The organism is Streptomyces sp. NPDC051020, assembly GCF_040683105.1.
In the GTDB taxonomy this organism is placed as follows: domain Bacteria; phylum Actinomycetota; class Actinomycetes; order Streptomycetales; family Streptomycetaceae; genus Streptomyces.
On sequence record NZ_JBFBCG010000009.1, the window covers coordinates 1 to 56,561 of the forward strand.

Genomic DNA, 56,561 nt, shown 5'->3' on the forward strand with positions numbered 1-56,561 from the left:
CCCCCGTCAGAGCGGACAGAAGCACCCCCAGCGCACGCCACGGCATTTACCACGCCCCCGGCGCGCACCGAAGGTGCGCTGGATCGCTGACCTGGCATTTTCCGTAGCGTCGAAGGTGTTGAACCTTTCCGCGCTTCGGAGGCCGCCATGTCAGGGCTCATCAACTGCAGGCGGGGGCCCGCGGCTACCTCACCAAGGACGCCGGGGGCGACGAGATCGTGCGGGCCATCCAGGCAGTGCTGTCGGGTGAGGCCGGGCTCTCGCCCGTGGTGCAGCGCCGGCTGTTGGAGCGGGTCACCACAGCACCGGTCCCCGCCGGGCCGGTGCCTGACGAGTCGCGACTGCCCGACGTTCTCACGCCCCGCGAGGCGGAAGTACTCGTTCTGATCGCCGAGGGCCTGTCCAACCGGGAGATCGCCCGCAAGCCGCACATCTCGCAGGCCACCGTGAAGAGTCACATCAACAATCTCTTCGCCAAGGCCGGGGTGCGCGACAGAGCGCAGGCCGTGCGCTATGCGTACGTTCGGGGTCTCGCACACCCGCCCGGGAGATCCTTCACCTGAAGAGGTGAAGAGCGGCGAATGAAGTGCCCGGGATCTTCCTGATCTGCCCATTCTTGTGTACGCGGCCGAAGTGGTCCGTGGACAAGGGGAGTTGTTCGGTGGAGAAGGAAGCAGGGCGGGACGCTGCAGCGATGCGAGTCGACGACCCGTGGTACGACGCTCTGGCCTCCGGATGGGGCGAGCTGGACGGTGCGGGGGGCTTCGTGTCCGTCGGGCCACCCGGGCCCGTGGCCCCGCAGCGCAGCCACAGCGCGGCCGACATCTATCTGGAGGTGCAGCGCAGCGCGGCCTTCCAGGAAGTGCGTCGTCGGTACCGGCGGTTCGTCGGCCCCGCCACCCTGGCCTTCGTCATCTGGTACCTCGCCTACGTGGTCACGGCGGTCACCGCACCCGGGCTGATGGCCCGTCCGGTCGCCGGGGCCGTCAACGTGGCGATGGTCGCGGGGCTCGGGCAGTTCCTCACCACGTTCCTGCTCACCGGGGCGTACACACGCCATGCGCGGCTGCGCAGGGACCAGACCGCGCTCGATCTGCGGTGGGAGACTCAGGAGATGACGCGGGGGATCGGGCGTTGAGCGGAAATCACCAGACCCTGGCGTTGCTTCTGTTCAGCGCATTCATCGCCGTGACGCTCGCCATCACCACCTGGGTGAGCCGCAACCGGCATGGCTCGGCGGAGGAGTTCTATGCCGGCGGTCGGTTGTTCTCCCCCATGGAGAACGGTTTCGCGATCGCCGGTGACTACATGTCGGCCGCATCCTTTCTCGGTATCTCCGGCCTGATCGCGCTGTTCGGATACGACGGCATGCTGTACTCGGTCGGCTTCCTCGTCGCCTGGCTCGTCGTCCTGCTGCTGGTGGCCGAACTCGTCCGTAACTGCGGCCGATTCACCCTCGCCGACGTGGTGGCCGCGCGGATGTCGGAACGTCCGGTACGGATCGCGGCGGGCACCTCCTCCGTCACCGTCTCCGTGCTCTACCTGGTGGCGCAGATGGTGGGCGCGGGCAGTCTGGTCGCCCTGCTTCTCGGCGGTACGAGCAACACCGCCCGCTCCTGGACCGTCATCGGGGTCGGGGCGCTCATGGTGATCTATGTGTCCCTCGGAGGGATGCGCGCCACGACCTGGATCCAGATTGTCAAGGCCGTCCTGCTGATCGTGGGCGCGACTGTGCTCACCGTGCTCGTTCTGGTCCGTTTCCACGGCAACGTCAACGCGCTCCTCACCTCCGCCGCCGAGCGGAGCGGCCACGGACTGAAGTTCCTCTCGCCCGGACTCAAGTACGGCGGCAGCTGGACCGCCCGATTCGACTTCATCAGCCTCGGGCTGGCCCTGGTGCTCGGTACGGCCGGACTGCCCCACATCCTGTCGCGCTTCTACACCGTGCCCACCGCCCGCGCCGCCCGCCGCTCGGTCGTCTGGTCGATCGGCCTCATCGGCAGTTTCTACCTGATGACGATCGTGCTCGGGTTCGGTGCGGCAGCGCTGGTCGGTTCGGCGGACGTACGGGCGTCGAGTCCCGCCGGGAACACGGCCGTCCCGCTGCTGGCCCTGGTGCTCGGCGGCGGCGAAGGTTCCACCGGGGGAGCGATTCTGTTCGCCGTGGTCGCGGCCGTGGCCTTCGCGACCATTCTCGCCGTCGTCGCCGGGATCACGCTTGCCTCCTCCGCCTCCGTGGCTCATGACCTCTACGCCTCGCTCAGGCGCCCGGACTCCAAGCAGCACAGCGAAGTCACCGTGGCCAGGGTCGCCGCGGCCGGGATCGGGGTGGCCGCCATCGGGCTGGGCCTGGTCGCCCAGGATCTGAATGTGGCGTTCTTGGTCGGGCTCGCCTTCGCCGTCGCCGCCTCGGCCAATCTGCCGGTGCTGCTCTACTCGCTGTTCTGGCGGAACTTCACCACGCGGGGAGCGGTCTGGTCGGTCTACGGCGGGCTGATCCCCGCGGTGCTGCTCGTCCTGCTGTCACCGGTCGTCTCCGGCAGCCCCACCTCGCTCTTCCCCGGCGTCGACTTCCAGTTCTTCCCGCTGGAGAACCCCGGACTGGTCTCCGTCCCGCTCGGCTTCCTGGCCGGCTGGATCGGCACAGTCACATCACCCGAGCCACCCGACGACGCCAAGCATGCGGAGACCGAGGTCCGCGCGCTGACCGGGGCGGGGGCGGTGTAGCCGGTCCGGGCCCGGCTGGTCGGACTGGTCCTGCCGGAGCTGCAGAACCCGATCTTCCCGGCCTTCGCCGAGGTCGTCGGCGGTGCGCTCATCCAGCAGGGACTGACAGTCGTGGTGGCCATGTCGCGCGCCGTGGCCGGCGGGGGCGCCGCCTGCGGAACCTGCGCGAGCAGGGCGAACAGCGTCCGCGCCCGCGAGTCCTCGGCGGTGTGGAGCCGGTGTCCGAGCCCCGGCACCCTGCGGCCGGGGGCGAGGAATTCCTCGCCGAGTTCAAGCCGCGCCGAGAGCTCCTCACCGACGTGGAGTTCTGCGCCGGGGCCGTCATGGAGCTGTGCGGGATGCCGCGTGAGATGTTCACGCAGACCTTCTGTGCGGCGCGTGTGCCCGGCTGGAACGCCCATATCCTGAAGCAGGCGGAGGACTCGAAGATCATCCGCCCGGCGGCCCGCTGCATCGGTCTCCACCCCCGCCGCAGCCGGTACCGGCGCCCTGAGGTCCCCCCGAGGAAGGCCACCGTTGAGCCCGTCATCCCCGCCCCGCAGGCAGCAGATCCCGGTCATCGTCCTGGCAGGGTTCCTGGGTTCCGGCAAGACGACCCTGCTCAACCACCTGCTCCGCCACCGCGCGGGGAACCGGATCGGCGTGATCGTCAACGATTTCGGTTCGATCGAGATCGATGCCATGACCGTCTCGGGGCAGGTCGGCTCGACTGTTTCACTGGGCAACGGATGTCTGTGCTGCGCCGTCGACGCGAGCGAACTCGATACCTTCCTGGAGACACTGACCCGCCCCGCCGTCGGCCTCGACGTGATCGTCATCGAGGCCAGCGGACTCGCGGAACCCCAGGAGCTCGTGCGCATGCTGCTGGCCAGCGACAACCCGCACATCGTGTACGGGGGACTGGTCGAGCTCGTCGACGTCGCCGAGTTCGACGCCGTCCGGGAGCGCCATCCGGAGATCGACCGGCACCTCGGCGTCGCCGATCTTGTCGTGCTGAACAAGACGGACCGGGTCACGGACGAGGAGCAGGACCGTATCCGGGACGTCGTCGCGGCGACCGGCAGCAGGGCGGCCGTTGTCTCCGCCGAGTACGGACGCATCGACCCGGAGCTGCTCTTCGACCCGGCGCTGCGGCCGGACGGCGAGGAGCGGATGCGTCAGCTCTCCTTCGAGGACCTCCTGCTGGACGAGGCAGGCGGCGAGACGCACGCCGGGCATCTGCACACCACGTACGAGAGTGTCTCGTTCAGCGCCGATGTACCCATGAACCCCCGCCGAACGATGGAGTTTCTCGACTCCCGGCCGGAGGGCCTCTACCGGATCAAGGGGTACGTCGACTTCGGCGCGGGAGACCGCGGAAACAAGTACGAGGTGCATGCGGTCGGCCGGTTCCTGCGGTTCGCCCCGCGGCCCTGGAAGCGCGACGAACCGCGCCTCACCCAGTTGGTGCTGATCGGCTCCGGCATCGACCCGGATGCCCTGCACAAGGAGCTGGCCGACTGCCGTGAGAGCACCGAACCACCGGTGGAAGCAGGGCCGGCGCCGGACATGACGCAGGACGCCGCACATGAGCAGAGCATGTGGGGCGTCCTGCGTTACGTGCAACGGGCGGCCGACTGAAACCGACCGACGCATGCGGCCGACGCATCCCGCCGGCTACACCGGTCCGGCGACCACCGCGACCGGCTTGGCCAGCGGCGTCCCCGAACCGTCGCGCCGCGGATCCGGCTCCGGCAGTTCGGACGGGGTGCCGTTCTTCTGCGCCGCCCGCGCCGGGACCGCACCCGCCCAAGCGAACACCAGGACGTCCTCGCCCTTGAGGAAGCGCTGACAGCGCACCCCGCCGGTGGCCCTGCCCTTGCGCGGGTACTGGTCGAACGGCGTGAGCTTCGCCGTCAGCACCGAGTCGTCCAGCGTGCCGTGCGAGCCCGCCACCGTGAACACCATCGCGTCCGCCGCAGGGTCCACCGCGCCGAACGAGAGCACCTCGGCGCCCTCCGCCAGCTTCACGCCCGCCATGCCGCCCGCCGGCCGGCCCTGCGGCCTTACCTGGGCCGCCGGGTAGCGCAGCAGCTGTGCGTCGGACGTGATGAAGACGAGGTCCTCCTCGCCCGTACGCAGTTCGGCGGCGCCGACGATCCGGTCACCGTCCTTGAGGGTGATGACCTCCAGCTCGTCCTTGTTGGCCGGATAGTCCGGCACCACCCGCTTGACGACGCCCTGCAGGGTGCCGATCGCCAAGCCGGGGGAGGACTCGTCGAGCGTGGTGAGGCAGATGACCTCCTCACCGGTCTCCAGCGTGAGGAACTCCGAGACCTGTGCCCCGCCCGAAAGGTTGGGCGCGGCATGGGTGTCCGGCAGCTGGGGCAGGTCGATCACCGAGAGCCGCAGCAGCCGCCCTGTCGACGTCACCACGCCGACATCGCCACGCGCCGTCGCCGGTACGGCCGACACGATCACGTCGTGCTTGGCGCGCTTGGCGTCCTCGGTGACGACGATCGGGTCGCCGGTGGCCGTACGGGCCAGCAGACCGGTCGAGGACAGCAGCACCCGGCAGGGGTCGTCCGCGACCTCCAGCGGCACCGAGGCGACCTGCGAACCGGCCGACTCCAGCAGCACCGTACGCCGGTCGGTGCCGAACTTCTTCGCGACCGCGGCCAGTTCGGTGGAGACCAGCTTGCGCAGCGCGGCGTCCGATTCGAGGATCGTCGTCAGCTCGTCGATCTCGGCGTTGAGCCGGTCCCGCTCGCTCTCCAGCTCGATCCGGTCGAACCGGGTCAGCCGGCGCAGCGGGGTGTCCAGGATGTACTGCGTCTGGATCTCGCTCAGCGAGAAGTGCTCGATGAGCCGCTCCTTCGCCTGCGCGGAATTGTCGCTGGACCGGATGAGCCGGATGACCTCGTCGATGTCGATCAGCGCGACGAGCAGGCCCTCGACCAGGTGCAGCCGGTCCCGGCGCTTGGTCCGGCGGAACTCGCTGCGGCGGCGCACCACGTCGAAGCGGTGGTCGAGGTAGACCTCGAGGAGCTCCTTGAGACCCAGGGTGAGCGGCTGTCCGTCGACCAGCGCCACATTGTTGATGCCGAAGGACTCCTCCATCGGCGTCAGCTTGTAGAGCTGTTCCAGCACGGCCTCGGGCACGAAGCCGTTCTTGACCTCGATGACCAGGCGCAGGCCGTGCTCGCGGTCGGTGAGGTCCTTGACATCGGCGATGCCCTGGAGCTTCTTCGCCGAGACCAGGTCCTTGATCTTGGCGATCACCTTCTCCGGGCCGACGGAGAAGGGCAGTTCGGTGACGACCAGGCCCTTGCGGCGGGCCGTCACATTCTCCACGGTGACCGTCGCACGGATCTTGAACGTGCCACGCCCGGCCGCGTACGCGTCCTTGATCCCACCGAGGCCTACGATCCGGCCACCGGTCGGCAGGTCGGGTCCGGGGACGAACCGCATCAGGGTCTCCAGGTCCGCGCCCGGATGCCTGATCAGGTGGCGGGCGGCGGCGATGACCTCGCCCAGGTTGTGCGGCGGCATGTTGGTCGCCATGCCGACCGCGATCCCGGACGCTCCGTTGACCAGGAGGTTCGGATAGGCGGCGGGGAGGGCGACCGGTTCCTGTTCCTGTCCGTCGTAATTCGACTGGAAATCGACGGTGTCCTCGTCGATCGACTCCGTCATCAGCGACGTGGCGTCGGCCATCCGGCACTCGGTGTACCGCATGGCGGCCGGCGGGTCGTCGTTGCCGAGCGAGCCGAAGTTGCCGTGCCCGTCGACGAGGGGGAGCCGCATCGAGAACGGCTGCGCCATCCGGACCAGCGCGTCGTAGATCGACGCGTCGCCGTGCGGATGCAGCTTGCCCATGACTTCGCCGACGACGCGGGCACACTTCACATAGCCGCGGTCGGGGCGCAGCCCCATCTCGTTCATCTGGTACACGATGCGGCGGTGCACCGGCTTCATGCCGTCGCGGGCGTCCGGCAGGGCCCGTGAGTAGATCACCGAGTACGCGTACTCGAGGAAGGAGCCCTGCATTTCGTCGACGACGTCGATGTCGAGGATCTTCTCCTCGAAGTCGTCCGGCGGCGGGGTCTTCGTACTGCGGCGGGCCATCGCTGCTGCGACTCCTTCACAGATCTGTTCGGGCAACCTCTGGTTCTGACGCCGACCATTGTGGACCGCCGCACTGACAACGCCGACCTCGACCCGTCCCTAGGCCCTGTCCGGCCGGCCTTCGTGGGTCCGCGACGTCTGGCACGGCACCTCGCCGCGTTGTCGGAGTCGTCCCAGTACGTCCAGTACGAGGACGATCCTCCGCCTTGCGATGCACCGCACCATACGCCGCAGGCTGATCCACGAAGACCGGCCGGACAGGACCAAGCGCTCTTTCACGCGAACTTCCCCGGCACGGGAACTTCGCCAGGTGTCGGTGCGCTTGCTTACAGTGGCAGGTCTCGCAGGAAATCCAGTATCGCGATCGAAGGGACGTACATGCCCATGGGTCACACGGCCACAGCCCAGGCCGGCTCCGGCGGCTTGACAGCGACCGAGCACCGTCTGGCCAACGGCCTGCGCGTGGTGCTCTCCGAGGACCATCTGACCCCGGTCGCCGCGGTGTGCCTCTGGTACGACGTCGGGTCGCGCCACGAGGTCAAGGGGCGCACGGGTCTGGCTCACCTCTTCGAGCACCTGATGTTCCAGGGCTCCGGACAGGTCAAGGGGAACGGACACTTCGAGCTGGTGCAGGGCGCCGGGGGCTCCCTCAACGGGACGACCAGCTTCGAACGCACCAACTACTTCGAGACGATGCCCACGCATCAGCTGGAACTGGCCCTGTGGCTCGAAGCCGACCGGATGGGCTCGCTGCTCGCCGCGCTCGACGACGAGTCCATGGAGAATCAGCGGGACGTCGTCAAGAACGAGCGCCGCCAACGGTACGACAACGTTCCGTACGGCACGGCGTTCGAGAGGCTGACCGCCCTCGCCTACCCCGAGGGCCACCCGTACCACCACACCCCGATCGGCTCGATGGCCGACCTGGACGCGGCGACGCTCGAAGACGCGCGGACCTTCTTCCGTACGTACTACGCGCCCAACAACGCGGTGCTGTCGGTCGTCGGCGACATCGACCCCGAGCAGACGCTCGCCTGGATCGAGAAGTACTTCGGCTCCATTCCGTCCCACGACGGCAAGCAGCCGCCGCGCGACGGCACGCTCCCCGAGATCATCGGCGAGCAGCTGCGCGAAGAGGTCCACGAGGAGGTCCCGGCACGGGCGCTGATGGCTGCCTACCGGCTGCCGCACGACGGCACCAGGGAGTGCGACGCGGCGGACCTCGCGCTGACCGTGCTCGGCGGAGGCGAGTCCTCCCGGCTGCACAACCGCCTGGTCCGCCGCGACCGCACGGCCGTTGCGGCAGGTTTCGGGCTGCTGCGGCTGGCCGGCGCGCCCTCGCTCGGCTGGCTGGACGTGAAGACGTCCGGCGGTGTCGAGGTGGCGCAGATCGAGGCCGCGGTCGACGAGGAGCTGGCCCGATTCGCCGCCGAGGGCCCCACGCCCGAGGAAATGGAGCGCGCTCAGGCACAGTTGGAGCGCGAGTGGCTGGACCGACTCGGTACGGTCGCGGGCCGCGCCGATGAACTCTGCCGGTTCGCCGTGCTGTTCGGCGACCCGCAGCTCGCCCTGACCGCCGTCCAGCGGGTCCTCGACGTCACCGCGGACGAGGTCCAGGCGGCGGCCAGGGCCCAGCTGCGCCCCGACAACCGGGCGGTGCTCGTCTACGAGCCGGTCGAGCCGGCCGAATCCGCCGACGCGGAAGCCGATGAGACGGACACCGACACCGACGCGCACGAAGGGGCGGACAAGTGACCGACGCTGCCGCGACTGGAGTATCGATGGAGTACCACCCGCAGCCGACCCCCGGCACGGCCAGGCCCTGGGCCTTTCCCGCACCCGAGCGCGGCGCCCTGCCCAATGGGCTGACGGTGCTGCGCTGCCACCGTCCCGGCCAGCAGGTCGTCGCGGTCGAGATCTTCCTCGACGCCCCCCTGGACGCCGAGCCCGAGGGGCTCGACGGCGTGGCCACGATCATGGCGCGGGCCCTTTCCGAGGGCACCGACAAGCACTCCGCCGAGGAGTTCGCCGCTGAGCTGGAGCGTTGCGGCGCCACCCTCGACGCGCACGCCGACCATCCCGGCATGCGGGTCTCCCTGGAGGTTCCGGCCTCCCGGCTGGCCAAGGCGCTCGGGCTGGTCGCCGAGGCGCTGCGGGCGCCCGCGTTCGCCGACAGCGAGATCGAGCGACTGGTGAACAACCGGCTCGACGAGATTCCGCACGAGCAGGCCAATCCGGCCCGGCGTGCCGCCAAGCAACTCTCCAAGGAGCTCTTCCCGGCCACGTCGCGGATGTCACGCCCGCGCCAGGGCACCGAGGAGACGGTGGAGCGGATCGACTCCGCGGCCGTGCGCGCCTTCTACGAGGCCCATGTCCGGCCGTCCACCGCGACCGTCGTCGTCGTCGGCGACCTCACCGGTATCGACCTGGACGCCCTGCTCGCCGACACCATCGGCGACTGGACCGGGAACACTGTGGAGCCCCGTCCGGTCCCGCCGATCACCGCCGACGACACCGGCCGCGTGGTGATCGTCGACCGTCCGGGCGCTGTGCAGACGCAGCTGTTGATCGGCCGCATCGGCGCCGACCGGCACGACAGCGTGTGGCCGGCTCAGGTCCTCGGCACCTACTGCCTGGGCGGCACACTCACCTCCCGGCTGGACCGGGTGCTGCGCGAGGAGAAGGGCTACACCTACGGCGTGCGGGCCTTCGGGCAGGTCCTGCGCTCAACGGCCCCGGACTCCGCCTCCGGGGTGACCGGCGCGGCGATGCTGGCGATCAGCGGCTCGGTGGACACGGAGTCCACCGGACCGGCGCTCGACGACCTGTGGAAGGTCCTGCGGACCCTGGTGGCCGAGGGGCTGACCGACGCCGAGCGCGAGACCGCCGTGCAGAACCTCGTGGGTGTCGCCCCGCTGAAGTTCGAGACGGCTGCCTCCGTCGCCGGCACGCTCGCCGACCAGGTCGAGCAGCACCTCCCGGACGACTACCAGGCGCAGTTGTACGCCCGCCTGGCCGAGACCGGCACGGTCGAGGCGACCGCAGCCGTGGTCAACGCCTTCCCCGTGGACCGGCTGGTCACGATTCTCGTCGGCGACGCCGCGCAGATCGAGGAGCCGGTCAGGGCGTTGGGCATCGGAGAGGTTTCAGTCGTCACCGGCTGATGCACCAAAGTCCCACAAAAAGGGGCGAAGAGAGACCCTGGCGAGTCGCTTCTCGCCAGGGTCTTCCTTTTTGCCCGATTCGAGACGAAAACGTCTTGCTTGCCCTGTGGGATGCGCTACAAAGCACCCTGTCCGTTTGGTGAATGAAAGTGCCCCCGCCTAGCGTCGGCTCCGCTGTCCGTCACTCGTATGCCGCATCCGTGGCGCCGGGCAGTGATCGCCGAGTCCCCGTCAGGCGCGAGCCTTGGGAGCCGGGGACCCATGCAGTCCCTGGGGTGAATCGGATGCCGCGACCTCCTGTGAGGCCGGGGATCCGTAGGAGACCTTCCTGCTCCGAACCCGTCAGCTAACCCGGTAGGCGAGAAGGAAGGAAAGGACCAGCTACTTCATGGCGTTCACTCGCCCCACCGGGAAGCACCGTGCCCCGAGCCGCCTGAAGCGCAGGAGCGCACGCGTCGCCGGAGTCGCGACACTGGCGACCACCGGCGTCATCGGCGGACTGGCCTCTCCGGCCCTCGCCGCGGATGCCGAGGCCCCCTCCGGCAATGAAACCGGTCTGACCCAGATCGTCGCCATCGAGGATGCCCTCGCCGACCAGGTGGCCACCCAGGCCGAGGTGCAGAAACGCCAGGCCGACGTCGCCGCGAAGGCTGCTGAGGCCGCCAAGGCCGAGGCGGCGGCGAAGGCCAAGGCCGAGGCGGCGGCGAAGGCCAAGGCCGAGGCCCGCGCCAAGGCGGCCCGTGACGCGAAGGCCCGCGCCGCCCGTTCCGCCGAGCGCACCCGCCTGGGCTCCTACCAGCTCCCGGTCGCCGGTTCGTACGTCACCACCGGCTACAAGTCGAGCGGATCCCTCTGGTCCTCCGGTCGCCACTCGGGCATCGACTTCCACGCCGCCTCCGGCAGCTCCGTCGTCGCCGTCGGCGCCGGCACGGTCGTCGAGGCGGGCTGGGGCGGCGCATACGGCAACAACATCGTGCTGCGGATGACGGACGGCACGTACACCCAGTACGGCCACCTCTCGTCGATCGGCGTCTCCGTCGGCCAGAGCGTCGGCGCGGGCCAGCAGATCGGCCTCTCCGGCTCGACCGGCAATTCCACCGGACCGCACCTCCACTTCGAGGCCCGCACCACGCCTTCGTACGGCTCCGACATGGACCCCGTGGCGTACCTGCGCGCCCATGGCGTGAACGTCTGACCGACGTCCCGTCCCCATGCGCCGAAGGCCCCGGCTTCCCCCGGGGCCTTCGGCGTGTCCGTTCCTGCCGAACCGCCCCGCGGAACCGTCCCCGGGCCAGAAGATATTCATGGTTTTCGGACCGGCTTCGGAAATGCAGTCGCCTTGCAATAGAGTCACGGCACATGCGTCGATCGGCCGCGTTTCGCGGGGGATTAAGGCGGAGGTTCGGACATGCGTATTCCGGCGCAATCGGTATGCACGGCAATCCGTGACGACATCGTCTCCGGTGTCTTCGAACGCGGCGGCAGACTCACCGAGGAGCTGCTCGCGCGTCGTTACGGGGTCTCCCGTGTCCCCGTGCGGGAAGCGCTGCGCACCCTGGAGTCCGAGGGCTTCGTGGTCACCCGCCGACATGCCGGTGCCTGTGTCGCCGAGCCCACCGAACAGGAGGCCGCCGACCTTCTGGAGGTACGGATGCTGCTGGAGCCGCTGGGTGCGGCCCGTGCCGCGCAACGCCGCACCGAGGCGCACATCAAGGTGCTGCGCGGCCTGGTCAGGCTGGGTCAGGACAGAGCGAGGCGGGGTGCGGGGGAGGATCTGCGCTCCCTGGGCGACTGGTTCCACGAGACGCTCGCCCAGGCGTCCGGCAGCCCCGGGCTCATCGCGCTGCTCACCCAGCTACGCCGCAAGATTGCCTGGATGTACTCGGTCGAGCAGCCGGCCTGCCCGGCCGATTGCTGGGGCGAGCACGGGGCCATCGTGGACGCCGTGGCGCGCGGCGACGCGGAACGGGCCAGGGCGCTGGCCGCCCAGCACGCCGAGCGGGCCACCGCCGCGCACCGGCTGCGCCGCGCGGGCGGTGCTCCGGGCCGTGATGCCGGCGCCCCCCGGTCCGGCGGCCGGGTGAGGCCTTCGCGACATGCCGTAAACACCGCGAGTGGCCGGTATTAACACCTGCGCCGTATACAAAGTGAAGTAAGTGCGGGGCTTTCTTTCGGCTCCCCGAAATTCGCTCCGGAGGCATTGTCGGTATCAGAAAACGAAGGAGCCGCGATCCCGGTTGGGGGTATCGCGGCTCCGCCACGGAAATGGACCCGACAGGAACCGGCCGGAAAGGCTTCCACCTGATCGGAACCCTGGAATCAGACGGTCTCCGGGAGTTCCTCGAGCCCCTCGGTGACCAGCTTCGCCAGCCGGTCGAGCGCGGCCTCCGCGTCGTCCGCCTCGGAGGCGAGCACGATCTCCTCGCCGCCGTGCGCGCCGAGACCGAGCACCGCGAGGATGGAGGCGGCGTTCACCGGGGGGCCGTCGGGCTTGGCGATCGTCACGGGGATACCGGACGCCGTGGCCGCACGAACGAAGATGGAAGCGGGGCGGGCGTGCAGGCCCTCGGTCCAACCGACATTGACGCGACGCTCAGCCATGGTTCTGCCCTTCACGGATCAATGATTGTCCAGACCAGCCTCTCACGCAGTGCACTGTTGCCCGCCGACCCGCGACCCGGCCCCAGCCCGTGCTGCACGGCTGATCGGAGCTCTCAGACTGCCCTGGCCCCGGGCCCTATGCGACCGCTGACCGCGCCGTAGGCTTGGCCCATGCAGCCCACGCCGGAGCAGAGTCCGCACCACGCGTACCCCGACCACTGGGAAGCGGATGTGGTGCTCCGCGACGGCGGTACGGCCCGCATCAGGCCCATCACCACGGACGATGCCGAGCGCCTGGTCAGCTTCTACGAGCAGGTCTCCGACGAGTCGAAGTACTACCGGTTCTTCGCTCCTTACCCCCGTCTGTCCGCCAAGGACGTCCACCGCTTCACCCATCACGACTACGTCGACCGGGTGGGGCTCGCCGCCACGGTCGGCGGTGATTTCATCGCCACTGTCCGCTACGACCGGATCGACGCGAACGGCCGGCCGGCCTCCGTCCCCGCCGACGAGGCCGAGGTCGCCTTTCTCGTCCAGGACGCGCACCAGGGCCGCGGCGTGGCATCGGCGCTCCTCGAACACATCGCCGCAGTGGCGCGTGAGCGCGGCATCCGCCGCTTCGCCGCCGAGGTGCTGCCCGCCAACACCAAGATGATCAAGGTGTTCCGTGATGCCGGGTACACCCAGCAGCGCAGCTTCGAGGACGGCGCCGTCCATCTCACCCTCGACCTCGAACCGACCGCCGAGTCCCTCGCCGTCCAGCGCGCCCGTGAGCAGCGGGCGGAGGCGCGGTCGGTGCAGCGGCTGCTCGCACCGGGGTCCGTCGCCGTCATCGGCACCGGGCGTAACCCCGGCGGGGTCGGCCGCACGGTTCTGCGCAACCTCCTCGGCGCGGGCTTCACCGGCCGTGCGTACGCCGTGAACAACTCGTTCGCCGCAGACCAGGGAACGATCGACGGCGTCCCCGCGCACCGCTCCATCGGCGAGATCGGTGAACCAGTGGACCTCGCGGTCGTCGCCGTGCCCGCTGACCGGGTCCCGGAGGCCGTCGCCGACTGCGGCGAACACGGCGTTCAGGGCCTCGTGGTCCTCTCCGCCGGATATGCCGAATGGGGTGCCGAAGGCAGGGAAAGGCAGCGCGAACTGGTCCGCCAGGCCCGCTCGTACGGCATGCGCATCATCGGCCCGAACGCCTTCGGGATCATCAACAACGCGGACGCCGTACGGCTGAACGCCTCCCTCGCCCCCGAGCCGCCCGCCCCGGGGCGCATCGGTCTGTTCACGCAGTCGGGCGCGATCGGCATCGCCCTGCTCTCCGGGCTCTACCGGCGCGGCGCGGGTCTGTCGACGTTCATCTCCGCGGGCAACCGCGCCGACATCTCGGGCAACGACTTCCTCCAGTACTGGTACGAGGACCAGGACACCGACGTCGCCCTGCTCTACCTCGAATCCCTCGGCAATCCGCGGAAGTTCACCCGCCTCGCGCGGCGCACCGCAGCGGTGAAGCCGGTCGTCGTGGTGAAGGGGGCCCGGCACAGCGGAAGCACCCCGCCCGGTCATGCGGTGCCGGTCAGCCGGATCCCGGACGCGACGGTCTCCGCGCTCATGCGGCAGGCGGGCGTGATCCGCGTCGACACGGTGACGGAGATGGTCGACGCGGGCCTACTCCTCGCCGACCAGCCCCTCCCGGCGGGTCCCCGGGTCGCGATCCTCGGCAACTCCGAGTCCCTGGGCCTGCTCACGTACGACGCCTGCCTGGCCGAGGGGCTGCGCCCGCGCCCGCCCCGCGACCTCACCACCGCGGCCACCCCTCAGGACTTCCGGGATGCGCTGGCGGAGGCACTCGCCGACCGGAGCTGCGATGCGGTGATCGTGACGGCGATCCCGTGGGTCGGCGAGAACGGCCAGGCGGAAACGGGTGACGGCGAGGTCCTGGCCGCCGCGCTGCGCGCGGCGGCGGCCACGGGGCCGGCCAAGCCGGTGGCCGTGGTCCACGTGGAGATCGGCGGGCTGGCGGAGGCGCTCGCGGCCGCCAGCAGCACGGTCGCGGCGCCGCGGGTGGCCGCGACGGCTGCCCCGGGTGCTTCGGCGTCGGCGGACGGCAAGAGCACCCCGCGCGTCACGAGCCCCACAGGCGCTTCAGCCACGCCGAGCATCACCGGCACCCCAGTCGGCTCAGCTCCGCCGGATCCCCCGGCCCAGCCGAACGCCCCCGGCTCCGGTGCCCCCACGTCGTCCGCTCCCTCCACCGGCCGGATCCCCGCCTACCCCGCCGCCGAGCGTGCCGTCCGTGCCCTCGCCGAGGCGGTGAAGTACGCGCAGTGGCGACGGCAGGCCGCGGTGCCCGGCAAGGTGCCCGAGTTCCTCGAGGACACCATCGACGAGGCGGGCGCCGCCGAACGTATCGACGCACTCCTCGGGCCCGACCCCGATCCCCGGGGCCGTCAGCTCAGCCACGACGAGGCGCGCGAACTCCTTGGCCGCTACGGCATCTCCGTACGGCCGACGCTCCCCGCCCTCGACCCGGACGCCGCCCTCGCCGCGGCTGCCCGGCTCGGCTTTCCGGTGGCGCTCAAGACCACCGCGCCTCATCTGCGCCACCGTGCCGACCTCGGCGGCGTACGGCTCGACCTCGCCAACGAGACCGCGCTGCGCCGGGCGTACAGCGAGCTGACCGACCTGCTCGGCAAGCCCACCGAGCTCCAACCGGTCGTCCAGTCCATGGCACCGCGCGGTGTGGACACCGTCGTGCGGGCCACGATCGACCCGGCGGCGGGCGCCGTCCTCTCCTTCGGTCTCGCGGGCGCGCCCTCCGAACTCCTCGGGGACACCGCCCACCGCCTCGTGCCGGCCACCGACCGCGACGCCGCCGAACTGATCCGGTCCATCCGGGCGGCCCCGGTCCTCTTCGGCTGGCGGGGCTCGGCGCCGGTCGACACCGCGGCGCTCGAGGAACTGCTGCTGAGGGTGTCCCGGCTCGTCGACGATCATCCCGAGGTGGTCTCCGTCGCACTGGAACCGGTCGTGGTCGCCACGCAGGGGCTGACCGTCCTCGGCGCGACCGTCCGGCTGTCGCCGCCACCGGCCCGTACCGACCTCGGCCCCCGTCGCCTGCCCAACTACTGAATCCACGGGCGATCCGCCGCAGGCCCTGTCCACAGCGTCCCCGGCAGTCACCCACCCACCGTAGGATGGTCCGTATGGCGAAGACCGGTACGACGACCCAGGGGCTGCGCGCGGCGATCGAGCGCAGCGGCTACTACCCGGCCCTTGTGGCCGAGGCGGTGGAGGCCGCCGTCGGGGGTGAGCCGGTCGCTTCGTACCTGGTGCACCAGGAGACGACCTTCGACTCCAACGAGGTGCGCAGGCACGTCACGGTCCTGGTCCTGACGGACAACCGTTTCATCGTCAGCCACACCGACGAGCAGAACGCGGACACCAGTTCCCCGTCGCCGTACGCCACCACCTCCACCGAGTCCGTCAAGCTGGACCGGATCTCGTCGGTGGTGGTCAGTCGAGTCGTGGCCGACCCGGAGAAGTACGTCCCGGGCACACTGCCCCGCGAGGTCGTCCTGACCATCGGTTGGGGCGCGGTCTCCCGCATCGACCTGGAGCCCGCCGCCTGTGGCGACCCCAACTGCGAGGCGGACCACGGCTACACCGGCAGCTCCACCGCCGACGACCTGAGCCTGCGCGTCAGCGAGGCCGGTGACGGCCCGGATACGGTGCGGCAGACTCTTGCCTTCGCCCAGTCCCTCTCCGAGGCGACGGCCGCGATCGCGGCTACCGGCCGCTGATGGCCCAGCCGGCCTGGCAGGACCCCGTTCTGCTCCCTCTCGACAGCGCTCCCGTCCCCGCGTACGGCAGCGGTTCGCTCGCCGATCTGCTGCCGACGCTCGTCGCCGGACAGGGCGTGCCAGGCTTCACGGCGGCGATACCGGAGCTCACCCCCGCCGACCGGAACTGCGTCTTCCTGATCGACGGACTCGGCTGGGAGCAGATCAAGGCCCACCCGGACGAGGCGCCGTATCTGCACTCGCTGCTCCCCACCTCTCGCGGGGGCACGGGCCGTCCCATCACGGCGGGCTTCCCGGCCACCACCGCGACCTCGCTCGCCTCGGTCGGTACGGGGCTGCCGCCCGGCGCACACGGCCTTCCCGGCTACACCGCCCGCAATCCGGAGACCGGCGAGCTGATGAACCAGCTCCGCTGGAAGCCCTGGACCTCGCCGGCGGTCTGGCAGCCGTATCCCACCGTCTTCCGGCTCGCCGACGAGGCCGGTGTGGCGACTGCGCAGGTCTCCGCCCCGACCTTCCAGCACACCCCGCTCACCGAGGTCGCGCTGAGTGGCGGCACGTTCCACGGCAGGCTCTCCGGCGAGGACCGGATGGACCTGGCCGCGGACCGGCTCGCCGCCGGTGACCGGTCGCTCGTCTACACGTACTACAGCGAGATCGACGGCAAGGGGCACCGCTTCGGCGTCGACTCCGACGCCTGGCGCGGCCAGCTGATGTACGTGGACGGTCTCGTGCAGCGCCTCGCCGAGCAGCTCCCGCCCCGCTCGGCGCTGTACATCACCGCCGACCACGGCATGATCGACATCCCCTTCGACGAACAGTCCCGGATCGATTTCGACGAGGACTGGGAACTGCGCGCGGGCGTCGCCCTGCTCGGTGGCGAGGGCCGGGCCCGCCATGTGTACGCCGTCCCCGGCGCCGAGGCCGATGTGCTGACTGTCTGGCAGGAAGTGCTCGGCGAGCAGTTCTGGGTGGCGAGCCGGGACGAGGCGATCGCGGCGGGCTGGTTCGGTCCGAAGGTCGACGAGCGGGTGTACGGCAGGATCGGCGACGTGGTGGCGGCCGCCCGCGACGACGTGGTGGTCACCGCGTCCGTCCAGGAGCCGCACGAATCGGCGATGGTGGGCATGCACGGCTCGATGACCCCCGTCGAGCAGCTTGTCCCGCTCCTCGAAGTACGCTCGTAACCCGTTTTCTCCCTCTCCTGCCCTTGCTGAACCGAAAGGTGTTCACCCCCTCATGCCCGAGCTTGTGTTCTTCTCCGGAACGATGGACTGCGGAAAGAGCACGCTGGCGCTGCAGATCGGCCACAACCGGTCGGCTCGCGGGCTGCAGGGCCTCATTTTCACCCGTGACGACCGGGCGGGTGAGGGCAAGCTCTCCTCGCGGCTGGGGCTCGTCACGGAGGCCGTCGAGGCCGACGAGGGCATGGATGTGTACGCCCATCTCGTCGACCACATCACCCGTGGCGGCCGGGCGGACTACGTGATCGTGGACGAGGCGCAGTTCCTCGCTCCTGTACAGATCGACCAGCTCGCCCGGATCGTCGACGACCTCGGCCTGGACGTCTTCGCGTTCGGTATCACCACCGATTTCCGGACGAAGCTGTTCCCCGGGTCCCAGCGCCTGATGGAACTGGCCGACCGGGTCGAGACCCTTCAGGTCGAAGCGCTGTGCTGGTGCGGTGCACGGGCGACGCACAACGCCCGCACGGTGGGCGGTGAGATGGTCGTCGAAGGCGCCCAGGTCGTGGTGGGGGACGTCAACCAGCAGACGGACGAGGTCGGTTACGAGGTGCTGTGCAGGCGCCACTACCAGCGCAGGATGACCAGCGCGACCGCCCGCGCGGGTGTGCTGTCGCCGGACGTCCTTCCGGTGACGTCCGGCTAAGAGACCGGCGGAGCCCCCTTCCAGGCCTCGTCTCCGCGTGTTTGACGTGTCGGAATTTTCCGACGCATAATGTGGGCATGGCGGAAGCAGATATTTTCGGCGCCCTGGCCAACCCTGTCCGGCGCACGCTTCTGGAGGCTCTCCGTGACGGCCCACGCGCGGCCGGCGATCTCGCCGGTGCGTTCGAACTGAGCAGGCCCGCGGTCTCCGAACACCTGGCGGTGCTCAGAGCTGCGGGGCTGGTGCGTGAGGAGCCGCGCGGGCGGTACCGCTACTACCACCTGGAAGCAGCCCCACTGGCCGAGGCGGTCGAGTGGCTGCATCCCTTCGAACGCTACTGGCGGGCCCGGATGGGCGCGCTGAGCGATCTGATCGACGAGGAGAACCGATGACCAGCGCAGACCCGGCCGTCATCCATGCTGACCAGTTCATCGCCCATCCGCCGGCGGCGGTCTGGCGGGCGCTGACCGATCCCGAACTGCACGCGCGGTGGTGGGCCGCCGGTGATGTGCGGCCTGTTGTGGGGCACCGCTTCACCCTGGACATGGGTTCCTGGGGCCAGCAGGCATGTGAGGTGCTCGCTGTCGAGCCTGAGCGTCTTCTGCGCTACAGCTTTGCCCCTGGCTCGCTGGACACCACCGTCACCTGGCGGCTTCACCCCGAGGGGACGGGCACCCGGCTGTTTCTGGAACATGCCGGGTTCGATGTCGACTCACCTCTGGGTAAAGCGGCGTTCCAGGGCATGGGCGACGGCTGGCCGGACGTCCTGCTCCGCATCGAACCGGCGCTCGCCGGTGGGGGCCGGTAGCGGGCCCGCGCGAACGGAAGGGGCTCAGAGGCCGCGCGCATAGGTGGGGCGGCGTCGCGTGCCGATGGGCGGCGCCTGGCGGCGTTGTCGTCGGTCGACGACTCCCCCATCGCCCGAAAGGCGTGGGAGGGGCCCCCTCCGCGTCGCCTCCCTCCTCCGCCTTGCCAGGCTTGCCCCTCGCCCCGCTCCTTCCTCCACCCCACCCATGTGCGCGGCCTCTCAGGCGGCGCGGTGGGCGCGGCCGCCCTCGGCGTGAGGGATCACCGGTCCTCGGACCGTACGATCGTGAAGGCGGCACCCTCCGGGTCCGCGACGGTCGCCACGCGCCCGTTCGACCCGTCCCGCGGGGGCTGCAGCACCTGCCCGCCGAGATCCACCACCCGTGCGGTCGCCACGTCGGTGTCGGCGACCTCGAAGTACGTCATCCAGTGCGGGCCCCGGTCGCGCGGCAGGGCGCGGCCGACGCCGCGCAGCGAGGCCACCGGGCGGCCGTTCAGGTGCAGGGTCTGGTAGTCGAAGTCGGCCGAGACCACCGCCTCTGCGTCGTAGCCGAAGACCGCCTGGTAGAACTTGGCGACGGTCGAGGTCTCGCGGGTCACCAGCTCGTTCCAGACCGGGGTGCCGGGGACCCGCGCCAGCGCCGTACCGAGGTGCGCGGCGGCCTGCCAGATCCCGAAGACCGCACCGCTCGGGTCGGAGGCGATGGCGAGCCGGCCGGCCTCACCGGCGTCCAGCGGCCCCACGGCGACGGTGCCGCCGCAGGAGCGGATGGTCTCCGCCGTGACGTCGGCGTCGTCGGTGGCCAGATAGGTCGTCCAGGCGACCGGCAGGTGCCGTTCCGGCGGCAGCTGCCCGATGCCCGCGACCTCCTGCCCGTCGATCAGCGCCCGCACGTACGGCCCCAGTTGCTGCGGGCCGGGCCCGAACTCCCAGCCGAACAGCTCCGCGTAGAACTTCTGGGTTGTGGACAGGCCGTGCACGATCAGACTCACCCAGCAAGGTGTTCCGGGTGTGCGCCGAACGGCAGCCTCGGTCATCGTCACTCTCTCCTCGGACCATCGTGGTGGCCGTACGGGGGAACGGGGCCGACGCGCCGACCGGCGGTGCGGGATGTGTACGCCCCGTGCAGATGCTTGCACCACCCGGCGCGCGATGTGCCCCGGCCGCGCCGCATGTTCCCGGATCTCGACAGAGGAAGTCCGGATTGATGCGGTACATCCGTTTCAGTGTTGTTACAGGTGAGCATGCTTCTGCGCGAGGATGGCACCCATGAAGCCCATCATCTCCGCATTCGAATGTGCGAGCGAGTCGGCGGGGCCACGTCCGCCGGTGCTCCTGGACGTGCGTTGGCAGCTCGGTGGACCGCACGGCCGTCACGACTACGAGGCCGGACACATCCCTGGTGCGGTCTTTGTCGATCTGGACGCGGAACTCGCCGGTCCGGCAGGTAGCGGCGGCCGTCATCCACTGCCCGACCCCGAGGAATTCGGCGCCGTGATGCGCCGCGCCGGGGTCTCCCGCGACACTCCGGTCGTGGTGTACGACGGCGGTCAGGGCTGGGCCGCGGCGCGCGCCTGGTGGCTGCTGCGCTGGACGGGGCACCCGGACGTCCGTGTGCTGGACGGCGGTCTCGCTGCCTGGGGCGGCGAGCTCTCCACCGAGTCGCCCACCCCCGCCGAGGGCGACTTCCGGCCCGAACCGGGTGCGCTTCCCCTGCTGGACGCGGAAGGCGCGGCGGCGCTGGCCCGCTCCGGACTGCTGCTCGACGCGCGGGCCGCGGAGCGCTACCGCGGCGACGTCGAGCCGATCGACCGGGTCGGCGGCCACATTCCCGGTGCGGTCTCGGCCCCGACGTCCGAGAACACGGGTGGTGACGGGCGGTTCCTGCCCGCAGAGGAGTTGGCCGCCCGCTTCAAGGAGCTCGGCACGGACGGGGCGCCGGAGGTCGGCGTCTACTGCGGCTCCGGGGTCTCCGGCGCGCACGAGGTGCTGGCCCTGGCCGTCGCGGGAATCCCCGCCGCGCTGTACGCGGGCTCCTGGTCCGAGTGGTCCGCCGACGAGTCCCGGCCGGTGGCCACGGGCCCCGACCCCCAGTAGCGGCGCCATCCGGAATTGCGGTGACCGGTTCCGGAGGCAGACCGCACGAGGGCCCGTACGCTGCGGCGTACGGGCCCTCGTCATGCCACGGTCACCCGGGTCAGTCCTGCTTCTTGCGGCGGGTGCCGAAGACGATCTCGTCCCAGCTCGGCACCGCGGCCCGGCGGCCCGGACGGACACCGTCCGCCTCCGCCTGGCGGTCAGTCGTCCCGGTCAACCGGTCGCGGTGACCGGCCACCGCGCGCGGCATCAGCACATCCGCATAAGCGGAACCGGCGCCCGCGGAGGCTGCCGGGGCCGGCGGCTCGTCGGCCTCCGGCTCCTGAGCGGCGGGCTCGGTCGTCGGCGGCTCGGGCCGCTCCGGCACCACCATGTCGCCACGGAAGCTCGGCACGGCCTCCAGCAGGCTGGTCAGCGAGTCGCGCTCACCGGCTGAGACTCCGACGATGTGCTCCTCCGGCTCGGGCGGAGGCGGCGGAGCGGGCCGTTCCATCTGACGGTCGAGCGCACGGTCCAGCGGCCGGTCACGCGGCAGTCGGGCGATCCGGGGCACGAACGGGAAGCTGGGCTCGGGCGCGGCGACATCGTCGGTCTCGCCGATCAGCGAACGCGCCTCGTCGTCCACGGCCTGGACCAGCCGTCGCGGCGCGTCGTACGTCCAGCTCGCCGAGTGCGGCTCGCCCGCGACCCGGTACACCAGCAGGACCTCCCAGGTGCCGTCGTCACGACGCCAGGAGTCCCACTGGACGGTTTCCTTGTCGGCGCCGCGCAGCAGGAGGCGTTCCTGCACCGCTTCGCCGAGCTGGGGGCCGGTGTTCTCGCCGGGACGGCGCACGGGAGTCTTCCGGGCCCGCTCGGCCATGAAGGCGCGCTCCGCGAGCACGGGGCCCTCGAAGCGACGGACACGGTCGACCGGAATTCCGGCGAACTGAGCGACCTCCTCCGCGGAGGCGCCGGCTCGTATCCGGGCCTGGATGTCGCGGGGGCGGAGATGGCTCTCCACCTCGATCTCGATCTGGCCGAGCCGCGCACGGTCGTTGCGCACGGCGGCGCGCAGCCGCTCGTCGATCGGAAGCGTGTACTCCGTGCTGTCCGCAGCCTTGAGCACCAGTCGTGTGCCGTCGTTGGAGACGGCCACGACACGCAGTTCGGGCATGGGGACCTCCCGGGTGGTGCCTGCCGACGTCACGTGCGTCGCTGCTTCCGCTAGTCGAGTGTGGCCTGCCCGGGTGCAGCCTGCCACAACATTGCCGTGTTGCCCGGCGTGTCGGGCGTGAGCCCTGGATCGCCGGTATGACACGGTGACCTTTGCGCAACGCTGAGTGACCAAATGTCACCCCGCGTAGCTGGCCCCCGTGCGATGCCGTGGCGCCGCCGGATCGAGTGCCTCCGTCGGCCCCGTCCCGAAGGTCCCGGACCCCACGTGGGAGTCCGGCCCCAGGGCTCGCCACAGTACTCCATTCGGGCCACGTGGGTGGACCGGCGCGCCGCCGAAGTTCTCAGCGGATGCGGGAGTCCAACTACCCAACTGGACGCGAAATGCCCATGACGCGTGTCCTGCTTCACAGAATCACCTGAAGTGGAACTATTCACTTCGCCCGATTGTCCCTTCCTGTTGCATGGTGGGAGAGATGTCAATCAAGGGCTGGAAATGGTGCGGAAGCCGGAAAGTGACACAGAACCCAGAGAGAGGCGTATCGATCTGAGCCTGCCGCAGGTGGCCGGCAGTGCGGTGGCGGCGGTCGCGGCGGCAGTGGCGGCCTCGCAACTGGGTGTGTACGGAACGATTCTCGGCGCCGGAGTGATGAGCATCGTCGCCACCTGCGGCGGCTCGGTCTTCCAGCACTTCTTCCGTCGCACCGGCGAGCAGATCCGCGAGGTCACGGTCCACGCGAAGCTCGCGGGCAAGGAGACCCGCAGGGCGAGCGGGACGCGTGAGGTGCGGGACGCGTACGGAGCGGCCGATCCGCAGGAGGCACGCGCGGCACGCGACGTGGCGGAGCGCGAGACGTGGGATGCTCACCGGCCGCCCGAGGGATCCGCGGACGCGACGGCGGTGCTGCGCACGGTCGCGGCTGACCCGGACCGTACGCAGCTTCTGGAGCCGCTCGCCGATCACGAGACCCGGCCGCTGAGGCCCCTCGGCACGGACAGGACCCAGCTGCTCACGTCTCCCGACACGGACGGGACCCGGCTGTTCGAGCCACGTCCCGGGGACGGGGCCCGGCGGCCGGTGCCGCACGGCCCGGTCCCGGACGAGGAGTTCTCCGCGTCGACCACCCACGGCACCCGCATCCGCGGCTGGAAGCGGTCGGCCGTCGGGGCCGCTGCGGTCTTCGCCGTGTCGATGGCCGGGATCACCACGTACGAGCTCGTCTCCGGTGGCGATCTGAGCGGTGGTCACGGAACGACCGTGGGATCCGTCGTACGCGGCGGGGAAGGGGGCTCCGAGCCCGCCGACCCGGCACCGTCCGTCAGCGCGGACCCGGGTCAGGGGCGGACGCCAGGTCAGGAGAGCGGCGGGACGCCGGGCACGGACTCGCAGGGCGGGCAGAGCCCGAATCCGGGCACCGGCCAGGGTGACCGCTCCACGGCCGAGCCGACGCCCGCGCCCACACCGTCGAGCTCGGGCGGCGGCCCGACGGCTCCAGCTCCCACGCCCACTCCGACGGCGCCCGGCGACTCCGGCAGCGTCGCCCCGGACCCCACCGGTGCGGGCGTCGCACCGGGGCAGGAGGCACCGGCCACGACCGGCACGGGCGCCGGCCGGTGACCGGCCGGCGCGGCGGTCAGTCGCCCAGGACCCGGCGCAGATAGTCGTTGGCGAAGAGCCGGCCCGGGTCCAGTCGGTCGCGCACGGCGGTGAACTCGCCGAACCGCGGGTACACCCCGGCCAGGTACTCCGCATCGCGGGTGTTGACCTTGCCCCAGTGCGGGCGGCCGCCGTGCGCGGTCATGATCCGCTCGACCGCGGTGAAGTACGCCTGGTAGGGCGTGCCCTTGTACAGATGGACGGCGATGTACGCGCTCTCCCGGCCCGAGGCCGTGGAGAGCGCGATGTCGTCCGTGGGGGCCGTGCGGACCTCCACCGGGAAGCTGATCCGCAACGGCGAGCGGTCGACCATCGCCCTGACCTCGCGCAGCGCCTCCGTCGCGGCCTCGCGCGGCAGGGCGTACTCCATCTCCACGAAGCGGACCCGGCGCGGGCTGGTGAAGACCTTGTACGGGACGTCGGTGTACGTGCGGGCCGACAGGGCACGGCTGGAGAGCTTGGCGATCGACGGGATGGTGGCGGGGACCGCCCGCCCGAGCGAACAGGCCACCTGGAAGATCCCGTTGGAGAGGAGCTCGTCCTCGATCCAGCCGCTGACCTTTCCGGGCGGAGCGGCGGGGCCCGCGCTGCGGTTGTTGCGCTTGGTGTTGCAGTTGCCGGTGTGCGGGAACCAGTAGAACTCGAAGTGCTCGTTCTCGGCGACCAGTTCGTCGAAGTCGGCCGTGACCTTGTCGAAGGTCATCGGCTCCTCGCGGGCCGTCAACAGGAAGACCGGCTCCACGGCGAACGTGATCGCGGTGATGACACCGAGTGCGCCGAGCCCGATCCGGGCGACGGCGAAGATGTCGGCGTTCTCCTTCTCGGAGCAGGTCAGCACCGTGCCGTCCGCCGTGACCAGTTCGAGGGCGCGGATCTGGGCGGATATGGACGCCGAGTCGCGGCCGGTGCCGTGGGTGCCGGTCGAGGTGGCCCCGGCGACCGTCTGCTCCATGATGTCGCCCATGTTGGTGAGCGACAGGCCCTCCCGGGCGAGCGCGACGTTGAGCCGCTTCAGCGGGGTGCCGGCCTCGACGGTCACCGTCATCGCCGTGCGGTCGATCTCGCGGATGCCGGTGAGCAGATCGGGGCGGATCAACAGACCGTCGGTGACGGCGGTCCCGGTGAAGGAGTGCCCGGTGCCGACAGGCTTCACCTTCAGGCCGTCCTCGGACGCCCGGCGCAGCGCCTCGGCGAGCTCGTCCACGGAGGCGGGGGAGACGGCCCGGGCCGGACGCGCGGTGACATTCCCCGCCCAGTTACGCCACGCGCTCGTCGTCGTCCGTGCGTAGGTGTCGGTCATCTTCCCCGCGCCTTCCCGTAGGAACCGGCTTGGCAAGCCGGCGATACCCCAGGAACGCCACCGCGGCCGCGAGCGCTCCCGCCACGACGGGCACCGCGTACCCCGCCTTCGCCCCGGACGCGTCGACGACCCAGCCGGCGGCCGAGGAGCCGAGTGCCACGCCGACCGCGAGCCCGGTACTGGTCCAGGTCATGCCCTCGGTCAGCTTGGTGCGCGGTACGTGCTGCTCGACGAGGGCCATGGTGGTGACCATCGTCGGTGCGATGGCGAGACCCGCGACAAAGAGCGCCACGGCCAGGAACGGCAGGTTCCCGGCCAGTTGGAGGGGGATCATACTCACGGCCATGGCGCACACCCCCACCAGCCACCTGGTGGACGCCTTCCCCTTGAGACGGAGCAGTCCGAAAACGGCTCCGGCGAGGCAGGACCCCAGCGCGTACACGGCCAGCACCAGGCTTGCCGCGGCCTTGTGCCCCTGGTCGTCGGCGAAGGCTACGGTCACCACATCGACCGCGCCGAAGATCGCGCCGGTCGCCACGAAGGTGCCCACGAGGACCTGGAGACCGGGGGAGCGCAGCGCCGAGCCGCCGGTGTGCTGCTCGCGCGGATGCGGGACCGGCTCGGTGGCGCGCTGGGCGGTCAGCCAGACGACGCCGACCAGCAGGAACCCGGCGGCCAGCAGTGGACCCGCCTCCGGGAACCAGGCAGTGGACAGACCGATCGAGATGATCGGCCCGAAGATGAAGCACACCTCGTCGACGATCGACTCCCACGAGTACGCCGTGTGCAATTGCTGAGGCGAGCCCCGGTAGATCTCCGCCCAGCGGGCCCGGATCATCGACCCCACACTGGGCACGCAGCCGGCCCCGGCGGCGAACACGAAGAGGGTCCAGTCCGGCAGCCGCTGCTGCGCGCAGATCAGCAGCCCGGCCACCGCCGTCAGCGCGACGAGGGTGACGGGGCGCAGGATGCGGCGCTGCCCGTGCCGGTCGACCAGTCGGGAGACCTGCGGTCCCAGCACCGCCGCCGACATCGCCAGCGTCGCGGAGAGCGCGCCCGCGAGACCGTATCGGCCGGTGATCTGGGACACCATGGTCACCACACCGATGCCCATCATGGACAGCGGCATCCGGCCGAGAAATCCGGCAGCCGAGAACCGCTTGGTGCCGGGGGCGGCGAAGATCGCGCGGTAGGGACTGGGCAAGGAGGGCTCCGGTACGGCGAGGTCACACGGGGTGTCGTGTCATGCGTGAAGATGGCCGATACAGCTTACGGGCGGCGCACGGCGTCCGGCGCCGGGGCGGATGCCGGGGCACGGGCACGTCGGTGGATGTCGGTTGGAGCGATGTCACAGGCGGGTGGCAGGATCGTTCGCATGTCCGATCTGCGCGCTCCCGCTCCCTACGACGCCCTGCTGCTGCTCTCCTTCGGCGGCCCCGAGGGCCCGGACGACGTGGTCCCGTTCCTGGCGAACGTGACCCGCGGCCGCGGCATCCCCGAGGAGCGGCTGAAGGAGGTCGGAAAGCACTACTTCCTGTTCGGCGGCGTCAGCCCGATCAACGCCCAGAACAGGGCCCTGCTGGACGCCCTGCGCAAGGACTTCGCGGACCACGGACTCGATCTGCCGGTGTACTGGGGCAACCGCAACTGGGCGCCCTACCTCACCGACACCCTGCGCGAGATGGTTGCCGACGGACACCGCCACATCGCCGTCCTCGCCACCAGCGCCTACGCCTCGTACTCCGGCTGCCGCCAGTACCGCGAGAACCTCGCCGAGTCGCTGGCCGTGCTGGAGGCCGAGGGGCTGCCGGTGCCGCGCGTGGACAAGCTCCGGCACTACTTCAACCATCCGGGCTTCGTCCGGCCCATGGTGGAGGGTGTCCTCACGTCGCTCGCCGAGCTTCCCGAAGAGGACAGGGCCGGGGCACACCTCGCCTTCACCACACACTCCATCCCCACCTCCGCCGCCGACACCTCCGGCCCCGAGGAGGCGCACGGCGACGGCGGCGCGTATGTCGCCGAGCATCTCGACGTCGCCCGGGTGATCGTCGACGCGGTGCGCGAGGAGACCGGCGTCGCGTATCCCTGGCAGCTCGTCTACCAGTCGCGCAGCGGCGCCCCGCACATCCCCTGGCTGGAGCCCGACATCTGCGACCACCTGGAGGCGCTCCACGGGGCGGGCGTGCCCGCTGTGGTGATGGCCCCCATCGGCTTCGTCTCGGACCACATGGAGGTCCTGTACGACCTCGACACCGAGGCCACCGCGAAGGCCGCCGAGCTCGGTCTGCCGGTGCGGCGGTCAGCGACGGTCGGTGCGGACCCGCGGTTCGCCGCGGCCGTGCGCGAGCTGGTCCTGGAGCGCGCTGCCACCGACCGGGGACGCACGGTGGAGCGGTGCGCGCTCGGGGCGCTCGGTCCGAGCCACGATCTCTGCCCCGTCGGCTGCTGCCCGGCCCGTGCCCTCAAGCCCGCCGCGGCGGGCGCCGACAGTCCCTACGCCTAGGAGCGCTGTACCTCTGTGACCCCTGTGAGCCCTGGTCCCTCTGTGGCCGACCCCGTCCTGTCCGAACTGCTCGGCCTCGCCCTGGAGGCCGCCCGGCGCGCCGGTGCGCTGCTCCGCGACGGCCGCCCCGCCGATCTCGGGGTGGCCGCGACCAAGTCCAGTCCGATCGACGTCGTCACCGAGATGGACATCGCCGCCGAGAAACTGATCACCGGCTTCCTCGCCGAGCGCCGCCCCCAGGACGGCTTTCTCGGCGAGGAGGGTGCCAGCTCCGCGGGCAGCAGCGGCATCCGCTGGGTCATCGATCCGCTCGACGGCACGGTGAACTACCTCTACGGTCAGCCGACCTGGGCCGTCTCCATCGCAGCGGAACGGGACGGCGAGCGTGTCGTGGGCGTGGTGGAGGCCCCTATGCGCCGTGAGACGTACCAGGCGGTCCTCGGCGGCGGTGCGTATGCCAAGGGCGGCGCCTACGGCCACGGCACCGCGCTGCGCATCCGGCCCGCACCGCCGCTCGACCAGGCGCTGGTCTCGACCGGCTTCAACTACGTCACCGACGTCCGTGCACACCAGGCGGACGTCGCCCAGCAGCTGATCCCGAAACTCCGCGACATCCGGCGCAGCGGCTCCGCCGCCGTCGATCTCTGCGATGTCGCCGCGGGCCGACTGGACGGCTACTACGAGCGCGGGCTCCACCCCTGGGACCTCGCCGCCGGTGACCTGATCGCCCGGGAGGCCGGCGCCCGCACCGGCGGCCGGCCCGGACTGCCCGCCGACGGCGACCTGACCGTGGCCGCGTCACCGGGTGTCTTCGAGCCCCTGCAGATCCTCCTGGAGGATCTGGGCGCCTGGCACGACTGACGCACCCGGCCGCGAAGCGCCTGGGGCGCGCTGTGGCGGGCGTTCACGACAGCACAGGGCCCCGGCGCCATGGAGGCTGCCGGGGGCCCTGTGCCGACTGCTCAGAGGGTCGTGGCGCCGACTTCGATACCGTGCTCGGCGGCGAGGCGGTGCAGGTCGTCCAGCTCTCCCTGCTCGACATCCGCGAGGAAGTCGTCGCCCGTCTCGCGGGCCCTGGTGAGGTCGGACTCGGTGGTCTTGATTCGCTGCAGCAGACCTGCGGTGAAAGCGTCCATGGTGCGCCCCCTCATCGTGGGTCGGTGGCACGGGGGTGTGCCCGGGTTTCCCTCCGCCAGGGGCGGTAGGGCGGGTGATCACGCACTCTCCAGGGACGGAGCGGCCGTGGTGCGCCACATGCATGGCGTGATCGCGGGTGTGAATTCGTCCTCCCCAGGCCCTGGCTGAGAGAAACCTCAACTGGTCTGGAAATCCGGTGAATTCCCCGAAGCCGCAGGTCGTACCGCGCCGCCTTACCGCCGGTTTATACGCGGTGCAGGCAGGATGGAGCCGGACAGACAGTGCTGCTGAGCCGGGCCGATCACGGTCCGTGGGCTCATACGAACGTTCTGAAGTTTCTAAGGAAGGAAAGCGCCGTGCGTGTACTCGTCGTGGAGGACGAGCAGCTGCTCGCCGATGCGGTGGCCACCGGATTGCGCCGGGAGGCCATGGCGGTCGACGTCGTGTACGACGGTGCGGCGGCCTTGGAGCGCATCGAGGTCAACGACTACGACGTCGTGGTGCTGGACCGGGACCTCCCCCTGGTGCACGGCGACGACGTCTGCCGCCGGATCGTCGAGCTGGGCATGCCGACCCGGGTGCTCATGCTCACGGCCTCCGGGGACGTGAGCGATCGGGTGGAGGGCCTGGAGCTCGGCGCCGACGACTACCTGCCGAAGCCGTTCGCCTTCAGCGAGCTGACCGCGCGGGTACGGGCCCTGGGGCGCCGCACGACGGTCGCGCTGCCGCCCATTCTGGAGCGCGCCGGCATCAAGCTGGACCCCAACCGCCGCGAGGTCTTCCGCGACGCGCAGGAGATCCAGCTCGCGCCGAAGGAGTTCGCGGTGCTGGAGGTGCTGATGCGCAGCGAGGGCGCGGTCGTCTCCGCGGAGCAGCTGCTGGAGAAGGCCTGGGACGAGAACACCGACCCGTTCACCAATGTGGTCCGGGTGACGGTCATGACCCTGCGCCGCAAACTCGGGGAGCCGCCGGTCATCGTCACCGTGCCCGGCTCCGGTTACCGGATCTGAGGCCTGGTGTCCACCATCCCGGCGCCCCCGACAGCGCCCCCGAAACCCACCTGGGACCCCAAACAGCTGGAGCCCCCGTACCCCTGGCTGCGCCCGACCATCCGGATACGGCTCACGCTTCTGTACGGCGGGATGTTCCTGATCGCCGGCATCCTGCTGCTTTCGATCATCTACATGCTGGCAGCACAGGCCCTGCACGTGGGCAGTGAGCTGCCGTTCAAGGTCGTCAGCGGCCAGGTCTCCAGCGATCTGTGCAACCTCTCCGGAGAGGGGTCGTCACCGGCTGCCGTCAACGCGGCCATGAACTCGTGTGTCAACCATCAGCGCCAGGAGGCGCTCGACACCCTCCTGAACCGTTCGCTGCTGGCCCTCGTCGGTCTGAGCGTCATCGCCTTCGCCTTCGGCTACGCCATGGCGGGCCGGGTGCTCTCCCCGCTGGGCCGCATCACCCGCACCGCCCGCCGGGTGGCCGGGACAGACCTGTCCCGGCGGATCGAGCTGGACGGTCCCGACGACGAGCTCAAGGAGCTCGCCGACACCTTCGACGACATGCTCGACCGGCTGGAGCGGGCCTTCACCGCACAGCAGCGGTTCGTCGGGAACGCCTCGCACGAACTGCGTACCCCGCTCGCGATCAACCGCACCCTGCTTGAGGTCCACCTCTCCGACCCGCAGGCTCCGCCGGAGCTCCAGCAGCTCGGCAAGACCCTGCTGGCCACCAACGAGCGCAGCGAGCAGCTGGTCGAGGGGCTGCTGCTGCTCGCCCGCAGCGACAACCAGATCATCGAGCGCAAACCGGTCGACCTCGCGGAGGTCGCCACGCGCGCGCTCGACCAGACCCGGGCCGAGGCCGAGCAGAAGGGCGTGGAGATCCGTGAGGAGATCGTGCCCGCCGTCGTCCAGGGCAACGGTGTCCTGCTGGAGCGGATCGCGCTGAACCTCGTACAGAACGCCGTGCGCTACAACATCCGGGAGGAGGGCTGGGTGGACGTCACCACCGAGCTGCAGCCCGGCCAGGCGCTGCTGGTGGTCTCGAACACCGGCCCCGTGGTGCCGGCGTACGAGATCGACAACCTCTTCGAGCCCTTCAGACGGCTCCGTACGGAGCGAACGGGCAGCGACAAGGGGGTCGGGCTCGGCCTGTCGATCGCGCGGTCCGTGGCGCGTGCTCACGGCGGCCGTATCATCGCGGAACCCCGTGAGGGTGGTGGTCTCGTGATGCGCGTCACCCTGCCGGTCTGAGAGGCTGATTCGAGCGATACGCACAGGGATCACTTCGTTCGCTTTGAGCGGAATTTTCGGGACCTGTGCCCGAGAGATCCATGTGTGATCGATCACAGGAGCGAATCTCGGGCGTTCCACGCTCCGTGACCAGGCCTCCCGCCCAAAATCCGGCAAAAGTCGGGGTTTTCGGGGGTCGATATCACGGGAAGTACACGGGGTGGCGCCCGTGAAGCGCGGCATGCGGACCGTGTACGGTCCCCTTCGCCACCCAAGCCGACCGCTCCAGAGGGGTCCGCTCGGGTGTCGATTGAGTAACAGACCTTGATGTGAGGCAAAATCTCCGCCTCGGGTCGGGCACAAGTCCGGCCTCTCACGCGTTACGTGCGCTGAGACACCGCAGACACCCAGAGGGGGAGAGCGACACATGGCAACGGATTACGACACCCCACGCAAGACCGATGACGACGTCGACCAGGACAGCCTTGAGGAACTCAAGGCACGTCGGAGCGACAAGACGGCGTCCGCCGTCGACGTCGACGAGTTCGACGCGGCAGAAGGACTGGAGCTCCCCGGAGCGGACCTGTCCAATGAGGAACTCGCCGTCAGGGTCCTGCCCAAGCAGGCCGACGAGTTCACCTGCATGAGCTGCTTCCTCGTGCACCACCGCAGCCAGCTGGCCCGCGAGAAGAACGGCCAGCCGATCTGCCGCGACTGCGACTAGGTCCGGTCGGACGTGGCAGGCGACACACCGTTCCGGAAGCGGGGCTTGCGACGCAAGGAGCCGTCGGAGGTGAATCAGGGCAGCACAGGCCCGGCAGAGGGCGTAGCAGCCCTTGCCGAGCAGTACGCCCTGCCACCCTCCGCAGGCGTGTCTGACGACGAGCGAGGCCGTTCGGCCTCGCTCGAAGCAGTGGAAGCCGCCATCGCCGCGGAGACGGGCCGGGCGATACCGGCAGCCGGCGCGGCCGATGGGGCCGAGCAGACCGGCAGGACGGAGCCCGTGACCGGGGCAGGCCGTCTGCAATCAGTCAAACGGGGCGTACGCAAGGGCGGGGAGAGCGCCAGGGCCGCGATCGGCCATATCGCCGACCGGATCATCGAGACCGCTCCCCGCGTCCCTGTGCGCGACCTCGCCACCCTGCGCAGGCAGTTCCCGGGCCTCGGCCCGGAGGAGCTCGCCGACAAGCTCGTCGCAGGCGCGAGCAAGGGCACTGCCACCGTCGGCGCCGGTATCGGCGCGGCGGCCATGCTGCCCGTACCGCCCGCCATGTTCGCCGAGCTGGCCGCGGAGATCACGGGTGTGGCCGCGATCGAGATGAAGCTCGTGGCCGAACTGCACGAGGTCTACGGCCTGCGCCCGCCGGGCGGCCTCACCCAGCGCAGCACCGCGTACCTCACGTCGTGGACGGAGGAGCGCGGCATCGATGTCACCCATCCGGCGACGATTGATGCGGCGCTCGGCGGCCGGATGAAGCGGGAGCTGCGCCAGCAGATCGTGAAGCGGATGATGCGCGATCTGCCGAACCTGATCCCGTTCCTGGCCGGCGCCGCCATCGGCGCGGTGATGAACCGGCGCGACACGAAGAAGCTTGCCGATCGGGTCAGGAAAGACCTGCGCAAGGCCCAGATCCCCTGGGACCGGCTCCCGGAACTGCCGCCCCTGGAGCGGTCGCGGAAGCCGCGCAAGGACCTCCCGAAGGAGATCGAGGGCTGACGGCCTGCCCCAGAGGCGCGAAACGGCTATGCGGCCCGTACCGCCGCGAGCGCCGCTACCAGGGCCTGCGGCTCGCGGGTCGACAGATAGACGTACGGAGTCGGGTCCTCCGGGTCGGTGACCTCCACCCGCACCGCCGTCTGGATGTAGCTGCGCTGCAGCATGAAGGCACGGGTGTCCGCCTTGTACGTGCGCCAGGCGCGCGCCTCCTCGCCCTCCAGCGCCTCCGCCTCGCCAAGTGCCGTCACCGGGATCCGGGCGTCACCCGCGACCAGGGCGCCCGCCACCACTCGGATCCGGGCGGAGCCGTACGAGCTGACCGTGAGCGAGGCCAGCGCGGTGCCACCGACCAGGCCGGCCAGCAGCGGCAGGGTTCCCAGCGGCAGCAGCATCAGGGCGCAGGCGACCCCCATCAGGAAGGCAATGAACCACCACGAACGGGGTGCGGTCAGGCGTTCGTCGAAAGGCGGGGTGGAAGGCTGCATGAACCCTAGCTTGGCACGGCGCGACCTGCGGCTGGCCGCGCGGGTAAGGTCTGCGCCTGTGAGTGGAACATCTGCGGCTCTTCAGCCACCGGCCGACGCGGTGAAACCGGTCCGGCATCCCGACGCCCCGGTCCCCGGTGAGCTCCTCGGCGCGCACTACGAACACTGTTTCGGCTGCGGTGAAGGGCAGCCGCACGGGCTGCACCTCCAGGCGCGGGCCGGCGAGGGTGTCAGCGTCACCGCCGATTTCACGGTGAAGGCCGCCCACCAGGGCGCCCCGGGCCTTGCGCACGGCGGAATCCTGGCCACGGCGCTGGACGAGACGCTGGGCTCACTGAACTGGCTGCTGCGGGTGATCGCGGTGACCGGGCGACTGGAGACCGACTTCGTGCGCCCCGTGCCGGTCGACACCGTGCTGCACCTGGACGCCGAGGTCACCGCCGTCCACGGCCGGAAGATCTACTCCCGGGCGACCGGTCGGATCGGGGGCCCGGACGGGCCCGTCGCGGTCCGCGCCGAGGCCCTCTTCATCGAGGTCAAGGTCGACCACTTCATCGAGAACGGCCGCCCCGCCGAGATCCAGGCGGCGATGGCCGACCCGGACCAGGTCAGGCGCGCCCGTGCCTTCGAGGTGAATCCCTGATGCGCCGTCCCGTCGACGTACTGCTCCGCCGGGTCGATCCGGAGGTGCCGATTCCGGCGTACGGGCACCCGGGCGACGCCGGGGTCGATCTGGTGACCACGGAGGCCGCCGAGCTCGCCCCGGGCGAACGCGCGATGCTGCCCACCGGCGTGTCGATCGCGCTGCCCGACGGGTACGCCGCGTTCGTGCATCCGCGGTCCGGCCTCGCGGCCCGCTGCGGAGTCGCCCTCGTCAATGCCCCGGGGACGGTTGATGCCGGGTACCGTGGAGAGATCAAGGTCATCGTCATCAATCTCGACCCGCGCGAGACCGTGCGGTTCGAGAGGTTCGACCGGATTGCCCAACTGGTCGTCCAGCAGGTCGAGAAGGTGCGCTTCCACGAGGTGTCGGAACTGCCCGGCTCGGCGAGGGGCGAGGGCGGCTTCGGTTCCACCGGAGGGCATGCCACGGGTGATGTTGACGGCGTCAGGGGCGGGATCACCCAGGGCGGGAACAGCTACGCTTCGGTCGTACCCGACCGGGAAGGACAGTGACGTGTTCGGACGTCGCAAGAAGAGTGGTTCCGCCGAGGACGTGGCGGACGAAGCGCGCGAGGCCGAGCAGGTCGTCGACGAGCTCGACGACACCGACGCCGCCGAGAGCGGAGCGCGCCGGGTGAATCTGCCGCCGGCGCCGCGGCCGGACGGGCCGTGGGACATCGACGAGGTCTCCCAGCCCGGCGAGGGCCGGGTCGACCTGGGCGGCATCTTCGTGCCCGGGGTCGACGGAATGGAGCTGCGCGTCGAGGTCGCCGGTGACGCGATCGTCGCCGCCACCGTCGTGCTGCGCGACAGCGCGATCCAGCTGCAGGCCTTCGCCGCCCCCAAGAAGGAGGGCATCTGGGGCGAGGTCCGCGAGGAGATCGCCACCGGCATCACCCAGCAGGGCGGGGTCATCGACGAGGTCGAGGGCCCGCTGGGCTGGGAGCTGCGGGCACAGGTCCCCGTGCAGCTTCCGGACGGGACGAACGGCGTGCAGCTGGTGCGCTTCGTCGGCGTCGACGGGCCGCGCTGGTTCCTGCGCGGAGTGATCTCCGGCCAGGGCGCCGTGCAGCCGCAGGCCGCAGGGCTGCTGGAGACGATCTTCCGGGACACCGTGGTCGTCCGCGGCGAGGGCCCGATGGCCCCACGCGACCCGATCGTCCTCAAGCTCCCCAGCGACGCCCAGATGGTGCCCGACGGTGTGCAGCAGGAGGACCAGGAGAGCTCGAAGTTCTCCGGTGGCATGGGCCAGCTCCAGCGCGGGCCCGAGATCACCGAGGTGCGCTGAACCGCCTCCCGGGGCGTGTGACAGCTTCGGCCGGTGGGCCGTACTTCCCTTCGAGGGAGGTGCGGCCCACCGGCTTTTGCATGCCTGCGGAGCGTGCGACGGAGCACGCTCACCGGCGCGTGTATGGGGCGCGTATGGGGCACGTATGGGCGCCGTCAAGGGCGCGCCCTTCCCCGTAAGGAAGCCATCAACGCAGGCGGCGGGGGCTTCGGACGGGGGTTTGCTCAGGAGGTCCGAGAATTCGAACCTCATCTAGGAGCACACGGTGGCCGATCTGGCCTTCGTCGTCACCACGATCGCGGTCTTCGCGCTGGTGGCTCTCGTCGCCAAGGGGGTGGCGAAGCTGTGACTGCCGAGAACATCGTCGGTCTGATCGTGGCCGCCGCCCTGCTGGGCTATCTCGTCCTCGCCCTTCTGTACCCGGAGAGGTTCTGAGCCCGATATGAGCCCCGTCCTCGCTGGTGTGCTCCAGCTGCTCGCCCTCGTCGTGGCGCTGGGTCTGGCCTACCGTCCGCTCGGCGACTACATGGCCGGCGTCTACTCCTCGAAGAAGCACCTCCGGGTCGAGAAGTGGATCTACAAGGCCATCGGCGCCAACCCCGACACGGAGATGCGCTGGCCCGCCTATCTCCGTGGTGTCCTCGCGTTCTCCGCGGTGAGCGTCCTTTTCCTGTACCTGCTGCAGCGGCTCCAGGGCAGCCTGCCCGGCTCGCTCGGCTTCTCCTCGATCGATCCCGATCAGGCGTTCAACACGGCGGCCTCCTTCGTTGCGAACACCAACTGGCAGTCGTACTACGGCGAGCAGGCCATGGGCCATGTCGTCCAGACCGGCGGCCTCGCGGTGCAGAACTTCGTCTCGGCCTCCGTCGGCATCGCCGTCGCGGTGGCGCTCGTACGCGGCTTCGCCCGCTCCCGCACCGGTGAGCTCGGCAACTTCTGGTCCGACCTGGTGCGCGGCACGATACGGATCCTGCTGCCGATCGCCGTGATCGCCGCGCTCGTACTCGTGGCGTGCGGCGCCATCCAGAACTTCGCCGGCATCCACGAGGTCGGCCAGTTCATGGGCGGCTCGCAGCAGTGGAACGGCGGTGCGGTCGCCTCGCAGGAGGCCATCAAGGAGCTGGGCACCAACGGCGGCGGTTACTTCAATGCCAATGCGGCGCACCCCTTCGAGAACCCCAACGGGCTCTCCAACCTCCTTGAGATCTTCCTGATCCTGGTCATCCCGTTCTCGCTGACCCGCACCTTCGGGCGCATGGTCGGCTCGCTGAAGCAGGGCTACGCGATCCTCGCGGCGATGGGCATCATCTGGCTCGGCTTCACCGCGCTGATGATGTGGACCGAGTTTGCCCACCACGGACCCGCGTTCGACATCGCGGGCGGGGCGATGGAGGGCAAGGAGACCCGCTTCGGGGTCGGCGGGTCGTCGATCTTCGCCGTGGCCACGACGCTCACCTCGACCGGAGCGGTGAACTCCTTCCACTCCTCGTTCACCGGCCTCGGCGGTGGCATCACCATGCTCGGCATGCAGCTCGGCGAGATCGCCCCCGGTGGTACCGGCTCCGGCCTCTACGGCATGCTGATCATGGCGATCATCGCGGTGTTCATCGCGGGCCTGATGGTCGGCCGCACGCCCGAGTACCTCGGCAAGAAGATCGGCACCCGCGAGATCAAGCTCGCGGCCTGCTACATCCTCATCACCCCGGCACTGGTGCTCTGCTTCACCGCGGCGGCGATGGCTCTGCCCACTCCGGTCCACTCGATGACCAACTCCGGTGCGCACGGCTTCTCCGAGATCCTGTACGCCTACACCTCCGGCGCCAACAACAACGGTTCGGCATTCGCCGGGCTCAACGCGGACACCCAGTGGTTCAACACCACGATCGGGCTCGCGATGCTGCTGGGCCGGTTCCTGCCCATGGTCTTCGTCCTGGCCCTGGCCGGCTCGCTCGCCGAGCAGCGGCCCGTACCGGCGACCGTCGGCACGCTCGGCACCCACAAGCCGCTCTTCAGCGGACTGCTGGTCGGCACGATCATGATCGTCGCCGGTCTGACCTACTTCCCGGCCCTGGCGCTGGGGCCGCTGGCCGAAGGGCTGGCGTCATGACCACTACACCTACGCAACACGACGAATCGATGCATGAGGACGCGATGTCCACTGTCACCAAGGACCTGGCACCGCACCAGGACGCGCCCACCGGTCACCGGACCGAGGGACGCGTCGGCGCGGGGCTGTTCGACCCCAAGCAGCTGCTCAAGTCCTTCCCTGACGCCGTCCGCAAGCTCGACCCGCGGGTGATGGTCAAGTCGCCGGTGATGTTCGTGGTCCTGGTCGGTTCGGTGCTCACCACCGTCCTCGCCGCCCTGGACCCGACCGACTGGTTCGGCTGGACGATCGCCGCGTGGCTCTGGCTCACCACGATCTTCGCCAACCTGGCGGAGGCGGTCGCCGAGGGCCGCGGCAAGGCGCAGGCCGACACGCTGCGCAAGGCCAAGACCGACACGGTCGCGCGTCGGCTCGCCGGGAAGAACGAGGAGCGCGTACCCGGCACCGATCTGCGCATCGGTGACCTGGTGGTCTGCGAGGCCGGTGACATCGTCCCCGGCGACGGTGACGTCGTCGAGGGCGTCGCCAGCGTCGACGAGTCCGCCATCACGGGGGAGTCGGCACCGGTCATCCGGGAGTCGGGCGGCGATCGCTCGGCCGTCACCGGTGGTACGAAGGTGCTCTCCGACCGCATCGTCATCAAGATCACCACCAAGCCCGGTGAGACCTTCATCGACCGGATGATCAACCTGGTCGAGGGCGCGGCCCGGCAGAAGACGCCCAACGAGATCGCGCTGAACATCCTGCTCGCGTCCCTGACCATCGTCTTCCTGCTGGCCGTCGTCACCCTGCAGCCGTTCGCCATCTACGCAGGCCGGCGCCAGTCGTTGATCGTGCTGACCGCGCTGCTGGTCTGCCTCATCCCCACCACCATCGGCGCGCTGCTCTCCGCGATCGGCATCGCCGGCATGGACCGCCTCGTCCAGCGCAATGTCCTCGCCATGTCCGGACGCGCCGTCGAAGCCGCGGGCGACGTGTCGACCCTGTTGCTCGACAAGACCGGCACCATCACGCTCGGCAACCGGCAGGCCGCCGAGTTCGTCCCGGTCACGGGGGTGACGGAGGCCGAACTGGCGGACGCCGCCCAGCTCTCCTCGCTGGCCGACGAGACGCCCGAGGGCCGCTCCGTCGTCGTCCTGGCGAAGGAGACGTACGGGCTCCGCGAGCGCCACCAGGGTGAGCTCGTCGTGGCCGAGTGGGTCGGTTTCACCGCACAGACCCGGATGTCCGGTGTGGACGTCGAGGGGCGCAGGATCCGCAAGGGTGCGACCGGCTCGGTCGTCGCCTGGGTCGAGGAACAGGGCGGCACCGTCTCGCCGGACGCCCGCACACTCACCGACCGGATCTCCCAGGCGGGCGGTACACCGCTGCTGGTCGCCGTCGACGACGAGCGGGGTGCCCGGATCCTCGGGGTCATCCACCTCAAGGACGTCGTCAAGGAAGGGATGCGGGAGCGGTTCGACGAGCTGCGCCGGATGGGTATCCGTACGGTGATGATCACCGGCGACAACCCGCTGACCGCGAAGGCGATCGCCGAGGAGGCGGGGGTCGACGACTTTCTCGCCGAGGCCACGCCCGAGGACAAGATGGCCCTCATCAAGCGTGAGCAGGCCGGCGGCAAGCTCGTCGCGATGACCGGTGACGGCACGAACGACGCGCCGGCGCTCGCCCAGGCCGATGTCGGCGTGGCCATGAACACCGGTACCTCGGCCGCCAAGGAGGCCGGGAACATGGTGGACCTGGACTCCAACCCGACGAAACTCATCGAGATCGTCGAGATCGGCAAGCAGTTGCTGATCACCCGCGGCGCGCTGACCACCTTCTCGATCGCCAACGACGTCGCGAAGTACTTCGCGATCATCCCGGCGATGTTTGCGGTGGTCTACCCGGGCCTGGACAGGCTGAACATCATGCAGCTGTCCTCGCCGGAGTCCGCGATCCTGTCCGCCGTCGTCTTCAACGCACTGATCATCATCGCGCTGGTGCCGCTCGCCCTGAAGGGCGTGCGCTACCGGCCGAGCAGCGCCGACTCGATGCTCCGGCGGAACCTCGGGATCTACGGACTCGGCGGCCTGATCGCCCCGTTCATCGGCATCAAGATCATCGACCTGATCCTCTCCCTCATTCCCGGAATCGGCTGATCGCGCCATGACCTCCATGAACAACTCCGCGGGAAACACCGTTCGGCTGCTCTGGGCCGGGCTGCGGGCCCTGCTCGTCCTCACGATCGTCTGCGGCGTGATCTACCCGCTCGCCGTCACCGGCGTCGCCCAGGGCCTCTTCCCGGGCAGGGCGAACGGCTCCGAGATCACGGCGAACGGCAAGGTCGTCGGCTCCGAACTGATCGGTCAGCGCTACGACCTGCCGCTGAAGAAGGGCCAGGAGACCCCGGCCCCGGACCTCAAGTGGTTCCAGCCGCGACCGTCCAACGGCCTCGGCACCAACAGCGTCAACACGCAGTACAAGCTGATCCTGTCCGGCGCGACCAACCGGTCCGGCGACAACAAGGATCTGATCGACTGGGTCACGGACGCCAAGGCCGCCGTCGTCAAGGACAACTCCGTACCCGGGCATCCGGTCAAGCCCTCGGACGTGCCGGCCGACGCCGTCACCTCCTCCGGGTCCGGTCTCGACCCGGACATCTCCCCGGCGTACGCGCAGCTCCAGGTGCGCCGCGTCGCCGAGCGGAACCACCTTGGCGTCGACCAGGTCGAGAAGCTCGTGAAGCAGCACACCGACGGCCGGATCCTCGGCTTCGTGGGCGAGCCCCGGGTCAACGTCCTTCAGCTCAACATCGCGCTCAAGGAGCTGGTGAACGGGGGCTGATCCCTTCGTCGGCGGATGTGCCGGGTCGCCGTGGTCGTACTGGAGGGACCACTGCGGCCCGGCGCCGTACCCGCCCGGGGGCCAAGAGCTGTCCCGTAGGCCATTGCCCAGCCGTGTGCCTCGTGCACATACTGGCGGCCGACGGGGACCGACCACGCATGGGGGAGCGCATGACCGACAGCACCGGCGGAAAGAGCACCAGCGGACAGGGTGGCACGGCCGTCGCCGAGGACCCGGCCCGCGGGCCGATGGTCCGCATCGAGGACCTGCACCGCTCGTACGGAACCGGCGCGGGCGCCGTCCACGCGCTGCGCGGGGTCTCCTTCGACGTGCCGCGTGGCGAGCTCGTCGCACTCAAGGGGCGCTCCGGCTCCGGCAAGACAACCCTGCTGAACCTGGTCGGCGGCCTCGACAGCCCCGACCGCGGCCGGATCACCGTCGACGGCACGGACCTCTGCGAGCTCGGCGAGAACGGGCTGCTGGAGCTGCGCCGGGACCGGATCGGCTTCATCTTTCAGTCGTTCGGTCTGATCCCGATCCTGACCGCCGCGGAGAACGTCGGCGTACCGATGCGGTTGCGCAACGCGGATCCGCGCGAGCGGGAGGACCGGGTGGCCCTGCTGCTCTCCCTGGTCGGGCTCGGCGACCACGGTGCGCAGCGGCCCGGAGAACTCTCGGGCGGCCAGCAGCAGCGAGTCGCCATCGCCCGCGCGCTCGCCAACCGGCCCGCACTGCTGATCGCGGACGAACCGACGGGCCAGCTCGACGCGGAGACGGGGCTCGCCGTGATGGAGCTGTTGCGCGCGGTGGTACGGAGCGAGGGGGTGACCGCGCTGGTGGCGACGCACGATGCGCAGCTGCTGGGACTGGCGGACCGGGTGCTGGAGCTGAGCGACGGGCACATCGCCGAGTACGCGTAAGGGGCGGGGGAGACGGGTGCCCGGGTTCGTCCCGGGCACCTTTTGTTGCTCACTTCCGGGAGATGCGCAACCCGCCCGGTTCGGCGCATCAGAATTCTGTCAATTCGGCCTTCTGTCCGACCCTATGTCTTATTCGCCGTAAATCTTCGGGGTAACTTCGAGAACGGCTGCCGCACCGGCCGCAGCCGTTCTGAAAGACAATGGGGCCATGGCACGCGGCAAGCTTCGGATCTACCTGGGTGCGGCACCGGGTGTCGGCAAGACGTACGCGATGCTCTCCGAGGCCCACCGCAGGGTCGAGCGGGGCACCGACTGCGTCGTGGCATTCGTGGAGCACCACGACCGGCCGCGCACCGAGGTCATGCTGCACGGCCTGGAACAGATCCGGCGCCGCGAGATCGAGTACCGGTCCGCCGTCTTCACCGAGATGGACGTCGACGCGGTCCTGGAACGTGCCCCGGCCGTCGCCCTGGTGGACGAGCTGGCCCACACCAATGTGCCGGGCTCCCGCAACGCCAAGCGCTGGCAGGATGTCGAGGAACTCCTCCAGGCCGGCATCGACGTCATCTCCACCGTCAACATCCAGCACCTGGAGTCGCTCGGCGACGTCGTCGAGTCGATAACGGGCGTACGGCAGCGCGAGACCGTCCCCGACGAGGTCGTCCGCCGCGCCGACCAGCTCGAACTGGTCGACATGTCGCCCCAGGCGCTGCGCCGGCGGATGGCCCACGGCAACATCTACAAGCCGGACCGGATCGACGCGTCCCTGTCCAACTACTTCCGCCCGGGCAACCTCACCGCCCTGCGCGAACTCGCCCTCCTCTGGGTCGCCGACCGGGTCGACGAGTACCTCCAGGCGTACCGCGGCGAACACAACATCCGCTCCACCTGGCAGGCCCGCGAACGCATCGTCGTCGGACTCACCGGCGGCCCCGAGGGCCGTACGCTCATCCGCCGCGCGGCCCGTATGGCCGCCAAGGGCTCCGGCAGCGAAATCCTCGCCGTCTACATCGCCCGCAGCGACGGACTGACCTCCGCGTCGCCCAAGGAACTCACCGTCCAGCGCACCCTCGTCGAGGACCTCGGCGGTACGTTCCACCACGTCATCGGCGACGACATACCCTCGGCGCTCCTCGAATTCGCCCGTGGTGTCAACGCCACCCAGATCGTGCTCGGCTCCAGCCGCCGCAAGGCCTGGCAGTACATCTACGGGCCCGGCGTCGGAGCCACCGTCGCCCGCGAGTCCGGCCCCGACCTCGATGTCCACATCGTCACGCACGAAGAGGTCGCCAAGGGCCGCGGACTGCCGATCGCCCGCGGCGCCCGGCTGGGCCGGGCCCGGATCGTCTGGGGCTGGCTGGTCGGGGTCGGCGGCCCGGCCCTCCTCACGCTGCTGCTGACCGGCATGAAGAACGGCCCGGGGCTCGCCAACGACGTCCTGCTCTTCCTCTTCCTGACCGTCGCAGCAGCCCTGATCGGCGGGCTGCTGCCCGCCCTCGCCTCGGCGGCCGCCGGCTCTCTGCTGCTGAACTACTGGTTCACCCCACCGACCCACACCCTGACGGTCCAGGATCCGAGGAACTTCGTCGCCATCGTGATCTTCTTCGCGGTCGCGGTGGCGGTGGCCTCCGTCGTCGATCTGGCGGCCCGCCGTACCCATCAGGCGGCCCGGCTGCGCGCCGAGTCCGAGATCCTCTCGTTCCTCGCGGGCAGCGTCCTGCGCGGCGAGACGACGCTGGACGCCCTGCTGGAGCGGGTCCGCGAGACCTTCGCGATGGAGTCCGTCGCGCTGCTGGAGCGGAAGAGCGACGTCGACCCGTGGACCTGTGCGGGCAGCGTCGGCCCCGGGCCGGTCGCCCGCCCCGAGGACGCCGATGTGGACATGCCGGTCGGCGACCACATGGCGCTCGCGCTGTCCGGCCGGGTGCTGCCCGCCGAGGACCGTCGCGTGCTCGGTGCGTTCGCCGCCCAGGCCGCCGTCGTACTCGACCGGCAGCGACTGGTCGGGGAGGCGGAGGAGGCCCGCCGGCTCGCCGAGGGCAACCGGATACGGACCGCGCTGCTGGCCGCCGTCAGCCATGACCTGCGGACCCCGCTGGCCGCCATCAAGGCCGCCGTCAGCTCACTGCGCTCCGACGACGTCGCCTGGTCCGACGAGGACCAGGCGGAGCTCCTGGAAGGCATCGAGGCCGGCGCCGACCGCCTGGACCACCTGGTGGGCAACCTCCTCGACATGTCCCGGCTGCAGACCGGCACCGTCACCCCGCTGATCCGCGAGATCGACCTCGACGAGGTGGTCCCGATGGCGCTCGGAGGCGTACCGGAGGACAGCGTCGACCTGGACATCCCGGAGTCGCTGCCGATGGTCGCCGTCGACCCGGGGCTGCTGGAGCGGGCCGTCGCCAACATTGTCGAGAACGCCGTCAAGTACAGCCCCGACGGGGAACGCGTCACGGTGGCCGCCAGCGCGCTGGGCTCCCGGGTCGAGCTACGGGTGGCCGACCGCGGGCCCGGCGTCCCCGACGAGGGCAAGGAGCGGATCTTCGAGCCGTTCCAGCGTTACGGCGACGCCCCGCGCGGCGCCGGGGTCGGCCTCGGACTCGCCGTCGCCCGCGGCTTCGTGGAGTCCATGGGCGGAACCCTCGGGGCTGAGGACACCCCCGGCGGTGGCATGACCATGGTCCTGACGCTCAAAGCGGTGTCGGGATACGTTCCGGTCGGCCCCGACCTGCCGGCGCAGGTCGCCTCATGAATCTTCGCAACGCCTCAGTCAGCAGTTCCGTACAGCAGAAAGGCAGGTCCCCGATGACCCGGGTGCTTGTGGTCGACGACGAGCCGCAGATCGTACGCGCCCTCGTGATCAACCTGAAGGCGCGCAAGTACGAGGTGGACGCCGCGCCCGACGGTACGACCGCCCTGCAGCTCGCCGCCGCGCGCCACCCCGACGTCGTCGTCCTCGACCTCGGGCTGCCGGACATGGACGGTGTCGAGGTGATCAAGGGGCTGCGCGGCTGGACCCGGGTGCCGATCCTGGTGCTCTCCGCCCGCCACACCTCCGACGAGAAGGTCGAGGCGCTGGACGCCGGGGCCGACGACTACGTCACCAAGCCGTTCGGCATGGACGAGCTGCTGGCCCGGCTGCGTGCCTCGGTGCGGCGGGCCGAGCCGGTCGGCCAGGACGGCGCCGACGACGTCGTGATGGTCGAGACCGAGGGGTTCACTGTGGATCTGGCGGCGAAGAAGGTCCACCGCGAAGGACGCGACGTGCGGCTCACCCCGACCGAGTGGCATCTGCTGGAGGTCCTGGTCCGCAACAGTGGCCGGCTGGTCAGCCAGAAGCAGCTGCTGCAGGAGGTGTGGGGGCCCTCGTACGGCACCGAGACCAACTATCTGCGGGTCTACATGGCACAGCTCCGGCGCAAGCTGGAGGCGGATCCCTCGCACCCCCGGCACTTCGTCACCGAGCCGGGCATGGGTTACCGCTTCGAACGCGGCTGACGCCCGAGCGCACCGGATTGACGGCGGCCGGCGCGCCGCGGGCGTCAAGAACGAGCCTTGCTGGGTATCCCGTTCGGGTGAAAGAACGGATATCCGCCCGGACCGCTGTGGCCCGGTACCCTTCGGGTATGAGTGCTGTTCCACGTCCCGAGAAGGCGGAAAGGCCGTCCGGCCGCTTCCGCCGGATGCTCGACCGGCTGTCCAGCTCCCAGCAGGACCTGGAGTCGGAGGAGCTGCAGGAGGACTCGCAGGCATCGGGTTGCACGCGGATCTCCGACTGCACCGACCGCCAGATCGTCAAGGTGACTGGTACGTTGCGGACCGTCACCCTGCGGCCGCGCGCCGGAGTGCCCGCCCTGGAGGCGGAGCTCTTCGACGGCACCGCACCGCTCGACGTGGTCTGGCTGGGCCGGCGCTCCATCGTGGGCATTGAGCCGGGCCGCAAGCTCATCGCCTCGGGCCGGATCGCCATGAGTCACGGGCGCCGGGTGCTGTTCAACCCCAAATACGAACTCCGACCGCTCGGCAAGGAGTAGCCGGTGACGTCTCTCGACAAGCCGACGTCCGACACGGACCGCACCAACCCGACCGCCCAACAGGAGGCCGACGCCAAGGCGGTCACCGAAGCCGCCCTCTTCGAGGCATTCGGCGGCATCCGAGGGATGGTGGAGACAGTCCTTCCCGGGCTGCTCTTCGTCACGGTCTTCACCATCAACAAGGACCTGCACACCTCGGCCATCGGGGCGCTGGCCGTGTCCCTGCTCCTCGTCGCCGTACGGCTGATCCGCAGGGACACCGTCAAGCACGCCTTCAGCGGGGTCTTCGGCGTGGCCTTCGGTGTGGTCTTCGCGATGATGACGGGCAATGCCAAGGACTTCTACCTGCCCGGGATGCTCTACACGCTGGGCCTGGCCCTCGCGTACCTCGTCACGACCCTCGCAGGGGTGCCGCTGATCGGCCTGATGCTGGGCCCGGTCTTCAAGGAGAACCTCTCCTGGCGTACCAGGAACCCCGGCCGCAAGAAGGCGTACGCCAAGGCCAGCTGGGCCTGGGGGCTGATCCTGCTCGCCAAGTGCGCGATCCTCTTCCCGCTCTACTGGTGGGCCGACACCGCGCAGCTCGGCTGGGTCCTGGTCGCCCTCAAGATCCCGCCGTTCCTGCTCGCGGTGTATCTGACGTGGGTCTTCCTCGCGAAGGCGCCGCCGCCGATCGACGTCTTCGCCGAAATGGAGGCGGAGGAACAGGCCGAGAAGGCCCGCAAGGCGGAAGCCGCCGCGGCCGTCCGTCACCACGAGGTCTGACCGGTCCGCGACAGCCGAAGGGGCCCGGAACCGTTGCGTACGGTTCCGGGCCCCTTAGGTCCTGTCCGGCCGATCTTCGTGGGCCCGGAACGCCTGGCACGGCGCCTCGCCGCGTTGTCTTCAGTCGCCCACGTACATCCAGTACGAGGACGATCCTCCGCCTTGCGATGCACCGCACCAGACGCCCCGGGCTGATCCACGAAGATCGACAGGACAGGACCTAGGCGTACAGGAATACGGGACGGCGCCGTCAGCCGCCGCTGATCTCGCGACGCACCGAGAGGAGGTCCTCCAGCTGCTCCTCGCGCGCCTGGGCGGCCACGAACAGCAGCTCGTCACCGGCCTCCAGCGTCTCCTCGGAGCTCGGCGTCAGCACCCGCGTACCGCGGATGATGGTGACCAGCGAAGTGTCCTCCGGCCACGCCACATCGCCGACCTGGGTACCGGCCAGCGCCGACTCCGGGGGCAGCGTCAGTTCGACCAGGTTGGCGTCGCCGTGGCTGAAGCGCAGCAGCCGGACCAGATCGCCGACGCTCACCGCTTCCTCGACCAGCGCGGACATCAGACGCGGCGTGGAGACCGCGACATCGACGCCCCACGACTCGTTGAACAACCACTCGTTCTTCGGGTTGTTGACCCGGGCGACGACCCGCGGCACGCCGTACTCCGTCTTGGCGAGCAGCGAGACGACCAGGTTCACCTTGTCGTCGCCGGTCGCGGCGATCACGACATTGCAGCGTTGGAGCGCCGCCTCGTCCAGCGAGGTGATCTCGCAGGCGTCCGCGAGCAGCCACTCGGCCATCGGCACCCGCTCCACCGAGATGGCGGTCGGCGCCTTGTCCACGAGCAGCACCTCGTGGCCGTTCTCCAGCAGCTCGCCCGCGATGGAGCGGCCCACCGCGCCGGCCCCGGCAATCGCGACACGCATCAGTGACCGCCCTCCTCAGGACCCTCGGCGAAGGCCGCCTCGACCTTCGCGACCTCGTCCGTTCGCATCATCACGTGGACCAGGTCGCCCTCCTGCAGCACCGTCTGCGACGAAGGCAGTATGGCTTCGCCCAGTCGGGTGAGGAACGCCACGCGGACGCCCGTCTCCTCCTGCAGTGTGCTGATCTTGTGCCCGATCCACGACGGCGTGGTGTGCACCTCGGCGAGCTGGACACCACCGCTCGGATCCCGCCACAGCGGCTCGGCGCCCGACGGCAGCAGCCGCCGCAGCATCTGGTCCGCGGTCCAGCGCACGGTGGCGACCGTGGGGATGCCGAGTCGCTGGTAGACCTCGGCGCGCCGCGGGTCGTAGATCCGCGCCGCGACGTTCTCGATGCCGAACATCTCGCGGGCCACCCGGGCGGCGATGATGTTCGAGTTGTCGCCGCTGCTCACCGCGGCGAACGCACCGGCTTCCTCGATTCCCGCCTCACGGAGGGTGTCCTGGTCGAAACCGACGCCGGTGACCCGCCGTCCGCCGAATCCGGACCCGAGGCGTCGGAACGCCGTGGGGTCCCGGTCGATCACGGCGACGGTGTGCCCCTGCTGCTCCAGGGTCTGCGCGAGAGCGGCTCCTACTCGCCCGCAGCCCATGATGACGATGTGCACCTTGCGCCTACCTCGCAGTCCTGGTCGTCCGGCTGACCTGCGAAAACACCCTGCTCACACTCTTTCCTCAGCTTGCCGGGCAAACAACGGGGCAACGATTTCCGGCGCTGCCCGGGATGAGCTTATGCGGCCATGGACGCGTTGCCTCATTCGAGTGTGCTTTCACCGCGGCGGTGCCTGCAAAGGGGTGGTAAAGCGGAACGCCGGGGCAGGCGCCCGCCGCCGGCGTTGTGCACAGCACAGGACATCGGGCCCCGGGGGTGAACTCTTGAGTCTCGCCGTCACAGACATCTAACATGTCAGTTCATGGAGACTCTCCGGCCCGTCCAGCGGACTCTGCTGCGGGACACCGCGTACGGGGCCATCCGCGACGCCATCGTCCGTGGCGAAATCCCACCCGGCGCGTCCGTGCGCGACGCCGACCTCGCCGAACGGCTCGGACTCTCCCGCGCCCCGGTCCGCGACGCCCTGTCCCGGCTCACCGGCGAAGGCCTCGTCGAGAGCAAGCCGCAGAGCTATACACGGGTGACGCGGCTCGTCCCGCGCGACGTACGCGACGCTGCCGCCGTCGTACGCGCCATGCAGGAGCTCGCCGCCCGCACCGCCGTACCCCTGCTCACCGACGCGGACATCACCGCGATGCGCGCGGCGAACGACCGCTTCCGGGCGGCGACGCGGGGCGGTGACGTCGCGGGCGCGCTGCGCGCCGACGACGAGCTGCACGACGTCCTCGTCACCGCCTGCGGCAATCGCGCCGTCGCCGCCACCGTCGAGCGTTACACACCGCTGATCCGGCGCCTGGAATGGCGGCAGTTCGGCACGCAGAGCGCTGCGCACGGCTCGGCCGGACTGCACGACCGGCTGATCGAGGCGTGCGCGGCGCGCGATGCGGAGGCCGCCGCCCGGCTCACCGCGGAGATCTGGCGCGTCCTCGAAGAACTGGCCGACGAACCCGCCGGCGACGAACCCGCCGACGGGACATCGGCCGACGCGCCCTGACCGGCTGACCGCAGGAACAGCAGAAGCCCGCCGAACCCGCCACCCCATGACGTCAGGAGCCCCATGACGACCTCCGCCGCCTCCTCCGCCTCCCTCTCCTCGTACGCCCGCTATCCGCTCCTCTTCGGTCCCTCGCCCGTGCACCGCCTCGACCGCCTCACTGCTCACCTCGGCGGCGCCGCGGTCTGGGCCAAACGCGAGGACTGCAACTCCGGCATCGCGTACGGCGGCAACAAGACCCGCAAGCTCGAATACCTCGTCGCCGACGCCCTGGCGAAGGGCTGCGACACGCTCGTCTCGATCGGCGGCGTCCAGTCCAACCACACCCGTCAGGTGGCGGCGGTCGCGGCCCGGGCGGGCCTGAAGTGCGTACTCATCCAGGAGAGCTGGGTGGAGTGGCCCGACGCCGTCTACGACAAGGTCGGCAACATCCTGATCAGCCGTCTCGCGGGCGCCGATGTCCGCCTGGTGCGCGCCGGGTTCGGCATCGGCGTCAAGGAGAGCTGGGAGCAGGCGCTGCACCAGGTCGAGGAGGGCGGGGGACGACCGTACGCCATCCCGGCCGGTGCCTCCGACCATCCGCTCGGCGGACTCGGCTTCGCGGGCTGGGCGTACGAGGTGGCCGAGCAGGAACGCGAGCTCGGCGTCTTCTTCGACACCGTCGTCGTCTGCTCGGTGACCGGTTCCACCCAGGCCGGCATGGTCGCGGGCTTCGCCGCCATCGAGGAGGCGGGCGGCCGCCCCCGCCGCGTCCTGGGCGTCGATGCCTCCGCCGAGCCCGCCCGTACCCGCGACCAGATCGCCAGGATCGCCGCCGCCACCGCACAGCTCATCGGCGTACGGCGGGAACTCACCGTCGACGACATCGAACTGGACGAGCGATACCACGCAGGGACGTACGGCATCCCCGACGACGCCACCCTCGACGCCATGCGGCTGGCCGCCCGTACCGAGGGCATGATCACCGACCCCGTCTACGAGGGAAAGTCGATGGCCGCCACCGTCGACCTCGTGGCGCGCGGCGAGATCGACCGGAACGCCACCGTCCTCTACGCCCATCTCGGTGGCCAACCGGCACTGAACGGTTACAGCGCGCTGTTCTCGTAGGCGGCGAGTGCAAGGATTCCGTTAAGGATTCCGTGGCGTTCTCGGCTATGTGCAGGAGATTGCAGGGCCACGGGGGTGGTGCGTCAGCGGCCTCCATACGGAACGCTTACGATCCTCTGCGTGTCCAAACTGACCGACGTGCCCAAACGGATCCTGATCGGGCGCGCACTGCGCAGTGACCGGCTCGGAGAAACGCTCCTGCCGAAGCGCATCGCCCTCCCCGTCTTCGCCTCCGACGCCCTGTCCTCCGTTGCCTACGCGCCTGGCGAGGTTCTGCTCGTCCTGTCTGTCGCGGGCGTGTCGGCGTACCACTTCAGCCCGTGGATCGCCCTGGCGGTCGTGGTGGTGATGTTCACCGTGGTGGCGTCGTACCGGCAGAACGTGCACGCGTACCCCAGCGGTGGTGGCGACTACGAGGTCGCCACCACCAACCTCGGCCCCAAGGCCGGCCTGACGGTCGCCAGCGCGCTGCTCGTGGACTACGTCCTCACCGTCGCCGTCTCCATCACCTCCGGCATCGAGAACCTGGGCTCGGCGATCCCGTTCGTGGTCGAGCACAAGGTGCTGTGCGCCGTCGCGGTGATCCTGCTGCTGACGCTGATGAACCTGCGCGGCGTCAAGGAGTCCGGGTCGCTCTTCGCGATTCCGACGTACGTGTTCGTCGTGGGCGTCTTCATCATGATCGCGTGGGGTGCCTTCCGCACTCTCGTGCTCGGCGACACCATGCGCGCGCCCACCGCCGACTTCCACATCAAGGCGGAGCAGGAGGGCCTCGCGGGCTTCGCCCTTGTCTTCCTGCTGCTGCGCGCCTTCTCCTCCGGCTGCGCCGCGCTCACCGGCGTCGAGGCGGTCTCCAACGGCGTCCCGGCCTTCCGCAAGCCCAAGTCCAAGAACGCGGCGACGACGCTCTCGATGATGGGCGTGCTCGCCATCACCATGCTCGTCGGCATCATCGCCCTCGCCCTGGTCACCGACGTCCGGATGGCCGAGAACCCGGGGCAGGACCTGCTGAAAGGCGGTGTGCCGGTCGGCCCCGGCTATGTACAGGACCCGGTGATCACGCAGGTCGCCGAGGCCGTCTTCGGCAACGGCAGCTTCCTGTTCATCGTGCTCGCCGCGGCCACCGCCCTGGTGCTGTTCCTTGCGGCGAACACGGCGTACAACGGCTTCCCGGTGCTCGGCTCGATCCTCGCCCAGGACCGCTACCTGCCGCGCCAGCTGCACACCCGCGGCGACCGCCTCGCGTTCTCCAACGGCATCGTGCTGCTCGCCGGCGCGGCCGCCCTGCTCGTCGTCATCTACGGCGCCGACTCGACCCGGCTGATCCAGCTCTACATCGTCGGCGTGTTCGTGTCCTTCACGCTCAGCCAGACCGGCATGGTCCGCCACTGGAACCGCCACCTGCGCACCGAGAAGGACGCCGACAAGCGCCGCCACATGATCCGCTCCCGCGCGATCAACGCCTTCGGCGCCTTCCTGACTGGCCTCGTCCTCGTGGTCGTCCTGGTCACCAAGTTCACCCACGGTGCCTGGGTCGCCCTGCTCGGCATGTGCATCTTCTTCGCGACGATGACCGCGATCCGCAGGCACTACGACCGCGTCGCCGAGGAGATCTCCGCCGAGGAGGTCCCGTCCGACGACACCATGAAGCCCTCCCGGGTCCACTCCATCGTCCTGGTCTCCAAGCTGCACCGGCCCACGCTGCGCGCGCTCGCGTACGCCAAGCTGATCCGCTCCCACCAGCTCGAGGCACTCTCCATCAGCGTCGACCCGGCCGAGACGAAGGCGCTCAAGGAGGACTGGGAGCGGCGCGGCATCAACATCCCGCTGAAGATCCTCGACTCCCCGTACCGCGAGGTGACCCGCCCGGTCATCGACTACGTGAAGAGCCTCCGCCGGGAGAGCCCGCGTGATGTGGTCAGTGTCTACATCCCGGAGTACGTGGTCGGCCACTGGTACGAGCATCTGCTGCACAACCAGAGCGCCCTGCGCCTCAAGGGGCGGCTGCTGTTCACCCCCGGTGTCATGGTGACGTCCGTCCCGTATCAGCTGGAATCCTCCGAGGCCGCGAAGAAGCGCGCCAGGAAGCGCGCGGACTGGAACGCTCCGGGTTCGGTGCGCCGGGGCCCCGTGGAACGAAGGAACAAGGAGACCAGCAAGAGCTGACCCTCCCTGCCCGCCGTTTGGTAAGCGGCCGGACGCCACCCGCGTAGAATCGTGGGTTGTTGTCCGGCCGTTTTTCCTTTGATCTCTGGAGCCATCCCCTCATGCAGAACGAATCCACCTCGTCGCCGGCCGAGGACTCGCAGACCGGGGACTCACTGATCGGCGAGGAGTACGAGGTCGAGGTGGGCCCCGTCGCCCACGGCGGCCACTGCATCGCCCGTACCGCGGAGGGCCAGGTCCTCTTCGTGCGGCACACCCTCCCCGGCGAGAAGGTCGTCGCACGGGTCACCGACGGCACGAAGGACTCCCGCTTCCTGCGGGCCGACGCCGTCACCATCATCGAACCGTCCAAGGACCGCGTCGAGGCCCCCTGCCCGTACGCCGGCCCCGGCAAGTGCGGCGGCTGCGACTGGCAGCACGCCAAGCCGGGCGCCCAGCGGCGGCTCAAGGGCGAGGTCATCGCCGAACAGCTCCAGCGCCTCGCGGGCCTCACCCCCGAAGAGGCGGGCTGGGACGGCACCGTCATGCCGGCCGAGGGCGACAAGCTCCCGGCGGGCGAGGTGCCGGCCTGGCGCACCCGCGTCCAGTACGCCATCGACGAGAACGGCCGGGCCGGCCTGCGCAAGCACCGCTCGCACGACGTCGAACCGATCGAGCACTGCATGATCGCGGCGCCCGGAGTCTCCGAACTCGGCATCGAGAAGCGCGACTGGACCGGCATGGCCTCGGTGGAAGCCATCACCGCCACCGGCTCCAACGACCGCCAGGTCATCCTCACCCCGAAGCCCGGCGCCCGACTGCCGCTCGTCGAGCTCGACAAGCCGGTCTCGGTCCTGCGCGTCGACGAACGCGACGGCGGCATCCACCGGGTCCACGGCCGCGGCTTCGTCCGCGAACGCGCCGACGACCGCACGTACCGCGTCGGCTCCGGCGGCTTCTGGCAGGTCCACCCGCAGGCCGCCAACACGCTGGTCCGCGCGGTCATGCAGGGCCTGCTGCCCCGCAAGAACGACATGGCCCTCGACCTCTACTGCGGCGTCGGCCTGTTCGCCGGAGCCCTCGGCCAGCGCATCGGCGAGAAGGGCGCGGTGCTCGGCATCGAGTCCGGCAAGCGTGCCGTCGAGGACGCCCGCCACAACCTCAAGGACCTGGACCGGGTCCGCATCGAGCACGGCAAGGTCGAGCAGGTCCTGCCGCGTACCGGCATCACCGAGTGCGACCTGATCGTCCTCGACCCGCCGCGCGCGGGCGCGGGCAAGCAGACGGTGAAGCACCTGACCGGCCTCGGCGCCCGCCGCATCGCCTACGTCGCCTGCGACCCGGCGGCACTCGCCCGCGACCTGGCGTACTTCCGGGAGGGCGGCTACAAGGTGCGGACGCTGCGGGCGTTCGATCTGTTCCCGATGACGCACCATGTGGAGTGCGTGGCGATTCTGGAGCCGGCCGCGAAGGCTTCCTGACCTGCGGTTTTGTTGCCCGGGTTGTTCGCTCGACCCGTTTCCCTCCGTGTAACGGGTCGAGCGGAGAGTAAGCCCACGTAGATGCTCTGACCTGCATTTTTGTCACAGGGCGCGGTCTCGGCGGCACGAGTGTCGTGGCATCGCTGAGGATTCTTGACGCTCGAATGACGCCCTTCGAGACGCGCGCCGGGGGATCGCGCCCGTGCCGCAGCCCAGCCGCGGAGCGCGGCGATGGCCAGATTGCCAAAAACATGGGGAGCGACCGCGTCGGCTTCCATCCGTTCGGCGCTCCGCCAGGTTGCCGGCGGATCCTCGCGCTCGAGCGACCGCGGGCATGACGGCGGCCGAAACACGCCGAGTTTTGGCAAGTGACCTCGGCGGCCCACTGCGCATACGTCCGCAGCAGCAACGTGCTGGGTGGGGCGGGGCCTTTGCCGCGCTGGGTGACGCGGTTGGCGCAGACTCGCACGCAGCCCGGTGAGAGTGACCATGGTCGCGGGGGTGAGGGCTTGGACGACGGTGGTGTCACCGTCGCGCCGAACGACGAAGTTGGCAGGAGCAGTCCGATGGTGCGGTCCGCGGCCATACCTGCTCGTCAGGACGTGGCCCGAACTCGGCGACCCGCACCGCAGCGCGTGCCCGGGTCAGCGAGTACGTCAGCACGGCTGCCACACGCTCGGCCAGGGCGAGGTGGGTCAGGGCAGCGACAGTGTCGGGGGAGGCGGTGTCGTTCATCCGGCCCATGACTGCTTCCTCCAGCACGGAGAAGTCGCCGGTCAGGTGTTGCACAAGGGATGGAAGTCGGTCATCTCGAGTTCCTCTCGGCATGGAGGTGGTCAAGGTCCGCCGGACAGGGGCGAGTTGGTGGCGAGCCGGAAGGGGGACGGAACGGCCGGGCGGAGCCTGGCCGCCACAGAGGGCACAGCGAGGACGACGGTCAGCGGTCCGCCAGCCGGCGCCCTGTGCAGTGGTCGGCACCACCGGTGCGGCTACCTACGGGTTGGCCGACAGGGGGTGGTGCGCATGAGTGGTCCACGGAACGGTGGGGAGGGGTGCATGGCAGAGAGCTCCGAACCGGCCAGGGGCAGGTGCGTCGCACTGGACCCAGGCGCATACACGTAAGAGCATAGGGCTGTTTATGTTGTCAACGTATTGCTTTCTGAAAGGTGGGTTTCGGCCCGTGTACGCTGGGGGGATGACGGACAATGCCGCTTCACCGGTCGGCCCCCTTGTCACTGGTTCCGAGATCGCTCGGTTGGCCGGAGTCACTCGGGCTGCTGTCTCCAACTGGCGTCGGCGCTACGGCGACTTCCCCGCATCGGCGGGAGGTGCCGCGAACAGTCCGCTCTACGCACTCGCCGAGGTCCAGGCGTGGCTGGACAAGCAGCGCAAAGGCCAGGAGGTATCACTCGAGGTCGAGCTGTGGCAGGCCATGCGGGCTGCGTATGGGGAACAGATGGTCACGGGCCTGGCCGAGGTGGCTGAGATGCTGGCCGGAGCGCCTGAGCCGCGGTTGCCGGAGGATGTCTCCACCCGCGTACAGACGCTTGTCCGGACTGAAGCGCCCGTCGACCTTGTAAACGGACTGACCGAACGATTCATGGACTCCGCTCGGCGTGCGGGATCGGACCAGGTGACCTCCGAGCGCGTGGTGCGTGCTGTGTGCCACTTTGCTCCTGAACTGCCGGCCAACGCGACGGTCTTCGATCCCGCCTGCGGAATCGGGGTGCTGCTTCTGTCCGTCGCCGCGGAAGCGGGAACGTGTTGTCGCGGCCAGGAGATCGACGCCGACAGTGCCCGCTTCGCACAGCTCCGCGCCAACCTCCTGGACCGATCGGGTGTGCGCATCGTGGCGGGTGATTCCCTGCGCGCAGACGAATGGCCGGATCTCAAGGCGGACCTGGTCGTCTGCGATCCGCCGGCCGGAGTGACAGAGTGGGGGCGGGAGGAACTGCTGCTCGACTCTCGCTGGGAACTTGGTACCCCGTCCAAGGCCGAGGGGGAGCTCGCGTGGCTCCAACACGCCTATGCGCACACGGGGCCCGGCGGCCAGGTCCTCATGGTCATGCCAGCCTCAGTCGCGTACCGGAAGGCAGGCCGCCGCATCCGAGCGGAACTTGTACGCCGGGGCATCATGCGCCAAGTGGTCGCCCTGCCACCGGGGACGGCGACCTCTCACGCCCTGCCCCTCCATCTGTGGTGTCTGCGGCGTCCCGAGAACGCGGGATCCGCGGATACGAACCGCACCGTGCGCATGGTCGACCTGACCGGCAATAGTCCCGACGGGAGCCTGGAGCCACGCCCCGACCAGGTCGCCGACGTGCCGCTGATCGAGCTCCTCGACGACACCGTCGACCTGACCCCCGGCAGCCATCTGCAGGTCCGGCACCGGGACTATCCCGGTGAGTACGCCACTCTGCGCAAGGAACTGGAGGACCAGATCCGCCGACTTGCCGCACTCCTGCCCGAGCTTGCGCCGGGCGGCGGAGCGGGTTCACTGGACAGCGCCACCACCAGCGTTGCGGATCTCGCCCGCGCCGGAGTTGTCACCTTCGATGGTCCGGAACCGGTCTCGGCCAGCGAGCAGCTGGACACGGACTATCTGCAGGGATTCCTGCGCAGCTCCGTCAACGTCCGCCGATCCACAAGTGCCAGCGGGACCTACCGCCTCGACGGCAGGGGTTCACGCATCCCTCGCATGGGTATCGACGATCAGCGTCGGTACGGGTCTGCCTTCCGAGCCCTGTCCGTATTCGAGGAAGGCATGCGCAAGGTTGACGAGCTGAGCCGACAGCTCGCCGAAGTCGCTCGTGACGGCCTCGCCACGGGCGCCCTGGCGCCGGAGGAGTGAGGACAGTGCGGGACGCCCCGGTGGGGGTGCCCCGCACTGGTCCGCGCCGGGTGGCCGGTCAGATGGCGCGTGGCAGGAACGGGCTCGGAGCTCCGCTCCACGTCACGCTCAGGGCTTCGCGGGCGCGGGTGCAGGCGACGAAGAGGAGGCAGCGTTCCCGGAGCAGGTCGGCGTCGTGTTGCAGCGGGTCCGCCTCGCGTGCGGTGATCTCACGGGCGAACGGGACGGCACCCTCGTTGACACCGAGAACGGACACCGCCCGGAATTCCAGCCCTTTCATCGCGTGCATGGTCGCCAGCCGTACCCCCTCGGTCCTCTGCGCGGTCTGCCCCCTGACCCGTAGCACCGGGATGCCGACGGCCTTCAGCTTGTCCTCGGCCGCGTCCAGGGAGAGGTTGAAGCG

At 70.1% G+C, this 56,561-nt stretch carries 49 protein-coding genes, 5 pseudogenes and 1 riboswitch (1 of these 55 running past the window's edge); of the genes and pseudogenes, 41 read left to right on the plus strand and 13 right to left on the minus strand.

Annotated features, from left to right (window positions below; translation table 11 throughout):
- Positions 1-164: 164 nt before the first annotated feature.
- The 4 genes and pseudogenes from AB0N06_RS07285 to AB0N06_RS07300 all read left to right on the plus strand — a co-directional run.
- Positions 165-563, plus strand: a pseudogene (locus AB0N06_RS07285) (response regulator transcription factor); the annotation flags it as partial.
- 131 nt (positions 564-694) lie between these two features.
- Positions 695-1,138, plus strand: a complete 444-nt coding sequence (locus AB0N06_RS07290; protein ID WP_366133719.1) for a DUF485 domain-containing protein — start codon at positions 695-697, stop codon at positions 1,136-1,138.
- Complete coding sequence (locus AB0N06_RS07295; RefSeq protein ID WP_366133720.1) at positions 1,135-2,727, plus strand: cation acetate symporter; 1,593 nt, start codon at positions 1,135-1,137, stop codon at positions 2,725-2,727. The genes AB0N06_RS07290 and AB0N06_RS07295 overlap by 4 nt, the downstream gene beginning before the upstream one ends.
- A gap of 6 nt (positions 2,728-2,733) precedes the next feature.
- Positions 2,734-2,844 (plus strand): annotated as a pseudogene (locus AB0N06_RS07300) (LacI family transcriptional regulator); the annotation flags it as partial.
- Here AB0N06_RS07300 and AB0N06_RS07305 read toward each other — a convergent pair.
- Positions 2,835-2,972, minus strand: a pseudogene (locus tag AB0N06_RS07305) (citrate synthase); the annotation flags it as partial. The pseudogenes AB0N06_RS07300 and AB0N06_RS07305 sit on opposite strands and share 10 nt — an antisense overlap.
- Positions 2,973-2,987: 15 nt before the next feature.
- Here AB0N06_RS07305 and AB0N06_RS07310 point away from each other — a divergent pair.
- Both AB0N06_RS07310 and AB0N06_RS07315 read left to right on the plus strand, forming a co-directional pair.
- Positions 2,988-3,220: pseudogene (locus tag AB0N06_RS07310) on the plus strand (citrate/2-methylcitrate synthase); the annotation flags it as partial.
- Between the two features lie 23 nt (positions 3,221-3,243).
- Complete coding sequence (locus AB0N06_RS07315) at positions 3,244-4,347, plus strand: GTP-binding protein (protein WP_366133721.1); 1,104 nt, start codon at positions 3,244-3,246, stop codon at positions 4,345-4,347.
- A 36-nt stretch (positions 4,348-4,383) separates the two neighbouring features.
- Here AB0N06_RS07315 and AB0N06_RS07320 read toward each other — a convergent pair whose 3' ends face one another.
- Entirely contained in the window at positions 4,384-6,834 is a 2,451-nt protein-coding gene (locus tag AB0N06_RS07320) for a DNA topoisomerase IV subunit A (protein ID WP_366133722.1), read from the minus strand.
- A 378-nt stretch (positions 6,835-7,212) separates the two neighbouring features.
- Between AB0N06_RS07320 and AB0N06_RS07325 the strand changes: the two genes are divergently transcribed.
- The 4 genes from AB0N06_RS07325 (at position 7,213) to AB0N06_RS07340 (ending at position 12,126) form a co-directional block, all read left to right on the plus strand.
- Positions 7,213-8,589 (plus strand): pitrilysin family protein, encoded by a 1,377-nt coding sequence (locus AB0N06_RS07325; RefSeq protein WP_366133723.1) that lies wholly within the window; start codon positions 7,213-7,215, stop codon positions 8,587-8,589.
- 26 nt (positions 8,590-8,615) lie between these two features.
- Positions 8,616-9,998, plus strand: a complete 1,383-nt coding sequence (locus tag AB0N06_RS07330) for a pitrilysin family protein (RefSeq protein ID WP_366133806.1) — start codon at positions 8,616-8,618, stop codon at positions 9,996-9,998.
- A 208-nt stretch (positions 9,999-10,206) separates the two neighbouring features.
- Positions 10,207-10,374, plus strand: a riboswitch (cyclic di-AMP (ydaO/yuaA leader).
- Between the two features lie 12 nt (positions 10,375-10,386).
- On the plus strand, positions 10,387-11,193 hold the full coding sequence (locus tag AB0N06_RS07335; RefSeq protein ID WP_366133724.1) for a M23 family metallopeptidase: 807 nt from the start codon (positions 10,387-10,389) through the stop codon (positions 11,191-11,193).
- A 213-nt stretch (positions 11,194-11,406) separates the two neighbouring features.
- The gene (locus AB0N06_RS07340; protein WP_366133725.1) at positions 11,407-12,126 is read left to right on the plus strand and encodes a GntR family transcriptional regulator; all 720 of its coding nucleotides are present in this window, start codon (positions 11,407-11,409) and stop codon (positions 12,124-12,126) included.
- 191 nt (positions 12,127-12,317) lie between these two features.
- Here the strand turns inward: AB0N06_RS07340 and AB0N06_RS07345 are convergent, their stop codons facing one another.
- The gene (locus tag AB0N06_RS07345; RefSeq protein WP_358860404.1) at positions 12,318-12,599 is read right to left on the minus strand and encodes an HPr family phosphocarrier protein; all 282 of its coding nucleotides are present in this window, start codon (positions 12,597-12,599) and stop codon (positions 12,318-12,320) included.
- A 171-nt stretch (positions 12,600-12,770) separates the two neighbouring features.
- Here AB0N06_RS07345 and AB0N06_RS07350 point away from each other — a divergent pair, with 171 nt between their 5' ends.
- The 6 genes from AB0N06_RS07350 to AB0N06_RS07375 all read left to right on the plus strand — a co-directional run bounded on the left by AB0N06_RS07350 (position 12,771) and on the right by AB0N06_RS07375 (position 19,094).
- Positions 12,771-15,725: a GNAT family N-acetyltransferase gene (locus tag AB0N06_RS07350; protein WP_366133726.1), complete on the plus strand. Its 2,955-nt coding sequence runs from the start codon at positions 12,771-12,773 to the stop codon at positions 15,723-15,725.
- Between the two features lie 74 nt (positions 15,726-15,799).
- On the plus strand, positions 15,800-16,396 hold the full coding sequence (locus AB0N06_RS07355; RefSeq protein ID WP_358860402.1) for a DUF5998 family protein: 597 nt from the start codon (positions 15,800-15,802) through the stop codon (positions 16,394-16,396).
- On the plus strand, positions 16,396-17,583 hold the full coding sequence (locus tag AB0N06_RS07360) for a nucleotide pyrophosphatase/phosphodiesterase family protein (RefSeq protein WP_366133727.1): 1,188 nt from the start codon (positions 16,396-16,398) through the stop codon (positions 17,581-17,583). The genes AB0N06_RS07355 and AB0N06_RS07360 overlap by 1 nt, the downstream gene beginning before the upstream one ends.
- Positions 17,584-17,635: 52 nt before the next feature.
- On the plus strand, positions 17,636-18,286 hold the full coding sequence (locus AB0N06_RS07365) for a thymidine kinase (RefSeq protein WP_366133728.1): 651 nt from the start codon (positions 17,636-17,638) through the stop codon (positions 18,284-18,286).
- Positions 18,287-18,363: 77 nt separating this feature from the next.
- Positions 18,364-18,678 (plus strand): metalloregulator ArsR/SmtB family transcription factor, encoded by a 315-nt coding sequence (locus tag AB0N06_RS07370; protein WP_366133729.1) that lies wholly within the window; start codon positions 18,364-18,366, stop codon positions 18,676-18,678.
- Complete coding sequence (locus AB0N06_RS07375; protein ID WP_366133730.1) at positions 18,675-19,094, plus strand: SRPBCC domain-containing protein; 420 nt, start codon at positions 18,675-18,677, stop codon at positions 19,092-19,094. The genes AB0N06_RS07370 and AB0N06_RS07375 overlap by 4 nt, the downstream gene beginning before the upstream one ends.
- A 260-nt stretch (positions 19,095-19,354) precedes the next feature.
- On the opposite strand, the gene AB0N06_RS07380 is transcribed toward AB0N06_RS07375, so the two are convergent.
- The gene (locus AB0N06_RS07380; RefSeq protein ID WP_366133732.1) at positions 19,355-20,131 is read right to left on the minus strand and encodes a VOC family protein; all 777 of its coding nucleotides are present in this window, start codon (positions 20,129-20,131) and stop codon (positions 19,355-19,357) included.
- Positions 20,132-20,363: 232 nt separating this feature from the next.
- Here AB0N06_RS07380 and AB0N06_RS07385 point away from each other — a divergent pair, with 232 nt between their 5' ends.
- Positions 20,364-21,191 (plus strand): sulfurtransferase, encoded by an 828-nt coding sequence (locus tag AB0N06_RS07385; RefSeq protein ID WP_366133733.1) that lies wholly within the window; start codon positions 20,364-20,366, stop codon positions 21,189-21,191.
- A gap of 100 nt (positions 21,192-21,291) precedes the next feature.
- Here AB0N06_RS07385 and sepH read toward each other — a convergent pair whose 3' ends face one another.
- A complete protein-coding gene (gene sepH / locus AB0N06_RS07390; RefSeq protein ID WP_366133734.1) occupies positions 21,292-22,347 on the minus strand; it encodes a septation protein SepH in 1,056 nt (351 codons plus the stop codon).
- A 495-nt stretch (positions 22,348-22,842) separates the two neighbouring features.
- Between sepH and AB0N06_RS07395 the strand changes: the two genes are divergently transcribed.
- Entirely contained in the window at positions 22,843-23,964 is a 1,122-nt protein-coding gene (locus tag AB0N06_RS07395) for a hypothetical protein (RefSeq protein ID WP_366133735.1), read from the plus strand.
- A 16-nt stretch (positions 23,965-23,980) separates the two neighbouring features.
- On the opposite strand, the gene AB0N06_RS07400 is transcribed toward AB0N06_RS07395, so the two are convergent.
- On the minus strand, positions 23,981-25,303 hold the full coding sequence (locus tag AB0N06_RS07400) for a D-arabinono-1,4-lactone oxidase (RefSeq protein WP_366133736.1): 1,323 nt from the start codon (positions 25,301-25,303) through the stop codon (positions 23,981-23,983).
- Positions 25,260-26,507 (minus strand): MFS transporter, encoded by a 1,248-nt coding sequence (locus tag AB0N06_RS07405; RefSeq protein ID WP_366133737.1) that lies wholly within the window; start codon positions 26,505-26,507, stop codon positions 25,260-25,262. Before AB0N06_RS07405 ends, AB0N06_RS07400 begins: the two co-directional genes overlap by 44 nt.
- Before the next feature lie 171 nt (positions 26,508-26,678).
- Between AB0N06_RS07405 and AB0N06_RS07410 the strand changes: the two genes are divergently transcribed.
- Positions 26,679-27,806: a ferrochelatase gene (locus tag AB0N06_RS07410; protein ID WP_366133738.1), complete on the plus strand. Its 1,128-nt coding sequence runs from the start codon at positions 26,679-26,681 to the stop codon at positions 27,804-27,806.
- A 42-nt stretch (positions 27,807-27,848) separates the two neighbouring features.
- Complete coding sequence (locus tag AB0N06_RS07415) at positions 27,849-28,667, plus strand: inositol monophosphatase family protein (protein WP_366133739.1); 819 nt, start codon at positions 27,849-27,851, stop codon at positions 28,665-28,667.
- A gap of 101 nt (positions 28,668-28,768) precedes the next feature.
- Here the strand turns inward: AB0N06_RS07415 and AB0N06_RS07420 are convergent, their stop codons facing one another.
- Entirely contained in the window at positions 28,769-28,942 is a 174-nt protein-coding gene (locus AB0N06_RS07420; protein WP_366133740.1) for a hypothetical protein, read from the minus strand.
- A gap of 357 nt (positions 28,943-29,299) precedes the next feature.
- Here AB0N06_RS07420 and AB0N06_RS07425 point away from each other — a divergent pair, with 357 nt between their 5' ends.
- The 4 genes from AB0N06_RS07425 to AB0N06_RS07440 all read left to right on the plus strand — a co-directional run bounded on the left by AB0N06_RS07425 (position 29,300) and on the right by AB0N06_RS07440 (position 32,891).
- Positions 29,300-29,953, plus strand: a complete 654-nt coding sequence (locus AB0N06_RS07425) for a response regulator transcription factor (protein WP_358860390.1) — start codon at positions 29,300-29,302, stop codon at positions 29,951-29,953.
- 6 nt (positions 29,954-29,959) lie between these two features.
- Entirely contained in the window at positions 29,960-31,195 is a 1,236-nt protein-coding gene (locus tag AB0N06_RS07430) for an ATP-binding protein (protein ID WP_366133741.1), read from the plus strand.
- A 406-nt stretch (positions 31,196-31,601) separates the two neighbouring features.
- Positions 31,602-31,898, plus strand: coding sequence for a DUF4193 domain-containing protein (locus tag AB0N06_RS07435; RefSeq protein WP_003965732.1), 297 nt, complete (start codon positions 31,602-31,604; stop codon positions 31,896-31,898).
- 12 nt (positions 31,899-31,910) lie between these two features.
- Positions 31,911-32,891: a hypothetical protein gene (locus AB0N06_RS07440; protein WP_366133742.1), complete on the plus strand. Its 981-nt coding sequence runs from the start codon at positions 31,911-31,913 to the stop codon at positions 32,889-32,891.
- A gap of 26 nt (positions 32,892-32,917) precedes the next feature.
- Here the strand turns inward: AB0N06_RS07440 and AB0N06_RS07445 are convergent, their stop codons facing one another.
- Complete coding sequence (locus AB0N06_RS07445) at positions 32,918-33,376, minus strand: DUF3093 domain-containing protein (RefSeq protein ID WP_366133743.1); 459 nt, start codon at positions 33,374-33,376, stop codon at positions 32,918-32,920.
- A gap of 58 nt (positions 33,377-33,434) precedes the next feature.
- Here AB0N06_RS07445 and AB0N06_RS07450 point away from each other — a divergent pair, with 58 nt between their 5' ends.
- From AB0N06_RS07450 to AB0N06_RS07505, 12 genes are all read left to right on the plus strand, one after another.
- Entirely contained in the window at positions 33,435-34,019 is a 585-nt protein-coding gene (locus AB0N06_RS07450) for a PaaI family thioesterase (protein ID WP_366133744.1), read from the plus strand.
- Positions 34,019-34,552 (plus strand): dUTP diphosphatase, encoded by a 534-nt coding sequence (gene dut, locus AB0N06_RS07455; protein WP_358860385.1) that lies wholly within the window; start codon positions 34,019-34,021, stop codon positions 34,550-34,552. The genes AB0N06_RS07450 and dut overlap by 1 nt, the downstream gene beginning before the upstream one ends.
- 1 nt (position 34,553) lies before the next feature.
- On the plus strand, positions 34,554-35,327 hold the full coding sequence (locus AB0N06_RS07460) for a DUF3710 domain-containing protein (RefSeq protein WP_366133745.1): 774 nt from the start codon (positions 34,554-34,556) through the stop codon (positions 35,325-35,327).
- A 345-nt stretch (positions 35,328-35,672) separates the two neighbouring features.
- Positions 35,673-35,762: a K(+)-transporting ATPase subunit F gene (gene kdpF / locus AB0N06_RS07465; protein ID WP_358860383.1), complete on the plus strand. Its 90-nt coding sequence runs from the start codon at positions 35,673-35,675 to the stop codon at positions 35,760-35,762.
- Between the two features lie 7 nt (positions 35,763-35,769).
- Positions 35,770-37,434 (plus strand): potassium-transporting ATPase subunit KdpA, encoded by a 1,665-nt coding sequence (kdpA, locus tag AB0N06_RS07470; RefSeq protein ID WP_366133746.1) that lies wholly within the window; start codon positions 35,770-35,772, stop codon positions 37,432-37,434.
- A complete protein-coding gene (gene kdpB, locus AB0N06_RS07475) occupies positions 37,431-39,575 on the plus strand; it encodes a potassium-transporting ATPase subunit KdpB (RefSeq protein ID WP_366133747.1) in 2,145 nt (714 codons plus the stop codon). Before kdpA ends, kdpB begins: the two co-directional genes overlap by 4 nt.
- 16 nt (positions 39,576-39,591) lie before the next feature.
- Entirely contained in the window at positions 39,592-40,260 is a 669-nt protein-coding gene (locus AB0N06_RS07480) for a potassium-transporting ATPase subunit C (protein ID WP_358860405.1), read from the plus strand.
- A 170-nt stretch (positions 40,261-40,430) separates the two neighbouring features.
- Positions 40,431-41,180 carry an ABC transporter ATP-binding protein gene (locus tag AB0N06_RS07485; RefSeq protein ID WP_366133748.1) on the plus strand — a complete coding sequence of 250 codons (750 nt, stop codon included), beginning with the start codon at positions 40,431-40,433 and terminating at the stop codon, positions 41,178-41,180.
- 208 nt (positions 41,181-41,388) lie between these two features.
- On the plus strand, positions 41,389-43,932 hold the full coding sequence (locus AB0N06_RS07490) for a sensor histidine kinase KdpD (protein ID WP_366133749.1): 2,544 nt from the start codon (positions 41,389-41,391) through the stop codon (positions 43,930-43,932).
- Between the two features lie 53 nt (positions 43,933-43,985).
- Positions 43,986-44,678: a response regulator gene (locus AB0N06_RS07495; protein ID WP_366133750.1), complete on the plus strand. Its 693-nt coding sequence runs from the start codon at positions 43,986-43,988 to the stop codon at positions 44,676-44,678.
- A 128-nt stretch (positions 44,679-44,806) separates the two neighbouring features.
- Positions 44,807-45,214 carry an OB-fold nucleic acid binding domain-containing protein gene (locus AB0N06_RS07500; protein ID WP_345514291.1) on the plus strand — a complete coding sequence of 136 codons (408 nt, stop codon included), beginning with the start codon at positions 44,807-44,809 and terminating at the stop codon, positions 45,212-45,214.
- A gap of 3 nt (positions 45,215-45,217) precedes the next feature.
- A complete protein-coding gene (locus AB0N06_RS07505) occupies positions 45,218-45,979 on the plus strand; it encodes a DUF3159 domain-containing protein (RefSeq protein WP_366133751.1) in 762 nt (253 codons plus the stop codon).
- A gap of 250 nt (positions 45,980-46,229) precedes the next feature.
- On the opposite strand, the gene AB0N06_RS07510 is transcribed toward AB0N06_RS07505, so the two are convergent.
- Together AB0N06_RS07510 and AB0N06_RS07515 are read right to left on the minus strand one after the other, a co-directional pair.
- Positions 46,230-46,907, minus strand: coding sequence for a TrkA family potassium uptake protein (locus tag AB0N06_RS07510; protein ID WP_037701202.1), 678 nt, complete (start codon positions 46,905-46,907; stop codon positions 46,230-46,232).
- On the minus strand, positions 46,907-47,575 hold the full coding sequence (locus AB0N06_RS07515) for a TrkA family potassium uptake protein (RefSeq protein ID WP_358860377.1): 669 nt from the start codon (positions 47,573-47,575) through the stop codon (positions 46,907-46,909). The genes AB0N06_RS07510 and AB0N06_RS07515 overlap by 1 nt, the downstream gene beginning before the upstream one ends.
- Before the next feature lie 306 nt (positions 47,576-47,881).
- Between AB0N06_RS07515 and AB0N06_RS07520 the strand changes: the two genes are divergently transcribed.
- The 4 genes from AB0N06_RS07520 (at position 47,882) to AB0N06_RS07535 (ending at position 53,307) form a co-directional block, all read left to right on the plus strand.
- Entirely contained in the window at positions 47,882-48,574 is a 693-nt protein-coding gene (locus AB0N06_RS07520) for a GntR family transcriptional regulator (RefSeq protein ID WP_366133752.1), read from the plus strand.
- Positions 48,575-48,637: 63 nt separating this feature from the next.
- On the plus strand, positions 48,638-49,681 hold the full coding sequence (locus tag AB0N06_RS07525) for a 1-aminocyclopropane-1-carboxylate deaminase (RefSeq protein WP_366133753.1): 1,044 nt from the start codon (positions 48,638-48,640) through the stop codon (positions 49,679-49,681).
- A 120-nt stretch (positions 49,682-49,801) separates the two neighbouring features.
- Entirely contained in the window at positions 49,802-51,847 is a 2,046-nt protein-coding gene (locus AB0N06_RS07530) for an APC family permease (RefSeq protein WP_366133754.1), read from the plus strand.
- A 101-nt stretch (positions 51,848-51,948) separates the two neighbouring features.
- A complete protein-coding gene (locus AB0N06_RS07535) occupies positions 51,949-53,307 on the plus strand; it encodes a class I SAM-dependent RNA methyltransferase (protein ID WP_366133756.1) in 1,359 nt (452 codons plus the stop codon).
- Between the two features lie 464 nt (positions 53,308-53,771).
- Here the strand turns inward: AB0N06_RS07535 and AB0N06_RS07540 are convergent.
- Positions 53,772-53,893, minus strand: a pseudogene (locus AB0N06_RS07540) (DUF302 domain-containing protein); the annotation flags it as partial.
- A 609-nt stretch (positions 53,894-54,502) separates the two neighbouring features.
- On the opposite strand from AB0N06_RS07540, the gene AB0N06_RS07545 reads away from it, so the two are divergent.
- Positions 54,503-56,158, plus strand: coding sequence for an N-6 DNA methylase (locus AB0N06_RS07545; RefSeq protein WP_366133758.1), 1,656 nt, complete (start codon positions 54,503-54,505; stop codon positions 56,156-56,158).
- A gap of 58 nt (positions 56,159-56,216) precedes the next feature.
- On the opposite strand, the gene AB0N06_RS07550 is transcribed toward AB0N06_RS07545, so the two are convergent.
- Positions 56,217-56,561 carry the end of a UvrD-helicase domain-containing protein gene (locus AB0N06_RS07550; RefSeq protein ID WP_366133759.1) on the minus strand. 1,791 nt of this gene lie beyond the right edge of the window, so only the last 345 of its 2,136 coding nucleotides appear in the window; its start codon lies beyond the right edge, outside the window — the gene reads right to left on this strand; the stop codon is at positions 56,217-56,219.

Bases quoted from the DNA above. Each gene is read 5' to 3' on its own strand.
- AB0N06_RS07290 (WP_366133719.1), top strand. From the start codon at position 695: ATGCGAGTCGACGACCCGTGGTACGACGCTCTGGCCTCCGGATGGGGC.
- AB0N06_RS07320 (WP_366133722.1), bottom strand. From the start codon at position 6,834: ATGGCCCGCCGCAGTACGAAGACCCCGCCGCCGGACGACTTCGAGGAG.
- AB0N06_RS07325 (WP_366133723.1), top strand. From the start codon at position 7,213: ATGCCCATGGGTCACACGGCCACAGCCCAGGCCGGCTCCGGCGGCTTG.
- AB0N06_RS07330 (WP_366133806.1), top strand. From the start codon at position 8,616: ATGGAGTACCACCCGCAGCCGACCCCCGGCACGGCCAGGCCCTGGGCC.
- AB0N06_RS07335 (WP_366133724.1), top strand. From the start codon at position 10,387: ATGGCGTTCACTCGCCCCACCGGGAAGCACCGTGCCCCGAGCCGCCTG.
- AB0N06_RS07340 (WP_366133725.1), top strand. From the start codon at position 11,407: ATGCGTATTCCGGCGCAATCGGTATGCACGGCAATCCGTGACGACATC.
- AB0N06_RS07345 (WP_358860404.1), bottom strand. From the start codon at position 12,599: ATGGCTGAGCGTCGCGTCAATGTCGGTTGGACCGAGGGCCTGCACGCC.
- AB0N06_RS07350 (WP_366133726.1), top strand. From the start codon at position 12,771: ATGCAGCCCACGCCGGAGCAGAGTCCGCACCACGCGTACCCCGACCAC.
- AB0N06_RS07355 (WP_358860402.1), top strand. From the start codon at position 15,800: ATGGCGAAGACCGGTACGACGACCCAGGGGCTGCGCGCGGCGATCGAG.
- AB0N06_RS07360 (WP_366133727.1), top strand. From the start codon at position 16,396: ATGGCCCAGCCGGCCTGGCAGGACCCCGTTCTGCTCCCTCTCGACAGC.
- AB0N06_RS07365 (WP_366133728.1), top strand. From the start codon at position 17,636: ATGCCCGAGCTTGTGTTCTTCTCCGGAACGATGGACTGCGGAAAGAGC.
- AB0N06_RS07370 (WP_366133729.1), top strand. From the start codon at position 18,364: ATGGCGGAAGCAGATATTTTCGGCGCCCTGGCCAACCCTGTCCGGCGC.
- AB0N06_RS07375 (WP_366133730.1), top strand. From the start codon at position 18,675: ATGACCAGCGCAGACCCGGCCGTCATCCATGCTGACCAGTTCATCGCC.
- AB0N06_RS07380 (WP_366133732.1), bottom strand. From the start codon at position 20,131: ATGACCGAGGCTGCCGTTCGGCGCACACCCGGAACACCTTGCTGGGTG.
- AB0N06_RS07385 (WP_366133733.1), top strand. From the start codon at position 20,364: ATGAAGCCCATCATCTCCGCATTCGAATGTGCGAGCGAGTCGGCGGGG.
- sepH (WP_366133734.1), bottom strand. From the start codon at position 22,347: ATGCCCGAACTGCGTGTCGTGGCCGTCTCCAACGACGGCACACGACTG.
- AB0N06_RS07395 (WP_366133735.1), top strand. From the start codon at position 22,843: ATGGTGCGGAAGCCGGAAAGTGACACAGAACCCAGAGAGAGGCGTATC.
- AB0N06_RS07400 (WP_366133736.1), bottom strand. From the start codon at position 25,303: ATGACCGACACCTACGCACGGACGACGACGAGCGCGTGGCGTAACTGG.
- AB0N06_RS07410 (WP_366133738.1), top strand. From the start codon at position 26,679: ATGTCCGATCTGCGCGCTCCCGCTCCCTACGACGCCCTGCTGCTGCTC.
- AB0N06_RS07420 (WP_366133740.1), bottom strand. From the start codon at position 28,942: ATGGACGCTTTCACCGCAGGTCTGCTGCAGCGAATCAAGACCACCGAG.
- AB0N06_RS07435 (WP_003965732.1), top strand. From the start codon at position 31,602: ATGGCAACGGATTACGACACCCCACGCAAGACCGATGACGACGTCGAC.
- AB0N06_RS07445 (WP_366133743.1), bottom strand. From the start codon at position 33,376: ATGCAGCCTTCCACCCCGCCTTTCGACGAACGCCTGACCGCACCCCGT.
- dut (WP_358860385.1), top strand. From the start codon at position 34,019: ATGCGCCGTCCCGTCGACGTACTGCTCCGCCGGGTCGATCCGGAGGTG.
- kdpA (WP_366133746.1), top strand. From the start codon at position 35,770: ATGAGCCCCGTCCTCGCTGGTGTGCTCCAGCTGCTCGCCCTCGTCGTG.
- kdpB (WP_366133747.1), top strand. From the start codon at position 37,431: ATGACCACTACACCTACGCAACACGACGAATCGATGCATGAGGACGCG.
- AB0N06_RS07480 (WP_358860405.1), top strand. From the start codon at position 39,592: ATGAACAACTCCGCGGGAAACACCGTTCGGCTGCTCTGGGCCGGGCTG.
- AB0N06_RS07485 (WP_366133748.1), top strand. From the start codon at position 40,431: ATGACCGACAGCACCGGCGGAAAGAGCACCAGCGGACAGGGTGGCACG.
- AB0N06_RS07490 (WP_366133749.1), top strand. From the start codon at position 41,389: ATGGCACGCGGCAAGCTTCGGATCTACCTGGGTGCGGCACCGGGTGTC.
- AB0N06_RS07495 (WP_366133750.1), top strand. From the start codon at position 43,986: ATGACCCGGGTGCTTGTGGTCGACGACGAGCCGCAGATCGTACGCGCC.
- AB0N06_RS07500 (WP_345514291.1), top strand. From the start codon at position 44,807: ATGAGTGCTGTTCCACGTCCCGAGAAGGCGGAAAGGCCGTCCGGCCGC.
- AB0N06_RS07510 (WP_037701202.1), bottom strand. From the start codon at position 46,907: ATGCGTGTCGCGATTGCCGGGGCCGGCGCGGTGGGCCGCTCCATCGCG.
- AB0N06_RS07520 (WP_366133752.1), top strand. From the start codon at position 47,882: ATGGAGACTCTCCGGCCCGTCCAGCGGACTCTGCTGCGGGACACCGCG.
- AB0N06_RS07525 (WP_366133753.1), top strand. From the start codon at position 48,638: ATGACGACCTCCGCCGCCTCCTCCGCCTCCCTCTCCTCGTACGCCCGC.
- AB0N06_RS07535 (WP_366133756.1), top strand. From the start codon at position 51,949: ATGCAGAACGAATCCACCTCGTCGCCGGCCGAGGACTCGCAGACCGGG.
- AB0N06_RS07545 (WP_366133758.1), top strand. From the start codon at position 54,503: ATGACGGACAATGCCGCTTCACCGGTCGGCCCCCTTGTCACTGGTTCC.